Here is a 55,895-nt window from a genome sequence, read left to right on the forward strand (position 1 = left end):
TCCTGCGCCGCCTCAAGGCGGGCGTCAAGCGAGGAAAAATCATAGCGGCCGTCGCGTTCGGTCAAACGCCATCCCACGCTTTCCCGCACCGTTGTAATACCGAACGCTTTTAACGCGGCGTAATCTTCCTTTATGCGAAGCAGATGCCCATTGGTTTCATTCATTGACAGGCGTATGCCGTGCTGATTGATATGATCCGCACCCTCATAGCCGGCCTGCCAGAATGATGAAAAAGGTGTCATTAACAGTCTCTCCTGCGGCCTTGCCAGTAAACGCACCGCTGACAGCCGCATTCGGTAAATCGGAACAAAAAAGCGTGGAAAGCGGCCTCAGGTGTCGCTTTATGTCATGCTGGTCTTCCACGCAGAGAAAGAACGCTGGCGGTTGATGTCGTATCAGCTGTGATAGCCAGAGTGATGGCAGGAGCGCCTGATCAACGTTAAAAGGTTAATGTCGGAGCACGGTTGCGCTTGTTATATTTATTTTTCTAAATGATTGCGCAAGGGAATCTTCTACTGAAAGTATAGGGAAGGCCTTATTATGCGCAAGTAATGTGCATACTTAACGCTGAACTTAGGAATATCCTTGCTGTTTAGCTTGTTGATTTATTATTTTTACTTATTATTTTTTCGCGTGAAGCGAAGCGCAGGCAGCGCCAGCAGATACAGAAATTGCGCTGCACGGAAGACGACAACTGATTGAATTTTCGTCGGCAAAAGTAAGGCGCCGGCCGTTTTCCCGCTAATGGCTGGCTGTATAAAAACCGCGCGTGTCTCTTTATTTCACGTGATGCGGTGAAGTATAAAAAACGCACCCGTATTCATAACTTGCATCGGCGACATGCCGCAACAGCGAAACCGTAACGCCAAAACAGGCACGCGGGCGGGCTTTTTTGCATGCAAAACAGGTTTTACCGTTTGCTGACCCGTTTATCGTCAGTCAGCCGTCCAGTTAACCTTCTCGCTTTATCTGGTTTGTTTTCTGGCTTAACCGCTGGTCGTTTTTCTTTCAATTTTTATGAACGAATAGAGCAAATCCTTCCGCTTTTTAATTGTGCCTGGCTCACCTACTATCTATCACATCGAGGCATAACGCCTCACTAACTTCATAAAGCATCAGGTGAACCATTATGAAAAACGTCAAAATTTTTGCTGCAATTATCGCGCTTTCCGCTCTCTCTGTTAACAGCTTCGCGGCCAGCGTTACCGCCACCGCACTGACGCTGGAGGCTGCCGAGGCAAAAATCGCTGCGCAGGCGGCCCAGCAGGGCGCAGGTTACAAAATTACCGAAGCCAACTTTAATAACGGCGTGCATATGACCGCCGAACTGGTGAAATAAAACGTCGACGCTGAAAGATGACGCCTGCGGGCGTCTTTTTTTTGCCGCCATTGCCTTAACACTGGAGGGAGAAAGTGATGAATATCATGCGAGCCAGCCCGTCACAGTTGTTTGAATATGGTCCTTTTACCATTCGGCGTATGCGTCCCGGCGAGATCGATCCGATGCGCAACGACAGCGCGTTCGGACCACTGGCGATTATCGATCATATGCAGCTGGAGAGCGGCGCCCGCATTGCCATGCATCAGCATGTTAATGACGAAATCCTGCATTATGTCTGGCGCGGCTCGATGCTTCATGAGGACGATCGCGGCGAGAGAACGCCGCTTTCCGCGAAAAAAGCGATGCTGATTAGCGCCGGATGCGGCGTATGGCACGAGGAGTCTGCGCCGCTGGTGGAGACGGAGATGCTACAAGTCTTTATTCGTCCTGAAGAGGCGGATGTCGAGGGCAGCGTGCAGTTTATGGCGAGGCCTGAAGGCGCCGTTGATGGCCAATGGACGCTGCTGGCGGGGCCGCAGGACGCAGGCGCGCCGCTGACCGTTCGGCAACGGGTGTGGGCCTGGGATATCCGGCTGACGGCGAAAAGCAGCGCCGCCGCGCCCTACCGCGACGGACTGGCGCAGTGGCTCTACGTGGCGGAAGGCAGCGTGATCGTCGGCGGCGAGCGGCTCAGCAAGGGCGATGCGATAAGTGACGGGTTACAGGCGCTGCCGCTTATTGAGGCGCGCCGCGACGCCATTCTGGTTTGTTTCCAGGTCGATCCCGACGCAAAAATGTCGCTGGCGGGCCGGATTAGCGGTCAGTAAACGCAGGGCAGGCGCAACGCCTGCCTTTTATATTTTTTCCGGCATCGGCCATATCATCGTTTCTTTATTTAAGTCCTGGCCTGACTGTGCGTTGGATTTAAATTCATTGCCGGTTTAGTGAAGATAGTAAAATATTCAGGGCCGTGGAAATAGATTATTTCAGCCAGTTAAAGGGCGCGCATAAATAGCGTCGCCTGCGTTAACCTTAAAAGCGCCTCAAGAAAAGGAAAATAGATCTGCCTCACTGTTTTCAGGCGAGGTGTTTTATTTACGGCCTGTCGATAATCGCGCCCCAGTCCATGTTAGCCGTACCGTCGGCGGCACAACCTGTGCTGCTCAGCGCGCCGGAGCAGGTTATGATAGCGGCCGAACTGACACCACCGACAGAGCAGCGAGATGATCAAGGCGGCGCCACAGACAGCTTTTACTTTTCAACAAAGGATGCAGCGCGAGGCGACGGAAAAAAGCCTGACGCTGGACGACCAGCAGCGGCAGCTGATCGCCCGCCTGGATGCGCTGATGAGCCGGACGCTGGCAGGCGCGCCGCGTCAGGCGCAGGGCGATGGACTCTATGTCTGGGGACTGCCAGGGCGCGGCAAAACCTTTATCGTCGACGCTTTTTTTGACTGGGCGCCGTTGCAGGAGAAAAAGCGCGTCCATTTTCACTATTTCTTCCGTCAGCTACACCAGACTATCGCCACAGGCGGCAGCGTTGACGCGGCGATTGCCGCCAGCATCGGCGGCTGTCGGCTGCTCTGCTTCGACGAGTTCCATCTGCATGATATCGGCGACGCTATGCTGATTAAGCCGCTGCTGGCACAGCTGTTCCGCAACGGCGTGCTGCTGGTCGCCACCTCCAACCATCCGCCGGAAAACCTGCTGGCGAACCCGCTCTACCATCAGCGCTTCGAGCCCTGTATTGCCTTGATGCGACAACATCTGACGACTATCGCGCTGACCGGCGAGAAAGATTACCGCACGCTGCGCCATGAACAGCACGGGCCGTTCAGCACCGGCGGCCTGCTGCTGGACAGCACCCCAACGCTGCGTCGGGCGCTGCATCTGCCTGAGGCGGCCGCTGCGCCGTTGCCGCTGACGGTGGGTTACCGCACGCTGGAAACGCTGTCGCCTGCCGGAGATACGCTGCACTTCTCTTTTCGCGCGCTCTGCGAAGCGCCGACGGCGGTTATGGACTACCTCACGCTGTGCGAACGTCATCAGCGCTGGCTGGTTGAGGATGTGCCGCCGCTGGCGCGCGTTTCGCCAGCGGTGCAGCAGCGCTTTATCAATGTGATCGACGTGCTGTATGACCGGCACTGTCAGCTGTTTCTGACCACCGCGTGTCCGCCGGAAACGCTGACGCAGGGCGTTGAACTGGAGGATATTCAGCGCACCGCCAGCCGACTTAATTTGCTGCCGCTTTATCAGGGCGACGCCTGAATTTAAGCTGTCGTCGGCGACAAAGATTTATCGTTGCCGATAATCGCTTTTCTCTCCCGCTGACAAAAAATATCCGGCTAACTCTGGTGGCGGGATAAATAGATTCAGGCGCCGCGCCCGATCAATAATGTCGCGTCCGCCTGCCGCTGCGCTTGCAATATGAGTCAGTCAACTATACTGAAACGGTATTCCGTTATTCGGTCAATACCGTTTACGCTGCGATATTGACCGAATAATAAGATTACCCTGAGTTCGATTTACGGCTGTCGCAGCCGTTAACCAGAAAGGAGAACACCTTATTATGACCAGCCGACCACAGCCACCGCAGCCAGAACAGCAGCAGGATGTTCCGGGTTCTATTTTCGATATGCAGCCCGCGCCAGATCATGGCGAAACCAGCTATAAAGGCTCAGGACGTCTGGCGGGTAAGAAAGCGATCATCACCGGCGGTGACTCCGGCATCGGCCGCGCCGTCGCCATCGCCTATGCCCGTGAAGGCGCGGACGTGCTGATCTCCTATCAGGACGAGCATGAAGATGCGAAAGATACCGCGCGCCTGGTCGAAGAGGCGGGGCGTACAGCCATCCTGGTGCCAGGCGATATTACCGAAGCGGAACACTGCCGCCATATCGTGCAGCAGGCGGTAAACAACTTCGGTCAAATCGATATTCTGGTGAATAACGCGGCGTTTCAGATGACGCGCGAGTCGCTGGACGAGATCAGCGACGACGAATTCGATCGCACCATCAAAACCAATATCTACGCCATGTTTTATCTCTGCAAGGCGGCGGTGCCGCATATGCCATCCGGCGCGGCCATTATCAGCACCGCGTCGGTTAACGCCGACCAGCCGAAGCCGAAGCTGATCGCTTATTCCGCCACCAAGGCGGCGATCGTAAACTTTTCCGGCAGCCTGGCGGCGCTGCTGGCCGATAAAGGCATTCGTTCCAACGTCGTGGCGCCAGGCCCGATCTGGACGCCGCTGATCCCGTCGACAATGCCGCCGGAGCAGGTGAAAAACCTGGGCAGCGAAGTGCCGATGCAGCGTGTCGGTCAACCGGCCGAACTGGCGCCCGCCTATGTTATGCTCGCCAGCGACGAGGCCAGCTATATCTCCGGTGCCACCGTGGCGGTGACCGGCGGCGTGGCCGTTATCTGATAACCTGGCACGACGGCGGCGCTTCCGCCGCCGTCGTGTTAGCCTCAGTTAAACGGATATTCGCGCGCCAGCACGCGGGATATGACGTTCAGCGCGCCTTCCTCATTATGATCTTCGGTGCGATAGCGCGCCGCCGCCGACACCGCTTCTGTGGCGTTCGCCATGGCAAAACTGTAGCCGGCCTGACGCAGCATTTCGATATCGTTGCCGCTGTCGCCGATCGCCACCACTTCGCAGTCGTCAATGCCCCAGCGCTGTTGCAGCAGACTGATGCCGTGCGCCTTATGCAGGCCGGGAATAATCAGGTCGACAAAGCCGAAGCCGCTGGAGACCGGCCGCACCACGTTGCCCGCCGCGTTAAGCGCCTCCGTCAGACGCGCGATCAGCGGCTCGACGCCGTCGTGCGGCAGATTCAACGAGAATTTGAAAATGGTGTCGTCGATATGGTCGAGATCGGCGCGCTTCTCCAGGCGACGATAGTGGTTCGACAGCAGCGCCACCGTTTCATCGGGCATAGCGGGCGAAATATACGCGCTGCGTTTGCCGCAGACTACCGTATGAATTTCCGGCTCCTGCGCCAGGATCGCCATTACCCGCCGCACGTTATCCGCGCTCAGTTCGCCGCAGAAGACCTCTTCATTGCGGTCGCTGATCCACGCGCCGTTCTCCGCCACGAAAGCGATTTCACCGGCAATCTCCGGGAAATAGCTCTCCAGCTGGTAATACTGATTGCCGCTGGCGACCACGAAGCGGATGTCGCGCTCTTTCAGCTGGGCATACTGGCGCAAAAAGCGCGCTTTGTTATAACGCTTGGCGGAATCGAGAAACGTTCCGTCCATATCAACAGCAATCAATTTTACCGCCACCGGTTTCTCCTTCAAATAAGACATCGCTCCCCGGCCAGCTGGACGGGGAAAGGAAATAAGATTAACAGGGGTTGTGCCGGATCGCCTGCCCCGACAGAGGTAACCCCAAAGTCAATTTATTATTCGGCTAATAATATCGTTTATCCGGCGGGGGTGCAGCGCGAAGCGGGACCGGGAACGCGTTATCAGATAATGGATCATCGCGCTTATTCGGCGTGCTCGCTGCGGCTGGCCCGCAGCGCCGCCTCCATTGCGTCCAGTGCCGCTTTGTTCTCCAGCCCCCACTGATACATCTGTTCAATCGGCTCGGCGAATGTCCAGCCCAGTTCGGTCAGCTGATACTCCACCTTCGGCGGCACCATGTTGTAAACATGCCGCCGCACCAGGCCACGCTGCTCGACTTCGCGCAGCGTCTGGATCAGCATTTTTTTCGATATTCCCTGTAGGCTGCGTTGCAGTTCGCCGGTACGACATTTGCCGCCCGGCCAGTGATAAAGCGCATGGATCACCATCGTGGTCCACTTCACGGCGAACAGCTCCATCAGACGGCGCGGCTCTGAATCGGCGTAAAAGTATAATTTTCCATCAACGATTGTCGGCATATGGTAACCATTTGGTAACTATGACCCTAAAAGGTGACTACTACCAAAACGGAAACCTTCTGTCTATAGTAGGCGCCCGCTGAAATCGGGCGACGCCCGATCTGTTTACCTTACGGAGCGAATGACTTGCATGAAAATTAACGCCATAGTGGCGCATGCGGCCGACAGGCCGCTGACAACCGGCAGCGTGACGCTGCGCGAGATGCGCGCGGACGACGTGAAAATCGATATTCTCTACTGCGGCGTTTGCCATTCCGATCTGCATATGGCGCGCAACGAGTGGGGCGTCAGCCACTATCCGATGGTGCCCGGCCATGAGATCGTCGGCCGCGTAGCCGAAGCGGGCGCGGCGGTAAGCGCGTTCCGTCCTGGCGATCTGGTTGGCGTCGGGGTGATGGTCGGCTCGTGCGGCCACTGCCATTTCTGCCAGCAGCAGGAGGAGCAATACTGCGAAGCGGGTTTCGTGCCGACCTATAACGGCACCGACGCTGTTAGCGGCGAAACCACGCGCGGCGGCTATGCGCAGACGATGATCGTCAACAGCCGTTTTGTCGTCAGCATCCCGGAAAATCTCGACCTGAAAGCGGTGGCGCCGCTGCTGTGCGCGGGCGTGACCACCTGGTCGCCGCTGCGTCACTGGAACGTCAAGGCTGGCGATAAGGTTGGCGTTATCGGTCTGGGCGGTCTGGGTCATATGGCGGTGAAATTCGCCGCCGCGCTGGGCGCGGAAGTGACGCTGTTCACTACCTCCGCCGGCAAAGAGCAGGATGCGCGACGGCTCGGCGCTCAGCATGTGGTGATCTCGCGCGACGCGGAGCAGATGGCGGCCTGGCAGCATCGGCTCGACTTTATTCTCGACTGCGTGGCGGCGCCGCACGATCTGAATCCTTATCTGAATACGCTGCGCGCCAACGGTCATCTGGTGCTGGTGGGCATCCCGGAAAATCCGCATCCGGCGCCGGCGATCACCCCGATGGTATTCCGTCGTCTCAGCGTCAGCGGCACGTCTATCGGCAGCATTCTTGAAACGCAGCAGATGCTCGATTTCTGCGGTCAGCACAATATCACCGCCGATGTAGAGTTGATTAACGGCGCAGAAATTGAAGACGCGTTTTCGCGCATGCTGAAAAGCGAAGTGAAATACCGCTTCGTTATTGATATGAAAGCGACAAGCTGGGAAAGCGATTAATTATTTTCGCCACCGAAAAAAGAATTTATCGGCGGCGAGAGGGTCGCGTTACGCTTTTATTTACAGTCTGATTAATTATCTGCGTGGCGGCGCTTTGTTGCACCACCTTATTGGCTAAATTTCGATCAGTGGCTACACTTTAATTCAGCGATACACCTGCTCTCTCAACGTTATAAACCGGCGTGACACGTGGTTAAAAGGAAGAACCGGTTTATTGCCGAAGGGGGAGCATTATCCTCAACGGGAGGTTTTGTGAAAGCGCTTGATTATGTAGCACTTATTCTGCTGATTGTCGGCGGACTGAACTGGCTGCTGGTCGGTCTTTTTCAGTTTGATTTGGTTGCGGCGATATTTGGCGGACAGGCTGCCATTATTTCCCGCATTATTTATGTCGTGGTCGGCCTTTGCGCGCTCTACTGTCTGACCTTCTTTGCGAAATTTCGTGTTCATACCGGCACGCGTCACGTTTGAAAAAACGCATTAAAAATAAAAAGGGCCGATCGCTTCACGAACGGCCCTTTATTTTTTTACTGTCGCAGCTTTTGCTGGCGCTTATTTTTTGAGGCGCTCGACGATGGCCTGCTGACATTCCTGCGTATCTGAAGCGAGACGCGTTTTATCCGTGGCCGTCAGACTTTGCCATGCGGTGATGGCCCGCTCGGCGGCGATCTGATTAAAGCGGCTGCGATGCAGCGCATAGTCGCTGTTGCTACCTTCGATCATCGTGCGCATGCCGCCGAGGTAGTTATCGGTTTGCTGGGTGGCGACGTTACAGAATATTGCCGCGTAATAAGCCTGATCTTCCGGCGTGACGCGCAGGGTGGAACGCCAGTAGAACACGCCTGCTACGATAATTAGCAGCAGAATAACGATTCTTTTTTTCAAACTTCCCTCTTAATGCTTTATTTGCGCCTGGAACGCAGGCCGGACGCAAACTTACAGGTTTAACGGCGGTTGCGCCAGACGGTTTGCACATTGCAGAATTCATGCAGGCCGAAATGCGACAGCTCACGTCCGAAGCCGCTTTTCTTCACGCCGCCGAAGGCGACGCGGGCGTCGCTGGCGCTGTAGCCGTTGATAAACACGCCGCCGCACTCCAGACGCGCCGCCATCTCCGCAGCCAGCGTCTCATCCGCAGTGTAAACCGTCGCCATCAGGCCGAAATCGCTGTCATTGGCCAGCTGAAGCGCATGTTCGGCATCGTCCGCCACGGTAATCGCCGCCACCGGACCAAACAGCTCCTGACGGAAAGCCGTCATTGAGGAGGTGACGTTGCCCAGCACGGTCGGCAGGTAGTAGTTGCCTTCTCCCGCCAGCTTGTCGCCGCCCGCCAGCAGCGTCGCGCCTTCCTCCAGCGTTGCCAGCACCTGCTGATGGAGTTCGTCGCGCAGATCGAAGCGCGCCATCGGGCCGATATTATTCTCTTCGGTGCGCGGATCGCCCATCTTCAGCTGCTGCACCGCCGCCACGAATTTTTCGCTGAAGGCGTCGGCGATGTCTCGCTCAATGATAAAACGCTTCGCTGCGGCGCAGACCTGTCCGGTATTCTGATAGCGTCCGGCGACCGCCGCTTTTACCGCCGCATCCAGATCCGCATCCTTCAGCACGATAAAGGGATCGGAGCCGCCCAGTTCCAGCACGCATTTTTTCAGCGCCGCGCCCGCCTGAGCGCCGATCGCCGCTCCGGCGCGCACGCTGCCGGTCACCGTTACCGCCGCGACGCGCGCGTCGTTAATCGCCTGGCTGACGCCAGCGTTAGTGGCGTTGATCACGCAGAACAGCTGTGCCGGGAAGCCTGCCTCGCGGAAGAACTCTTCCGTCAGCAGCGCGCAGCCCATCACGCTCGGCGCATGCTTCAGCAGGTAGCTGTTGCCTGCCAGCAGGATCGGAACGGCGCCGCGCAGCACCTGCCAGAGTGGAAAGTTCCACGGCATGACCGCCAGTACCGGACCGAGCGGGCGGTATTCAATCACCGCCTGGTTGTTTTCCACCTGCGTAGGCTCGGTGGAGAGCATTGCCGGGCCATTGTCGGCATACCATTCGCACAGCTGGGCCGATTTCTCGACTTCGCCGCGCGCCTGCAGGATCGGCTTGCCCATCTCTGCGGTGATGGTTTGCGCCATTTCTTCGCTGCGGCGACGAATAACGTCAGCCAGCGCGCGCAGTTTGTCCGCTCGCGCCGCGACCGGTTGCCGGCGCCACTGCTGAAACGCCTGGTGGTTAGCAGCAATCGCCGCATCTACCTGCTGTTCGTTGATATAAGGCCGGGCGGAGAGAATTTCACCGCTGGCTGGGTTACGCGAAATCGCGTGGGTTTCAGGTGAAAATGACATAACCGCTCCTTACTGACAGGGATGTTTTTGATTCGGCTACCTTACGCCTGGTGCATCGTTATGAAAACTGAATAATGCTGAGCGATTTGCTGTTAAAAAGAGAAGGTGTTTGATGGTTGTCACAGAGACATGCTCTGTATCGACAAAGGCAAACCTGCTAATCATGCTGCGCATAACCCAAACAGCGTCGTTAAATCTTCAGTAGCTTAGCTTATCAATATTTTGCATGGTGAGATGATAGGGGGAAGGTTTGTGGTCCGATGTGATTGATTATAAAAGATGAAACGGCGTTTCAGTGCATTTTCTTAATATATGCATAGTTAAGATTGTGTTACATTACGTTCGCACCGCTGGTGATGTGGCGTTGCGCTTCAGTTTGCCATTGTTTGATGGCTTTTCCCCTTGTGGTATGGAAACTTTTCCCGACGCGTTTTATACGGTCGGGTTTTTCACCGCGACCGCCACACGTTAGCTGACTTTCCTTAATCGTCCCATTTTTCCGGCGCGAGATCGCTAAAACGGTAGATCTTGCCGGTGGTGTCCATCACCCGCACCGGCATCTGCGCTGCGGTTTTCTCCGCAATCCATTGCTTCACCGACAGGCTGTCGGCGTCAGCGACGCGCACGCCGAGCCAGCGCTGCATCAGGGAATAGTTATCCACCGTTGACCAGGGCACATTGATCTTGCCGGTCAGGTTTGTTGCGGAGATCGCCGGGCTGTACCAGATGAACATCGGCACCTGATAAGCCGCCTGCGAAGGACGTACGCCGCCGTGACGGTAAACCACCCGATCATGCGGATGGCGTTCCAGGCCGTGATCGGAAAAATAGAGCAGGGAGGCGGGGCTGTCGCGTAGCTGGTCAAAGATTTGCCCCAGCAGCGCGTCGGTGTAGTGAATGCTGTTGTCGTAACAGCTATCTTTATCATCGGCGTCGGCAAACGCCGCCTGCTGCTGTGGATAGCGCGTGCAGGCCGGTTCATGGCTGCCGTAAAGGTGCAGCACGATCAGCTTTTTTCCCGGCTGCGCCAGCGCCTGTTTAAACGCAGGCAGCAGCGAACCGTCATAGTCATCATCCAGCCACTGACGTTCTGCGGCATTCATGGCGATGCCGGTAATGGCGTTGCTGTAGTCGCCGTACATGCCCTGTTTGCTGAACCAGAAGGTCTTTAGCCCGGCCTGGTTGGCGATATTAATAATATTGTCCGAGTAGGCGTCAATATTGTGCCGTTCCACCCGATCGGCGCTCAACGCCAGCGGCACCGCCGTCGCCGTGACCGGCGCGCCAGCGATCGCCTGGGTAAACAGCAGCAGACGAGAGGACTCCTGCTGGAGCTGCGGCGTGGTGTCGCGCGGATAACCATAGATGCCCATATTGCCGACGCGCGCCGATTCGCCAATCACCAGTACCCAGGTGTTTACCGAAGTATCGGCAACCGTCAGGTTGTAATGCGGCACCCGCTGCGACACCTGCGCGATAATCGCCTTATCGCGCGCGGCCTGGAGAAAAGCGTTGAGATTGCTGAACGGCATATCGGCCACGATGCGCTGCAACACGCTTTCGGTGGCGTTTTTGCGCAGATTATGCGCAATGGCCTGCAGACTGTAGGCGGCGACAAAGGTCAGCAGCAGCAGAAAAGGCAGCTTGCGGAAACGGGGATGCGTCGAGCGCGGCAGCAGGTTGACTGCAAGAAACAGTCCGGTCGTCAACAGCAGGAAAACCACGCCCCAGCGGTAGTAAAGCGTCATCATGGCGCAGGATTCTCGCCAGTCGCTGTTTAAAATACTCAGCGCGAAGCCGTAGCTGAAGGCGGCGCCATATTCGAACCAGGCGAACAGCGACAGCGTAATATGCAGTGCGATAAGCAGCAGCGGTACGCAGGCAAGAGCGTTGCGCGGCAGCGGACGCCTCACCTGAACCAGCGTAAAGAGCAGCGGCAGCAGAATCAGCAGCTGATTAACCACCTTATGCAGCGGCTGGCTTAGCGCGCCGGTGATGGTAAAGATAAGCGTCAGCAGCAGCAGCGCGGAACAGGCGACGCCGCTGCGCGCCGGATGAGAGAATAACATCCCTGTCTGTGTCGTCATTAAATATCAGCCCTAAAAACAGCAAGCGCGTCGCCAGCCAATAAGGCGGCAGCGAAAAATAAAAAAGAGAGAAAAGCGCGGCGTTATTTAATTCGCCGATAAAAAGATAATCGCTTAAATTTTATGGCTTTATGCCATTAAATATTACCTGAGTCAATTGTTCTCTTATTTAAAAGATTAGTATTAACAATGTGTTGTACATCTGAGCTAAGTCAAATAAAGGCAGGCGAATAGCGGGAAATATTTATTAACGGGCAGCGGTAACAACCGGGAGGCTGAAACGCAGCAGGTGCGTTATCTGCAGCAGAAAGAAAGGGCGGGGATGAAACCGCTGCACGGGTTGCGGCAGCGGTACGCAATAAACAGCAGCCTGAATCAGGCTGCTTCCGGCCAACGTTGACGCCGGGCGGGATGATGACCCGATCCGGGAACGCGCCAGGCTTTAGCGGGATCGCCAACCACAAATTCCAGCGTGGGGGAAAAATAGAACGGCAGCCAGCCGCCGTAACCGCTTTCCCATTCCCAACGCACCGGACAGGGCCAGAGAATACCGTCATGCAGAATGTAATAAATCCACCGTCCGTTAGGACGACGGGGCTTACGGGTTTTCATGGGATTCACAACGATGTTAGTTAATGCGAAAACAGCTCATATTTTGACCCGTTTACTGCCGGATAGCAACCGGCTAAGCGGCAGAAAAGGGATTTTTACGTTAGCTTACCGACGAACTTCGCCACAGATCAAAACCGCATTGGGACGGCGCTGCTTAATGCGCCAGGCCATATGTTCGCAGGCCGCCTGCGTGGGGTAGATATGTTCGGTAACCGGCAGGGCATCACAGGCATCGTGGCCACAGGCGCTGACTAAAAGCACAAATCCTATCAACATGGTTAGCTCCTTTCGCGCGCCTACCGAAGGTACTTTTTCTCCAGAAGACAAGTATAGCCGATAAGCCTGTTTACGTATTTCCTCACAAACAAAGGGTGGCGCTAACTTTCGGATAAAAACGCGTTCCGCCCACGCTGTTTTTGCCTGAAATTACCTATAATCGCTGCGTAAACTGACAGTCAGGAGAAAAGTATGCGCACTACCACGATAAAACCGCTGCTGGCGCTGAGCGTGCTGCTGCTGAGCGCGCCGCTGTATGCCGATCCCGGTCACGGTCACGGCAACGGCCATGGTCATGGTCATCAAGGCAATGGCAAAAACAAGCACGGGGAGTATCAACAGGAAGAAGAGGGCTTGCATCTCAATCTCGATTACCGCGATGCACGCCGGCTGGCGGTATCGCACGGGCTGACCGGCTATTCGGCGCTGCCGCCCGGCATTGCGAAAAACCTGGCGCGCGGCAAACCGCTGCCGCCGGGCATCGCCAAAAAAGCGGTGCCGGCGCCGATGCTGCGCGAACTGCCGCACTATCCCGGCTACGAATGGCGCATCGCCGGTCGCGATCTGGTGTTGATTGCGCTCAGCACCGCGGTGGTCACCAGCGTGATTAATAACGTGTTTGATTAAGCGAACAGGGCGATAAACACACGGCTTAGCTTTGATTCTCAATAATAATTTCTGGCTGGCAAGCTTCGTCCGCTTTTACGACGCGAAACAGCGCCTGCCCCTGATGCACATAAATACAGGCGCGGCCCTGCGAGCCGCCGTCCTGCTCCTGCGACAGCGAGACGGCGACGCCTGCGCGCCGACGACGACAAGCCATGTCGTTGCGAAAAAAAACGGACGGAGAAATGCCCTGTTTACCAGAGAAAAGGTCATACAGCATCCTTACTTCTTTAGTGCGTTTTACAGCGAGCGGCCATGGCGGGTCATCCCATTATTGGTTCTGGTGAAATAAAGGAAACAGGTTTTTTTCTGAGTTGCTTTTATTAACGAGACGCGTCTGTCAGGAGCGACATTTATCATGCGCCGCCGGTTAAAAATGTGAAGCTGGCCAATAAATCATTTGCTTTTATCGTCCCGGCGCCGCTAAAACGTGCCAGCGGAGTTTATTAACGGAGGATGCCTCGCGCTTATTGACCTTCCCCTAAGGGAAAGGTTTATTTTGAGCCTTTCAGGACGAATTTCCACTGACGAGGATAAATGATGAAAACGTTGTCTGTAACACTTCTGCTTTCCGTACTGACCGCGTCCGGCGCCTGGGCTGCCGACGACATGCATCAGCATGAGGCCATGACGCCCGCCCAGCAGAGCTATCAGCAGGGCATGACCGCCATGCATGAAAAGATGATGGACGGCCTTAAGGCGCAGGATGCCGACGTCGCTTTCGCTCAGGGCATGATCGCCCATCATCAGGGGGCGATTGAGATGGCGAAAACCGAACTGCAATATGGCAAAGATCCTGAGATGCAGAAGCTGGCCAGAGAAATTATCGCTGCGCAGCAGCCGGAAATCGACAGAATGCAGGAATGGCTGAAAACGCATCAGAAGTAAGCGCGGCGCATCGGGACAGCAGCGCGACGCGGTTTTTTGTCGGCGTTTAGGCTAAACTCTGCCATTTCCCCTTAATGACAGGAACGTTTGTATGTCGAATGAAATTGCGCATCCTTCCAGCAGCCCGAAGCAGGCTGCGCTGCAGCTGGTGATTGAACTGGTGCGTGCCGGCAAGCTCAGCCCGCTGCAGGGCGACGCCAGCAACATGATCTCTATCTACGAGCAGTTCAGAACGCATTTTGAATCTGAAAAGAAAAAAGAAGCGTCAGATTCAGCGATTTCCTGACCGTTAAACCGCTCCTGAGCGCATGATAAAAAGGCGGCCGTCGTAAGGCCGCCTTTGTCCGTTTTGGCGCGGCGTCAGGCGCTGCGGTTGCCGACGATGCGGCCTGCCTCCATCTGCACGGCGCGATCGCACATATGATCGATCACATCCGGGTCGTGGCTCACCAGCACCATTGTCAGCCCATCCTGCTGTTTCAGCTGATTCAGCAGATTGAGAATTTCCGCCTGCACCGACATATCCAGCGCCGAGGTCGGCTCATCCAGCAACAGCACTTTCGGCTCCAGCAGCAGGGCGCGCACAATCGCCACGCGCTGACGCTGGCCGCCGGAAAGCTGATGCGGGTAGCGTTCCGCCAGCGCCGGATCGAGGCCGACATGACGGAAGCCTGCATGAATGCGATCGTCGATATTGTCGCGCTTCAGCAGCTTCAATGGCTCCGCCAGCGTGCGGCGCAGGCGATGACGCGGATGCAGCGAGGCGTACGGATCCTGAAACACCATCTGCACTTCGCGGCGCAGGTCGCCGGTAAAGGCTTTTCCCGGCGGCGCCTGGTGGCCCGCCAGCCGCATTTTGCCCTGCCAGTGCGGATTCAGTCCCGCCATGACCCACAGCAGGGAAGATTTGCCGCAGCCGGACGGCCCTACCAGCCCAAAGCATTCTCCCGGCGCGACCGACAGCGATACATCATGCACCACGGTGCGCAGGTCGTAGCCGTGACGATGCGCCACGCTGAGGTTCTGTAAATCAATCATGCTCAAGCTGCACCTCCAGTGCGGCGCGATCCAGCACCGGCAGCGACTGGCCGTGCGTCGCCTTGCTGGGACGGCAGGCCCACAGCGTGCGGGTGTAAGGGTGAGTGGCGCGCGGCAGGTCGGCGGCGGGCAGGCTGTCGAGCAGCTGGCCTTTGTACATCACCATCACCCGTTCGCAATGTTCCGCTACCTGTTGCAGATCGTGACTGATCAACAGCAGTCCCATGTTGCGCTCCTCCACCAGGCGGCGGATCAGCGCCAGTACCTGATCGCGCATCGCGTGATCCAGCGCAGAGGTCGGCTCGTCGGCGATCAAAAATTGCGGATCGGCGATCAGCGCGATCGCCAGCATCACGCGCTGGCCCATGCCGCCGGAAAGCTGGTGCGGATAGCGCGTCATCAGCTGGGTCGGCTGCGGCAGGCCTACCGCCGCCAGCATCTCCGCCACCTTTTCCCGCCGCTCGGCGCGGCTCAGGCGATGGTGCAGCTTCAGCGGCTCCTCGACCTGCCAACCGACGGTGCGCGTCGGGTTGAGCGCATATTTCGGGTCCTGCATCACCATGCCTACCTCGCTGCCGCGCAGCTGGCTCCAGCGTTTTTCACTGAGCGTCAGGGCGTCGCGGCCTGCGATCTGCAACTGGCGCGCCTGCAAATGCAGCCCCGGCGCCAGCAGGCCCATCAGCGAACGGGCGGTAAGGGATTTGCCGGAGCCCGATTCGCCTACCAGCGCCACGCGCTCGCGTCCCAGAGTAAAGCTGACCTGGCGCACCAGCGCCGATTGCGCGCTGTGGATGCTCAGGTTATCCGCGATAACCAGCGGCGTATTATCAGTTGCCATGACGAGTATCCAGTCGGTCGCGCAGGCCGTCGCCTGTCAGGTTAAACGCCAGGCTGGCGAACAGAATGGCGCCGCCCGGCGCGGCCGCCACCCACCACTGATCGAAAATCACCTTGCTGCCTTCCGCCACCATTGAGCCCCATTCCGCGGTCGGCGGCTGAACGCCCATGCCCAGGAAGCCGAGCCCGGCGGCGGAGAGGATGATGCCGCCGAGGCTGAGCGCGGCGCGCACCACCGCGCTGGGCAGGCAGAGCGGCAGAATATGACCGAACATCAGGCGCAGGCCGGTGATGCCCTGCATGCGCGCGGCGGCGAGGTAGTCGCTGCGGCGCAGCGCCAGCGTCTCGGCGCGTGCCTGACGCGCAAAGGGCGGCCAGCTGGTCAGTGCCAGCGCCAGCGCGCCGTTCAGCAGGCCGGGGCCGAGGATCGAAACCAGCGCCAACGCGATCACCAGGTTAGGCAATGAAAGGAAAATATCGGTTATGCGCATTAATACGCGCTCGGTCCAGCCGCCGAGGTAGCCAGCCATAATGCCGACCAGCAGGCCGACGGGAATGGTCAGCAGCAGGATCAGCGACACCAGCAGCAGCGTCGGACGCGCGCCGTAGATCACCCGCGACAGCAGATCGCGGCCAAAGCCGTCGGTGCCGAACCAGTGCAGGGCGGAAGGCGGCAGCAGACGGGCCGAAATGGTCTGCGCGTTGGGATCGAAAGGCGCCAGCAGCGGCGCGAACAGCGCCATCATCACCAGGATCGCCACCAGCGCGCCGCCGACGAATAGCGTCGTCAGCCGACGGCGGCGGCGTCCCACGGGCGCCACGGTTTCAGCATCGGATAAATGTTGGGTCATCGGGTTCTCGGATCGGTTAACCAGGTCAGGGCGTCCGCCAGCGCGTTAAGCAGCACGAAACAGCCGCCAATCAGCAGCGTTGAGCCAAGGATTGCGGGCACATCGGAGGCGAAAAGCGCGGTGGTGAGATAACGGCCAACGCCGGGCCAGGCGAATACCGTCTCCGTCAGCACCGAGCCTTCCAGCAGCGTGGCGTAGGAGAGCGCCAGCACGGTGATCAGCGTGCCGCGCACATTCGGGAAGATATGACAGAGCAGGATGCGTCCGCGGCTGGCGCCTTTGGCGCGCGCCAGCGCAACATACTCTTTACCGCTCTCTTCGAGCAGGGCGGCGCGCAGCAGGCGCGTGATGCCCGCCATCGACAGCATGCCCAGCACCACCACCGGCAGCCAGAGGTGGGCGATGGCGTTGCGGAACATCTCGCGGTCGCCGGAAAGCCAGCTGTCGATCAGCACGAAGCCGGTTTTCGGCTCCAGCGTGTAGACCCAGATATCATCGAGACGGCCGGGTCCGGCGGACCAGTGCAGCACCGCGTAGAACAGCAGCAGCCCCAGCAGACCGAGCCAGAACACCGGCACCGAATAGCCCAGCAGCGAGATCAGCCGCGCCAGATTATCCAGCACGCTGCCCGGTTTCCACGCCGCCAGTAGCGCGAGCGCGATGCCGAACAGCGCGCCGAAAATCATCGCGCAGCTCGCCAGTTCGATGGTCGCCGGGAACGTGCGCGCCAGATCGCTGGCCACCGGCTGGCTGGTGATATGGGAGATACCCAGATCGCCGCGCGCCAGGTGTTCCAGATAGCGCCAGAACTGCACCGGCAGCGGCTGGTCGAGTCCTAAATCGTGACGCACCTGTTGATAAGTCGATTCGCTGGCGTGGTCGCCGGCGATCTGCAACACCGGATCGACCGGCGAGAGGTGCGAGAGCATAAAGGTGAACGCCAGCAGGCCAAGCAGCGTCACCAGCAGCGAAAGCAGGCTGGTGACGACGCGGCCGCCGCGACGCCAGAACTGCCGGGCGCGCCCGGCATCCGTTGCGGATAACGTCATTACTTACTGACCTGGCTGTAGTAAACCATATCGGGGTTGATGCCCTGCACGTAGCCTTTCAGGTTATCGCGGACGGCAATCAGGTTGCGCGCCTGCAGGCCGACCACGTACGGCGAGTTTTTCATCACTTCGCGCTGCATCGCCTGATAGAGTGCGATGCGCTTCGCCGGATCGCTTTCCGCCGTGGCGGCCAGCGTCTGCTTGCTCAGTTCAGGAATGTGCCAGTTGGAGCGCCAGGCGAGCGTTTTACTGCCGTCTTCCGGGTTGTAGGCGAAGGCGGAGGCGTTGGTGTTCGGATCGAAATAGTCCGCTCCCCAGGCGTTCAGCGTCGCTTCATACTTATGCGCCTTAACGTTGGTTGAGACTTCGGTGCTCAGGCCGGGGATCAGCTCCACGCGAATGCCGCCTTTGGCGAAGCTGGCCTGCAACGCCTGCGCGATATCCAGATAAGGCGGCTGGTTGCTGACCGCCAGCTTGAAGCTGACATTCTTCAGGCCCGCTTTCGCCAGGATCGCCTTCGCTTTTTCCGGGTCGTACTGATACGGCGTCTCGTTGAGCGCGCCGGGGAAGCCCTCCGGCAGGAAGGACTGATGCACCTGGAACTGGCCTTTCAGCAGATCGTCGGCGATGCCGTGATAGTCAAACAGGTAGCGCGCCGCTTCCCACAGTGCCGGATTTTTCAGCGCGGGCTGCGCGTCAATATTGAACTGTATGTAGTAGAGCGACGCCATCGGGATCGCCAGCGGCTTCACGCCTGGCTTGCCTTTCAGCGCCGCCATCTGATCGGCGCCCAGATTGCGGGCGATATCGGCGTCGCCCTGCTCAAGCAGCAGGCGGCGCGCCGCCGGTTCCGGCACGTTTTTGATCAGAATGTTTTTCAGCTTCGGCTTGTCGCCCGGCGAGCTGGGGTTGGCGGTCATCAGCACCACCTCATGCGGCACGTAGCGGCGGATCTGAAACGGGCCGCTGCCGGCGGAGTGGGTCGCCAGCCATTTGTTGCCGAGGTCATTATTCTGCTGGTTCGCCAGCACGGTTTTGGCATCGACGATCGAGGCCACCGGCGCCGCCAGCAGGCTCAGCACGTAGGCCGGGCTGACGTTGGCCTGCCAGCTGATCTGCACATGCTTGTCGTCGATTTTCTTCAGCTGGCCATCAACATTCTCTTTGGTCCAGCCGAGCTGGGTAAGAATGAAAGAAGGGTCGAGATTCAGCTTCACCACGCGCGACAGGGAAAAGATCACATCTTCCGGGCGCACCGGGTTACCGGAGGCGAAAGTCGCGCCGTCGCGTAGCGTGACGATCAGGCTGCGGTTATCTTTGCCCGCTTCCCAGCTGCTTGCCAGCGTCGGCTTCAGCTCGTTCGGGTTTTGCGGATCGGATTGCAGCAGACGCTGGTAGAGGTTGGTGAACGCCTGAACGGAGGTCAGCTCAAAGCCTTCGGCCGGATCGAAGCTGCTGGCGTCATCGATAGACTGTGCGATAACCAGGGTGTCAGGCGGCGTGGCCGCGCTGGCGGCGAAGCTGGCGCTCATCGCCAGCGTCAGAACTGCAGGAACAAAACTTTTCATGACGTTTCCTTACCGTTTTTTCGCGAGTGTAAGGGAACAACCGGAAGGGCTGATAGTAGAATAATCGCTATGCTTATGAGTAAAAGTTATAAGTCAGCCGAAATGGTTATAAACCTTTTCCGTCAGGACTGCAGCACGTACCAGAGAGAGGGCAGCAGCGCGATCAGATTATTAAGCATATGCAGGAATATCGGCAGCAGCAAACTGTTAGCGCGCAGCCGCGCATAGCAAAGCAGAAGGGAGAACAGCGTCAGCACCGCAAGGGTTTGCCAGTGGACATATTGCGTATGCATCACGGCGAACAACAGCGAGGTCAGCACGATGCAGGCGAAGCGGCTGCGCGGCGCCCACAGCAGAAACCCCTGTAGCAAAAAGCCGCGAAACAGAATCTCTTCAAACACCGGCGCCAGCAGCACGGCGGAAAACAGCAGAATCCAGAGCGAAACAACGCTCTGGTTCGCCTGATCTTCCAGCCAGCGCTCCGGCTGCAAAAACTGCGTCTGCGCCGCCATCAGCGCCAGCAGCAATGCCAGAAACAACAGCGTCGGCCTGGCCCGCAGCCGTCCCAGCGGGATATCGCTGCGGCGCGCCTGATAAAAACGGTAGAGCGGCCACAGCACCGCGAACTCAAACAGGCAGAGCACCGGCACCAGCAATCCCTTCTGCTGTAAATCGCCGTAGTTGGGAAACCAGGTGATCGCCAGCGTGATCAGATAGTAGAGAACAAAACTGCCAAGGTAGAACAGCGTCAGCGCAGCTCTGTCGTGTTGGGTTTTCATAGGCGGTGTCGGAAGCGGAAGGGAAGAGGAGTGTAACAACCGCCACGATCGCTGTCGAGACGCCCACAGAAGCGCGCTTTTTCTCTAAACAGTCGAGGCATCGGGCCGATAACGACTCTAAGCGTGAAATAAGCAGGAATCTACGCCGCGCCTCGCCAGTCGCTGCGTCTTATACAGCGGAGGTTGTACAACGCATTTTACCAGGGTTTCGTAGATGAATTTATCGCCTTTATTACCGTTTAACCTTCGCCCGGCTGAAAAGCCCACCACCTTATTTACGCGCCGTACGCTGGTGGTGCTGGGCTGTATAATGGGCGTCGTCCTTATCACTATGGTGACGATGATAGTTTTTATCGCCCTGCGGCAAAACAGCGCCGCGCTGGCGCAGGAGAAGTTCTTGCTGCGCAACGCCTGGCAGGATCGACAGCAGTCTGTTCTGACCGATATCCGCGATTACGCCTTCTGGGGGAAGCCTGGAACCATCTGCACCTGCGGGTGGATAAGGAGTGGGCGTTCGATCAGCAGAACTTCGGGCCGGGTCTCTACAGTGAATACCACTATGAAGGCGTCTTCGTCGTCGACGGCGCGGGACGCACGCGCTACGCGGTGATCAACGGCAAAGTCAGCACCATGCCGGTCGAACAGTGGCTGGGCAAGCTGAGCCGCAGCGTGGTGGATGAGGCGCGCGCGATGCTCGAAAATGAGACCGCGCTGGTAAAAAATGCGCGCGTTGAAGGCGCGCCCGCCATTGTCGCCGCCGCGCCGATCACCACCGGCAAAGTACCGGGGCTGGGAACCCTTCCCGGTCCGCCGTCGGTCATGATATTCGTCGACCGCTATACGCCGCGCAAACTGCTGGCGCTGGGCAACAGCGTCGGCGTCAGCCAGCTCCACACGGCGCCGGAGAGCGGATCGCCTTCGCGGGCGAGCATCATGCTGTCGGTAGAGCAGGGCGCGCCGCTGCTGGTCCGCTGGGAAAGCAGCAGGCCGGGGCACAATCTGCTGTTGGTAACGTTGCCGCTGCTGGCATTGACCATTTTGATGCTGGGCGTTATTTCGCGGCGCGTGGTGCGTCACGCGATGGATAATGCCCGTCTTTCTGATTGGCGCTTCGAACAGCTGCGCCAGAGCAAGAGCGAGCTGAGCCACAGCGAGGCGCGCTTCCGCGATGTGGCGGAAGCGGCTTCCGACTGGATCTGGGAGACCGATGCGCAGGGCATGCTGACCTATCTCTCGTCGCGCTTCACGGCGGTGACCGGTTATGACGTCGCGGTACAGAGCGGCAAACCGATCGACTGCCTGCTGATTGGCAACGGCCAGTCGGTGTCGGAGTGGATGCTGCGCCAGAGCGCGGGCGGCGAGCGACGCACGCTGCGCTGTCACTACCGTTCGGCGCAGGGCGAAGATCGCATCTGCAGCCTGGTGGCGAAGCCGATCGAGCTGCACGGCAAGCTACAGGGATTCCGTGGCACCGTGTCCGATATCACCCATGAGGTGGAGGCGCAGGCGCGCATTCAGTATCTGTCGCAGCATGACACGCTGACCGGTCTGCCTAACCGCCACCGCATGAATGAGTTTCTGAGCGGCAAGCTGCAGGCGCAGCCGACGGAAGCGCAGCCGCTGGTGATGTTCAGCCTCGATCTTGACCACTTTAAGCCGATTAACGACCTTTACGGCCACGCGGCGGGCGACAGCGTGCTGAATGAGGTCTCGCAGCGTCTGCGCGTCTGCCTTGAGCGGGACGATTTACTGTCGCGGCAGGGCGGCGATGAGTTTATTTTGCTGCTGAGCGGCCTGACCAGCGTCGAGGCGATCGAGGCGCGCTGTCGCTGCCTGATGAGTGAAATCCATAAGCCGTTCCACGTGGCGGGGCAGGTGGTGCATATCGGCGCGTCGATCGGCATCGCGCGCGCGCCGCAGGACGCGCTACAGCCAGAGGAGCTGCTGCGCATGGCTGATATCGCGCTCTATCAGTCGAAAAACCTGGGCCGCGACCGCTGGGTATTCTATTCGCCGGAAATGTCCGAGCAGCTGGTGCGCCGACGTGAAATGGAGCGCGCGCTCAGCCAGGCGGTGGCGCGGGACGAACTGCGCCTGTTCTATCAGCCGCGTTACTCGCTGCACAGCGGCCGCATGGATGGCGCGGAAGCGCTGCTGCGCTGGCAGCCGTCGCCGCCGGCGCTGGTAATGCCCGACAGCTTTATTCCGCTGGCGGAAGAAACCGGGCTGATCCTGCCAATCAGCGACTGGGTATTGCAGCGCGCCTGTCGCGACGCCCTGAGCTGGCCGCGCCCGTTCTACGTCTCGGTCAACATCTCGCCAGTGGAGTTTTGCCGCGGCGACCTGGTCGGACGCGTGGCGAGCGTGCTGCGCATAACCGGACTGCCAGCCGAGCGGCTGGAGCTGGAGATCACCGAAAATGTGACGCTGGAAAACCCGGACAACACGCTGAAAGTCATGCAGCGCCTGAAAGCGCTGGGCGTGCGGCTGACAGTGGACGATTTCGGCTCCGGCTACGCCTCGCTCGGCTACCTGAAAACCTTTCCGTTCGACGGCCTGAAGATGGATCGCTCCTACATGAAGGATTTCCCGCATTCGCAGCAGGCGCATTCCATCGTTAACGGCATTATCGGCCTGGGCAAGGCGTTTTCGCTGGTGATTACCGCAGAGGGAATTGAGAGCGCGGAGCAGTTTGCCGAACTGCAGGCGATTGCCTGCGACGAAGGACAGGGCTATTTCCTGGGCAGGCCGATGCCGGCAGGCGATTTTGTGCGTCTGCTTGAGACGGCGGATGAAACCGATAAAGAAACGGGCCAGCCAGTCTGACCCGTCAGGTGCTTAGCGAACGCGGACGGCCACACAGGTCATCAGCACCGCAAAGCCGATAAAGATAGCCAGTTCCATAATGCACCTCCTGAGATTAATCTTAAAAATTATAGCCAGAGAGTGGGTGAAATTTAGACTGTTTGTGCCTGTTTCACGCTTTGCGTCACAGTCCCGACCCGGATAAAGCGGTCCGCATTCGCTGGACGATCTGTTACGCTTTACCGCCAGTCACTGAACGAGAAGCCAAAGAGGAGAGTCACGATGAAACAGTATGGAAAAGCGGCGCTGGTGATGGCGCTGTTTACTCTGGCAGCCTGTCAGCATGGACAGAAAGGCGCTGACGCGTCGGCGGTCGATCCTGACGCCGACCGCTGCGGCGCATCTGGTTATCAGAGCTATGTCGGCAAACCGCTATCCGCCGTAAACAGCCTGCGTTTCGATCATCCGGTGCGCGCGATTCCTTATAACTCAGCGGTGACGATGGATTTCAATCTGAATCGCCTGAATTTCCTCGGCGATAAGAACGATGTGATTACCCGCGTTTACTGCGGCTAACGTCTGATTTATCCGTTGCGCGCAATTGTCTTGCGGCTGTCACGCTGCTGTCATCTGCGCCGGGCAGGATAGCGGGGAAATAACGTGATTTCCCCGTCACATAACAGTGTACTGCTCGTCTTCATTCCTCCCGCCTCGTGCGGGATTTTTTTATGGACGGATGCAGCGCCGTTACATTCGGCTACGCTTGAAAATTAGCTCGCTAACACATTGCGCTAAACGACAAACCGATGCTGGGGACGAGGGAATGCAGGAAAAAAGAGCGCTACGGGTGACGACCGCAACGCCGACGCTGCTGCGCGCGCTACAGGCGCTTGAATATCGTTTTACCGTCACGCAGGAACTGGACGCCGCTTTTGACAGGCCGGTGCGTGATGGCTTACGTGACGTGACGCCGCGCGAAAAAAACTATTTTAACGATCCGCAGCAGTTCGCCGCTTATCTGGATAGCCGCGACGGGGCGTTTTTCGTCACGCTGGTTGACGAACGGCCGGTCGGCTATCTGGCGGTCAGCCGCAACTGGAACGGTCTGGCGCTGGTGGAGGATATTGCCATCGACAGCGGGTTCAGACGCTGCGGCTGCGGCAGCGCCTTGCTGACGCACGCGATCGGCTGGGCGCATGAACAGCAGCTGGCCGGCGTCACGCTGGAGACGCAGAACACCAACGTCGCCGCCTGCCTGCTCTATGAAAAAATGGGGTTTGAGCTGGGCGGCATTGACAGGCATCTTTATCGCGCGTTGCATGCCCGGCCGGCGGAGGTGGCCCTGTTCTGGTATCTCTGGTTCAGATAACGCTAATCTTCGGAAGTGCCCTGCATCAGCTGCGCCAGCACGTTGCGATAGCTTTGCAGCACGCCCTCATCCTTTTCCAGATCGAGTTTTTTGATCACGCTGGCGATCAGCGCCTTATCCGTGGTGGGTTTGCCTGCCTGCATCAGCTCCATCATCACTACCGCCAACAGCTCTGCTTCTTTCGGCGCGTTCCACGCCGGGCTGTTGAAGTAGTCGGTAATTTCCCGGCCAGCGCTGGTGGATTGTGTTCTCATTCTCAACCTCCAAAAACGCAGCATCGACGCGGAGCGCCGACGGATCAGTGTCAGAGCAACAAGGGGCCAGAAAGGCACATCAACATGACTTGACGCCACCTTAAGGACAAGTGGCGATTTTTTAAACATAGAAGTGTGAATGAGAAATGTCAGTAACAAAATGAAATATTTTTGCGGCGTAATTAACCGCCGGCTGACGTGAAGGCGTGAGCAACCTCCAATACGCCGTTAATCACAAACTGCACGCCCATGCAGACCAGTAAAAAGCCCATCAGACGCGAGATGGCTTCACCGCATACCAGGCGACGGTCATAATCAGGAAAACGTAGCAGGCGGCCTGGAAAGATTGCTTCCTGCGTTCGCTGGCGCTCATATCGCCAGCCAGGCCTAAAAACAGGGCGACGGTGGTTAACGGATTCGCCAACGGCAGCAGCACAACCAGACCCAGCCCCACGGCGCAAAGCAACTCTGACATAGCGTGTTCCTTTATCTGTTTCCATTAAGGCAAATAAGCGCCTGCGGCAGTTGTGCCACAAAATAAGTTTTCTCTCAATCTGTCCGGCGTGCCGGGGCCTGGCGCCTGCCTGTCCGCTTTTTTCATGGCTCGCGCTAAAATCCCGCTTGCATTGCGTTGGCGATTATGAGTAAATGCATCGTCGGTTTGTTAAACAGAACCGGGTATGCGAGCAGTTTTAGTAAAGCAGTCTGCAGTGTAAGAGTTATCTCTGATATCCCTTCTTCAGTATCGCCTTCCTGAGTGCCTCATAACATCTGTACACAAACCTGTTGCCCAAGAGGCGTTAATATTCACTGAAGGAAAGACAAATGTCTGCAAAACTGACTGGTTTAGTAAAATGGTTCAACGCTGAGAAAGGTTTCGGCTTCATTTCTCCGGCTGACGGCAGCAAAGACGTGTTCGTACACTTCTCTGCAATCCAGAACCAGGGCTTCAAAACTCTGGAAGAAGGGCAGAACGTTGAGTTCACCATTGAAAACGGTCCGAAAGGCCCGGCTGCTGCTAACGTAACCGTACGTTAAGCAACCAGAATTCAAAAAACCCGCCTGATGGCGGGTTTTTTATTGCCTGAATTCAGGCTACTGAGCTTTTTCGACGGTGCCTGCGATACGCATCCTGTTCGGCTTTACGCGCCATCGCCTGTGGCGGTGAGCCGGGCGGGCTGGCGGATAAAAAAGAACCCCGGAATATCAGTGATATCCCAGGGCCTGATAGCGTGTTGCTACGTCACCGCAGTTTCGACGGCGGCGACGAATACGGGTCAGGACTTACGGCCGCCGTGGCTGTTTTGTCCGCCTTTTTTACCCGCTTCGGATGCTTTTTCACGGTCATTTTTGAAGTTGCCGCCGCTCTGCTGGCCGCCTTTTTTACCGGCTTCAGAGGCTTTTTCACGGTCTTCTGCAAAATTACCTGAACCACCACGATGTTCTGCCATAATCGTCTCCTGATTACTTTTCCAGTTTTGGTGAGCATCTAAGAATATGTTTATTACCTGGGTAATGCATATTCTGCGTTGTGACAATTTAAAGTGTAGGCGGAGTTATTTATTTTTCCAGCCGGAGAGGATTTTTTGTTGACTGATATAAACGACTGAAATAAATCTTTTTTCATATTATGTTGTATTTTATGTATTTTTAATGGTTTGATTTTATTGAACAAAAATAAAGAGATATTGATTTTTGCTACAGCCGCTTCCAGGACGTTTCTGAAAGGTATTGCCTGGTTCGCTGCGCTTGTTTTTTTTCGGGCAATTACCGCCTCGCCTGTTAGCGCGTCTCTGCATAAATAGTTTACAGAGCCTGAAACGGCACGGTTACGATAATATTTGGCTAGATAGCAATAATAAAACAGCCGTAAAAGAGAACCTGTTAATATAACGTCAGGGCGCTCCTGCCGCTACGTTTGTCCCTGACGTAGTATGCCTTTTCTGCTGTCTCCCGGCGCCGTTGATATTTAAAAAAAGAAATCTGTTTTAAGATAACCTGCAAAAAAAAGTGTAAAATATCAGTGGCCTCTGCTGTCATTTTGTTAATCATAGTGATAATGTCTGCCTTTACATTGTTATTGAGATAATGTGATGAAATACCTCATTGCAGAACTACTGGATAAGCTGGCGGAAAAAGAAGCAGAGTCGAAAGAGCTGGTTGCCCAGGTTGAAGCGCTGGAGATTGTTATGACCGCGCTGCTGCGAAAACTGGGTGACGAACAGCGACAGGAACTGAGTAACGGTATCAGTCAGGCACTGGCTACCGTTGCTGCGGATGGCGCAAAGCCGGAAGATGCTTCTTTGCTGCATGGTTATATCGACAAGCTTCTTAATCATCCTCGCTATTGATCCTGCCTTACGTTAACAACGGCCACCTGATACGGTGGCCGTTTGTTTTGCTGCCAGTGCCAGGGAAGATATCATGTCACGCCTTGCCGGAAAGTGATGCGTCGTCAGCATAACGCTATCGTGCTATTCATCGAACCCTGCCCGGCAAAGCGCCTTTGTAGTTACAACATACTTAAAAATGAACAGCCTCTGCAACCCTAAGTAGCATGGGCTATTTATCAGATACAGATAAATTAGCGCAAGGCAGAAAAGGCCATTTTGCGTTAGTTTTCCCATTCTCTCTGGAGGAGGGCCAAGGGTTGCGTAAGCACCTTTTAAGCAGAATTGAAGGTTACAGCGCCGCGCAGCGTTAACTGCGCGGCGACGCGTTAGCTTTTGCTCAGCGCCTGAGAGCGATCCATGCATTTTTCCATCGCGGCGATCACCGCCGAGCGGAAGCCTTTCTCTTCCAGCGCCTTCACTGCCTCAATGGTGGTGCCGCCGGGCGAGCAGACCATATCTTTCAGTTCGCCGGGATGTTTGCCGGTTTCCAGCACCATCTGCGCCGCGCCTTTGACCGCCTGAGCGGCGAACTGATAGGCCTGCGCGCGCGGCATGCCGCCCAGCACCGCCGCGTCGGCCATCGCTTCGATAAACATAAATACATACGCGGGCGCTGAACCGCTGACGCCGACGACTGCGTGGATCAGATATTCCGGCACCGTCTCCGCCTTACCGAAGCTATTGAAGATAGCCAGCACTTCGTCGGTCTCTTCCGGCGTCACCAGCGCGTTTGGCGTAACCGAGGTCATGCCCTCATTCACTAACGCAGGCGTATTTGGCATCACGCGCACAATTTTTCGGTCGTGTCCCAGCACGCCCGCCAGCGCGTCGAGCGTGACGCCCGCAGCGATAGAGACGACCAGCGTCTCTTTATTCAGGGCGCCCGCTACCTCTTTCAATACTTTTAAAATTACGTTGGGCTTAACCGCGCCGAACAGGATATCCGCTTCGCGCGCCACTTCTTCCGCGCTTTGCGCTGGGTTGAGACCATACTGCTGCGCCATCTGCTGATTGGTTTCTGATTTATGATCGTAGACCCAAATCTGGTCAGCCTTTACCTGACCGCCAGCAACCAGCCCGCCGATAATAGCTTTGGACATATTGCCGCAGCCAATAAAACCTATTTTCTTTTCCAGCATGGTTTTCCCTCTGCTTAGCCGTTTTCAGTTGTGCACCAGCTTACGTCATTCTGCCGCTTTATCCAGCTTCGGCTAAACTCAAAGCGTTACCGGAGGAGAGGAAAATGGACGATTTTCAGCAAGATGAAACGCGGAACCGCCGCTATCCCGTACAGGAGCATATGCGCTGGCAACGGCTGGAATGGCGTATTCAGAAGGTTGGATATGCGCTACTGCTGGCGATAGTAGTGAGCGGCGCCTGCGGCTTATTCTCGAAAGGCTTTCTCAGCGACAGAAAACAGGTCTCGCCGCACGGTAACCTGGAGGTCAAGTATGAGCGCTTTGCACGTCAGCAGAGCGATATGGCGATGACTATCCGCCTGCATGCGCTGCGCGACGGGCTGTACAGCATTACGCTCAGCGGCGATGGGGTGGATAATTTCCAGCTGCAAAGTATCCAGCCGCAGCCGTTGCGCGCGGAGAGCAGCGAAGCTTCCCTGACGCTCTGGTACAAAACGCAGAATATGAATCGCGGCGCCACCGTCTGGTTGGGCGGGCAGCCGCAGTCGCCGGGCAAATACGCCTTCGTCGTTAGCGACAGCAGCGGCGCGCAGGTGGGTTTTACTCAGTGGGTTTATCCCTAACAAACAGTGGGTTTATCCCCAGGAGCAGAGAGATGGAAACGGTATTACGCGCGGTAAGTATGTACTTCTTGCTGATGGTGGTGCTGAAAATTGCCGGGCGCCGTACGCTGCTGGAGATGACCAGTTTCGACTTTATTCTGTTGCTGATTATCAGCGAGGCGACGCAGCAGGCGCTGCTGGGCAACGACTTTTCGGTGACCGGCGCGGGTCTGACCATCATTACGCTGATTGTGATGGACATTTTCCTCGGCAAGTTCAAGGCCTGGTTTCCGCGTCTTGAACTGCTGATCGACGGCGCATCGCTGATTTTAGTCGAAGATGGCAAACTTCTGGCGCATCGGGCGAAAAAGGCGGGCATCACCGCTGAAGATATCCTCGCCTCGGCGCGCAGTTCCCAGGGGCTGGAGCGTCTCGACCAGATAAAGTTTGCCATTCTGGAGAAGAACGGCAAAATCAGCATTATTCCCCACTCCTGACAGGTAAACCGATGCCAATTTGGGTGGACGCCGACGCGTGTCCGAAAGTGATCAAAGATATTCTCTATCGTGCGGCGGAGCGCAGCCAGATCGAACTGATTCTGGTGGCTAACCAGCCGCTTGCCGTGCCGCCTTCGCGTTTTATCCGCACGCTGCGCGTCGCGGCTGGGTTTGACGTGGCGGATAACGAAATCGTTCAGCGCGTCAGCGCGACGGATCTGGTGATCACCGCCGATATTCCTCTGGCGGCGGAAGTGTTGGCGAAGGGGGCGGCAGCGCTCAATCCGCGCGGCGAGCGCTACAGCGAGGCGACGATTCGTGAACGGCTCACCATGCGCGATTTTATGGATACGCTGCGTTCGAGCGGCGTGCAGACCGGTGGCCCGGCGGCGTTGAACCAGCGAGATCGCCAGCAGTTCGCCGCTGAGCTGGATAAATGGTTGTTGGCGCGCCAGCGACGCAAACGCGACGCCGCGCAGTAAGGCAGGGCGACCAGCCAGGCAGACGCTGGTCGCGAAAATTTACCGCTTAGATTTAGATAAAGCTGTCGTCATCGTTGAAATCGTCATTGCCGAAATCATCGCCGCCGAAGCCGGCATTATCATCCTGCTCCCAGCTGGCGTCCTGTAAAAAGGCGCGATCGTCGCCGTTGTTAAAGGTGTCCAGGCTGGTGTCCAGCTGTTCCGGCTCCGGCTGCGCCGGTTCGTTAATAATATTCACAATTTCCTGCGGCTGAGAGTGGTGGAACATGCTGGTCAGCATATCCGCCATTACTACACCGCCCGCCACGCCCACTGCCGTTTGCAGCGCGCCGCCGAGAAAGCCGCTGCCGCGCGGCGCGGGCGCGCTGTAGGGCTGCTGGCCGTAAGGCTGTTGCTGCGCATTATAGGGCTGCTGGCCGTAGGGCTGTTGTTGCTGCGCATTGTTCCACGCCGGCTGCTGGGGCGCTGTGTGGCGCTGACCGCCGCCGAACAGCCCGGATAAAAATCCGCCGCTCTGACGCGCCGGTTGTTGTTGTTGCGCCTGCGCCAGACGGCTTTCCAGATCGTTCACCTGCGCGCTCAGCTTCTTCATCGCCGCCTCCTGAATCAGGATAGCCTGCGCCATATAGTAGGGCGCGGCAGGCTGCTGACGCAGCTGCTGCTCAATCAGGCGCTCCGCGGCCGCATCGCGGGGCGCAGACTGGCTCTCAGCCTGTTTTAGTCGGCTGAACAGACTCTCTATCAGACGTTGTTCTTCGCTCTGCATGGAAACCTCCTTAAACAAGCGTTATCTGTTTATTCTGGTCGCTGCGCGGGGAAAGTAAATTAACACTGCGTAAGTAAATATTGCCATCTGTCGCGCGCTGACATACTGGCTAGTCGCGCGCTGACATACTGGCTAAGTGTAGCCGCTGGTTTTTGTTCGCTAAGATGCACAGATATCCTCACTTTCCTTGCGTAAAAACAACGTTACAGCTGGCCCGGATTTTTTTTTGCCGGTATGATGCCGGGCATACACATTATGATCAGCCAACTGCGGCGTTACGCAGCGCTGGCGGAGGATAGCCTGTTATGTCGTCACCCATTTTTTTAATCGGCGCGCGTGGCTGCGGTAAAACTACCGTGGGCGAACTGCTGGCGCAGGCGCTGGGCTATGATTTTCACGATACCGACCACTATTTACAGCAGGTCAGCGGACAGACGGTGGCCGATATTGTCGCCGCCGAAGGCTGGGAAGGCTTTCGCCACCGGGAAACGCAGGCGCTGATGGCGGTAAGCGCGCCGGAAACCATCGTCGCTACGGGCGGCGGTATGGTGCTGGCGGAGATCAATCGTCGCTTTATGCAAGAGCGTGGCAGCGTCATCTGGCTGCAGGCCAGCGCCAGCGTGCTGGCTTCACGTCTCTCGGCTTATCCGCAAAGCTCGCAGCGGCCCACTCTGACCGGCCGACCCATTACTGAAGAGATGACGGAAGTGCTTCATCAACGCGAAGCTCTCTATCAGCAAACGGCGCACCATATTATCAATGCGATGCAGCCGCCTGAACAGGTGGCCGCGCAGATTCTGGATGCGCTTTCGCTGGCGCGCGCCAGCTAAAGGCGGGCGACAGCCCGACCGTCAGGAATATCTGTTTTTGTTACCTTTCTTTTCTGAAGCGACAGCGCCTCGGTCTCATTGTCTATACTTACACTACGAACGCTGACAGGCGAACGATCTCCGCCGCAGGCGAACGGAGAGTAACGGATACCACTTTCATCAAAAGAGGGAAGACATTATGCCGAGCAGACCACCCTATCCACGTGAAGCGCGCATTGTTCAGGTTGATAAAGGGGCAGCAGGAGAGAGCGTAACGCGTTACGAACTGCGCGCCGATCATCCGAAACCCAACTCGCTGATTAGCGAACATGAAAGCGAACAGGAAGCGCTGGATGCAAAAGAGCGCTACGAAAGCCGCGACAAAGATTAACCTGGCGGGCATGGACGCCTGTTAATAGGCGGCAGTAGAGAAAATCACTTTGAACATGGCGCTTTAACGGAAAAAAAAGTGTATCCTTCCGTGTATGTCGCCGTTACGTTATTGTTCCCTGTCATTGATATTATTTAACCTGTTTTTGCATCCGCAAAAATAAGCGATACCTGTTGCATATTATAGAGATATCTCTGAAAACCGCATTTCAGCCTTGACCTAGCTGGCCATGCAATTTATTTTCCTGCCCACAATGTGAATTCTTGCTGGCGTCATCGCCTTCTTTTCATCAAATAATTAGCGATGCGGCAGGCGGAGCCGTTAATGGCGCGCCGTTTAAACGCTCAGGAAGTGTGGCCAATTTACTGCTTAAAGGTTATCGTCAGAAATACACCTGTTAGCTATATATAATCGTCGCTTTCGATGATGGCCTTTAGCTTAAGGCTGTGCCAGGATGATATTGTCCCGGTAAAGAAGATAATCGCTGGATAATAGCCTGATGGCTCATTATCCGCCGGACAAATTCGCCGCGGCGCCTTTGATAGCGCGCAATGGTTGGGGAAGAGCGCCCAGCCTTACAGCCGTGCGGTGATGATTATCAGACGATGGCGTCTATTATCGGGGGCGAAAAATGTAACGTTAATTTATGCTAACGGGAGAACGAAGCCGCAACGAAAGTTTATTTATTCACTTTTGCTTATCTGACGATTACTTTATCAGAAAATACCAGGGTAATAAGGGAAATATTCAGCGAAATAATGCATTTTGTACCGCAGCACAGAAGATAAAACCCCTGTAAAAAACAGGGTATTTCGTTGAATAAAAAATGATGACGTTTTATAAACGCATTAACAAACAGGAAAACGGCAGCGGTTCAGGGAATAACCTGGCCATATACCTTTTCCGCCGGACACATCGAAGACGCGTCGCAAAGCACAATTCTTGCGGTGCCTGCGGTGAACCGCTAAGTCCGGCTATTTACATGGTCGAAGAATAAATAATGAAACAGACACTCGTAATCGTGACCATTGCACACTCTCCGCGCAGCGATATAACCCCGCTGCTGCTTGAACACCTGCCTGAAGAGCAAATATTGCGCGTCAGCCTGCTTGAAGGGCTTTCGGCGGAAGAGATCGAAGAAAAATACGCGCCTGAGGAACATGAACGCACGCTGGTGACGCATCTGCCGGATGGTTCGCCGTTCACGCTCTCCGCAGATAAAGTGGAAGAAGGATTGCAGCAGCTGATCTGGCGGCTGGAGGCGCAGGGCACCGAAACCATTCTGCTTCTGGGATATGCCGCTGATCGGCTGCAAACGCACAGCGCCGTCCTGCTGGAGCCGGATCGTATTGTACCGCCGCTGGTTAAGGCTATTGTCGACGGACATCAGGTAGGCATCATGATTTCTGCGGAAGATCCGCTGCGACAGCAGGCGATTAAGTGGCGTAATCTGAGTCATCCCGCGCGCTTCGCCGTCGCCAGCCCTTATCACAACGATAATGAGACGCTGATCGATGCGGCGCTGCAGTTGCAGGAGCAGGGCGCGGATGTGGTGGTATTGGACAGCCCCGGCTATCACCAACGCCATCGTGATTGCCTTCAGCAGCTGCTGGGCATACCGGTGCTGCTCTCTCATGTGCTGCTGGCAAAAATGGCGGCGGAGCTGCTGGTATAAGCAACAATTGAGATGACAAAGCGCGCGTTTAGCCTCTACACTGCCGATTCATCCATTTTTGGTTTCGGGGAAGTTGCATGCTGAATGTAAGCGAGTACTTTGAAGGGAAAGTGAAGTCGATTGGTTTTACCAGCGCCAGCACCGGGCGCGCCAGCGTGGGCGTAATGGTGGAAGGAGAGTATGCCTTCAGCACCGGACAGCCTGAAGAGATGACGGTCGTCAGCGGCGCCCTGAATGTGCTGCTGCCCGGCGAAACCGAATGGAAAACCTATGAAGCGGGCGGCGTGTTTCACGTGCCCGGCCACTGTGAGTTCCATTTGCAGGTCGCGGAGCCGACCTCTTACCTCTGCCGCTATCTTTAAGCGGCCGTAGTAAGTGCGCCGCCAGCGGCGCACTTACCGGCTTAGCGCTGCGCTTCGCCGCCTAACGCTTCCGTCAGATTGCTCACCAGCGCCGCCAGCTCGCTGGTCATCAGAATAAAGTCCGCGTCGAAACGCTGAGCGAAATCTTCACGATCGATATCGTCATTTTGCTCACGCAGCGTGTCGGCAAACTTCAGGCGCTTCAGCGAGCCGTCGTCCGCCAGCACCAGCTGAATGCGTTCCTGCCAGTCCAGCGCCAGTTTCGTCACCAGCTTACCCGCTTCGATATGGTTGGCGATCTCATCGCAGACCAGATCCTGTTTTTTGCAGCGGATAACGCCGCCATCTTCCAGAATCGCTTTCAGCTCCGCTTCATCCATCAGCGCAAAGCCCGCCGGCAGATCGCCGGAGCGCACCCATTCGGTCAGCGTCAGCTCGATCGGGTTTTCCATCGTCAGCGGCACTACCGGCAGTGAACCGATGCTCTTACGCAGCAGCGCCAGAGTGTCCTCCGCCTTTTTCGCGCTGGCGCAGTCCACCATAATCAGGTTATTAACGCTGTCGATCCACAAAAAGGTCTGGCTAAAACGGCTGAAGGCGCGCGGTAGCAGGCTGTGCAACACCTCATCTTTCAGCGCGTCCTTTTCGGTCTTTTTCAGCTTGCGCTGCTGTTCCGCTTCCAGCTTCTCGATCTTCGCTTCCAGCGACTGTTTGATCACCGGCGACGGCAGGATCTTCTCTTCTTTGCGGGCGCAGATCAGGATCTGTCCGTTATTGACATGGGTCAGGGCCTCACTGCGCGAACCCATCGGCGAAACCCAGCCGGTTTTCGCCATATCCTGACTGCCACACGGGGAAAAGGAAAACGCAGCGAGTTGTTTTTCCAGGTCGTCTGCGGACAACGGGATGTCACGATTCAGACGATAAATCATCAAATTTTTAAACCACAACATAGGGTTTTCCTTTGCCGGTTGTGCATTAACGCACAGCTCATAAACGGTGCTGCGCATGATAGCGAAACATCGTCGGCGGGTCATTGCCTTTCCTGCCGTCGCCTTCTAATGTGAACAGCATCGGGATAATGAATGAGGAGAAAGCTGTGCGCATTGGCATTGACTTAGGCGGGACAAAAACGGAAGTGATTGCGCTCTCTGACGCAGGCGAGACGCAGTTTCGCCATCGCGTGCCCACGCCGCGCGACGATTACCCGCAGACGTTGCAGGCGATCGTCGATCTGGTTCGGCTGGCGGAGGAGAAAACCGGCGAACGGGGCAGCGTCGGCTTAGGCATTCCCGGCACGCTTTCGCCCTATACCCAGCGGGTGAAAAACGCCAATTCCACCTGGCTTAACGGTCAGCCGCTGGATCGCGATCTGGCGCGCCTGCTGGAGCGCGAGGTGCGCATCGCCAACGACGCCAACTGCCTGGCGGTGTCGGAAGCGGTGGACGGCGCGGCGGCAGGCAAGGCGCTGGTGTTCGCGGTGATTATCGGCACCGGCTCCGGCGCGGGCATCGCCATTAACGGCGTCTCGCGTATCGGCGGCAACGGCAACGCTGGCGAATGGGGCCACAATCCGCTGCCGTGGATGGACGCCGACGAGCTGCGTTACCGCGAAGAAGTGCCCTGCTATTGCGGGCAGCAGGGCTGCATCGAAACCTTCGTCTCCGGCACCGGCTTCACGACCGACTATCATCGACTGAGCGGCAAACGGCTGAGCGGCGCGGAGATTGTGGCGCTGCTGGCGCAGCAGGATCCGCTGGCGGAACTCGCCATGAGCCGCTACGAGCTGCGGCTGGCGAAATCGCTGGCGCAGGTGGTGAACCTGCTCGACCCGGATATTATCGTGCTGGGCGGCGGCATGAGCAACGTCGATCGCCTCTACCAGACGCTGCCGCAGCTGATCAAACCCTGGGTGTTTGGGCGCGAGTGCGAAACGCCGATCGTGAAAGCGCAGCATGGCGACTCCAGCGGCGTGCGCGGCACCGCCTGGCTCTGGCCGCTGAACAGCAGCGTTTAACCTGCGGCGTCGGGGCTAAAGGTGATGATCGCCTGCTGCGACGCGCCCGGCGGCGGCGGCGGCAACTGCGGCGTGCTGCCTACCGTCTGCCAGGCCTGCAGGCAGAGCGGCTCGTCGCCCTCGGTGCGTAGCACCTGATAGCCGCGTCGCGCATCGTAATTCAGCGTCACGTCGCAGCGCTGGCCACGATAGCGTTCGCCGTGAGAAAAGTTGCGCGTGATGCGCCATTGCAACTCTTTTACCCAGGCGCATTCCTTTTTAGCCGACGCGCAGCCAGCGAAAAAGTTGGGCGCGGCGGGGTTTGGCGCTGGCGGCTGGGCGCTATGGCAGGCGCTCAGCAGCAGCGCGAACAGCGGAGCGAAGCGTAAAGCGGACATCATCTTTCCTTCCGGTCTGAGGAGTTTCGTCGCGCACGGTAACATGCGCGGCGCGACGAAAACAGGCGCATCAGACTGAAAATAACCGGTCCAGTCGGCTGTAGCCCAGACCATTCACCTTCCTGACTTTAATCTGTACCGGGATACGCTCTTTCATCGCGTCGACATGGCTGATTACGCCGATAGTTTTGCCGCTGGCGTTCAGCGCGTCCAGGGCGTCCAGCGCGGTATCGAGCGTGTCCGCATCGAGCGTGCCGAAGCCCTCATCCAGGAACAGCGATTCGATACGGGTTTTATGGCTCACCAGATCTGAAAGCGCCAGCGCCAGCGCCAGGCTTACCAGAAAACTTTCGCCGCCCGACAGGGTGCGGGTATCGCGCTTCGCGTCAGCCTGCCAGGTATCCATGACCTGCAACTCCAGCGTATCGGCGGATTTGCGTTGCAGCAGATAGCGTCCGTGCAGGCGATTCAGTTGCTGGTTCGCCAGCCAGACCAGGTGATCGAGCGTCAGCCCCTGGGCGAAGCGGCGGAACTTATCGCCGCTGCTGGAGCCGATCAGCTGATTCAGGTAGCCCCAGTCTTCGGTCTGCTGCGCGTTATCCTCAATGCGCTGCAACAGCGCCTGCTGCTGCTGGCGCTGCGCGTCGTCGCTCTCCAGCTGCTGGCGCAGCTGCCCCTGCTGACGAACAAGGTCACGCAGTCGTTGCTGCTGCGCTTCCAGTCGTGCCTCCAGCTCCGGCAGCGCGGCGCTAAGATCGGCCGGACGGTCGGCAAGATGCTGCGTCAGTCGCGCCTGCGCCTGCTGCGCCACCGCGTTCGCCTGCTGCCGCCGCGCCTCCAGCGCCTGACAGCGGGTGCGTAGCTGCATCGCCTGCTGTTCATCCAGCAGGGCGGCGCGAAAAGCTTCTTCATCGCTGAAATCGCTCTGCGTCAACGCGTCGATAAACTGCGCACTGCACGTTTCATAGCGTTTCTGCGCCGCCTCCTGCTGTTGTGCCAGAGAATTATGCTGTCCGGTCAGGTTATTTAACCGATCCTGTCCCTGCTGCCAGCGCTGCTGCCGTTCGCGGAGAAGGGCGTCGGCCTGGGCCAGCCGCTGCTGCCACTGTTGACGCACCTCCGACACCGCGCTGTCGCCCAGCAGCTGATGACGCTGTTGACGCAGCTCGCTCAGCTGTCGCCGCTGCGACTGCGCCAGCTGTTCCGCCCGTTCCCGCTGTTGCGCCAGCTGCGTCAGTTCGTCATCGATGCCGCGCAGCGCGGTGTCGCAGGCGGCAAGGCGCGCGGCGATATCGGCCAATAGCTGTTCGCTTTTCTGCCAGCGCCGCCACGCCTCCTGACGATCCTCAAGCCAGGCCTGCTGCGCCTGCGGCTCCGGCAGCGTCAGCTGATGCTGCGTCAGCTCCTGCGTCAGAGCTTCGTCCAGCAGCGCCAGCTGTTCGCTTAACTGCCGCTGCTGCTGTTCCGCCTCCTGCCGTTGCTGACGCAGATAGCCCAGCTGTTGTTCCGCCAGCTGGCGCGCCTGATGCTGCTGTTGCCAGCGCTGCTGACAGGCCGCCAGCGCCTCTTTCGCCTGCTGATAAAGGCGCGCGGCGCCTTCGCGCTGTTGCAGCTGCGCCTGAAGCTCGCTCTCCTGCCGTTCCTGCTGTTCGATCCAGGCGCTGAGTCCCGCTTCGTCTTCCGGCGCCAGCGTCAGTTCGGCGGCGGCCAGCAGCGTATGCCACTCATCCTGCTGGCGCGTCAGTTCGGCGCTCAGCGTCTGCTGTTGCTGCATCAGCCGCTGCTGCTGGCTTTGCAACGCCTTCAGCTGCTCGCCGCAGGTGACGCCTTCGATGCGCAGCTGCTCTTCCTGCTGGCGCACGTTCTCCAGCCGCTGCTGATTCTCGTTCAGCGTCAGGGTTTGATAGTGCGCCACCGCCGGATGCTCGGTGGCGCCGCAGAGCGGACAGGGCTCGCCGGCGATCAGGCGGGCGCGCTCCTGCTCCAGACTGACGATGCGCTGCTCCAGCTCCAGGCGCTTTTGCAGGTCGATCCGGTGCTGGTGCTTCTCTTTCCACGCCTGGCGACGCTGTTCCAGCTGCTGCGTTTGCTGCACGATTAGTTCATCCAGCGCCAGCAGCTCCTGCTGCTGTTGCGTATGACGCTGGCTGAGAGGGCGCAGGGTGGAAAAGCAGATCGCCAGCTTTTGCCGTAGCGGTCGCTGCCGCTGCTGTTGCTCCAGCTGACGGCGCAGCGCGCTTTCCGGCTGCTGCTCTTCTAACGCAGTAAGCGCTTGCTCAGCCTGTGCCGCGTGCTGACGCGCGCGTTCAAGCTCGCTTTCCAGCGGCGTCGACGCTGAAGCGAGTCGATCGGACAGCTGCTGCTGTTCATTCAGCTGCTGCTGATGCTGGCGCTGTTTTTCCTGCATCGCCGTCAGGTTCTGTCGCAGCTGTTGCTGCTGCTGAAAACGCTCGCGCCAGCCGCCCAGCCGCTCGCCCCAGTCCGCCACTCCGGCATGGTCGCGGCGCCACTGTTGCTCTTGCTGCTGCTGCGAAAGCAGCGTCTGCCGTTCGTCGCTGAGCTGGCGTCGGCGCTGCTCGCGCTGCTGCTGCGTGCGCTGGCTTTCCTCCAGATTCTGTTGTTGCAGCGTCAGCTGCTGCGTCAGGGTAGCGATCTGATGGTCGAGCGGGATCACCTGGTCGTTGATCAGCGTTTCCTGCTGACGCCACTGGTCGTTGAGCCGTTTATTCTCCTGTTCGGCCAGCAACTGCGCCTGTTGCATTGTAAGTAACTGCTCGCTTTCGAGTTTGAGCGCGGCAGTCAGCTGCTGCGTTTGCTGCGCCAGCTGTTGCAGATCCTGCTGTAGCTGGCTGCGCTGTTGCCAGAGCGGACGCAGCTTTTCCGCCGGTTCCGCCCGCGCCAGCTGCTGACGCGCCGGTTCCGCCTGTTGCCAGTCGCTTTCCGCCTGACGCTGAGCGTCGGCGGCCTGCTCCGTTTCCTGAGTCAGACGCTGCTGCTGGCTGAGCCACTGGTGTTGCTGCTGAGTAAGCGCTAACTGTTTTTGCAGCTCTTGTTCCTGCTGCGTCAGTGCGCCTAATGCCTGCTCAAGTTCCTGACGCGCCGCCGGCTCCAGCAGCGCCATGCCCGCCGCCCGCGCGCGCAACTGGTCCAGCTCGATGCGCGCCTGCTTGTGCTGTTCATAGATGCGCGCGGAAAGCTGGCCGTAGATCTCGGTGCCGGTCAGCTCCTCCAGCAGTTCGGCGCGGTCGTTGGCGTCGGCGTTGAGAAACGCGGCGAACTGCCCCTGCGACAGCATCATCGATTTGGTGAAGCGGGCAAAGTCGAGTCCGGTTAGCTGGGCGATCATCTCCAGCTTATCTTTAACCTTGTCGGCGACGATAACATTGTCCGCGCAGCGAGCCAGCTCGACGCGCGGCGCCTGCAGGTTGCCGTCCACCGCGCCGCGCGCCCGGTTCTGACTCCAGAAGGCGCGCCAGGCTTCGCCTTTGACCTCAAATTCCACCTCGGCCAGACATTCAGCGGTATCGCGGCTGATCAGCTCGTTCTGCGTTTGCGAGATTTTGCCCAGCCGCGAGGTTTCGTGATAGAGCGCCAGGCAGATGGCGTCGAGCAGGGTGGTTTTACCGGCGCCGGTGGGGCCGGTAATGGCGAACAGGCCGCTGCTGGCGAACGGTTCGCGGGTGAAGTCGATTTTCCACTCGCCCTTCAGCGAGTTGATATTTTTAAAGCGCAGCGAAAGGATTTTCATGGCTGGCTCTCCTCGCCATGATGCAGCGCCTCCAGCGTGCCGCTGAATAGCTGACGCACGCGCTGTAGCCGCGCCTCGTCGGTCTCTTCCTCCTGTTCCAGCCGCCGCTCGAACACCTCTTCAACCTTGAGCTCGCTCAGCGTCTCGTTTTGCAGGCGCGCCAGCGCGCGTTCGCGCAGTTCGCGACTGCGGCGCATCAGCAGCACCTCGACCGGCAGTCCTTCCGTCAGCGCCTGAATATGCTGCTGCATATTGTGCAGGTACTCTTGGGTGGTGATTTCGATATCGAGCCAGACCGGCTGTTCCGGGCTGGCGTCGGCAAACGGCTTCAGCTGCGCCTCGATTTCCGCCAGCGTGCCTTTGATCGTTTGCATCGGCTGGAAGCAGGGCACCGGCAGCGGCGTGACGCGCGCCAGTTTGCCGTCGGCAAAACTTACCAGAAAGACGCTTTTCTCGCTGCCCAGCTCGTCGAAGCTGAGCGGCAGCGGCGACCCGCTGTAGCGAATATGCTCGCTGTTGGCGATGCGCTGCGCACGATGGATATGACCCAGCGCGATATAGTCGGCGGGCGGAAACGCCTGCGCAGGAAAGGCGTCGAGCGTGCCGATATAGATATCGCGCACCGCTTCGCTCTTACTGACGCCGACGGTGGTGAGATGACCGGTGGCGATCACCGGCAGCGGCGTCGTCGCCTGTTCGCTCAGCCTGCGCGCATGCTGATAGCTGCGCTGATAGTGTTGCGTGATGGCGCTGAGCAGCGTCAGCTGCTTCTGCTCGCCGGACTGGCCCGCCTGGCTGCGCATAATATCGCGCGGGCGCAGGTAGGGGATGGCGCAGAGGATAGCGCCCGGCTCGCCCTGGCGCGTTTTCAGGGTAAGCACTTGCTCTTCGGGATTGCCGCTGGCGGCGGCGATCACCTGCGCATTCAGACAGGCGAGCAGCTCGCGCGATTCGTTAAGGGTGGCGACGGAGTCATGGTTGCCGCCCAGCACAATCAGCTGGCAGCCGGTGCGTTGCAAATCCACCACGAAACGGTTGTAGAGTTCGCGCGCGTAGCTGGGAGGCGAGCCGGTATCGAAAATATCGCCCGCCACGATCACCGCATCCACCTGATGCTCCTCCACGCGGTCGATCAGCCAGTTAAAAAAGGCCTGATGCTCGGCGGCCCGACTGCGGGTATAGAAAAACTGGCCGAGATGCCAGTCTGAAGTATGGATAATGCGCATAGAACTCCCAGCTAAAAGCAGAACGCCGGAGGCGATTATAACCAGAGCGCTGGCGCAGACCAGGTAAAATCCGCTGCGAGCACGTCACAAAAGCGTTACTTAAGCGTCGCGCAGCCCGTGCATTTTTCATAAATCTGTCATAAAACTGACGCATAATGACGCCGCAAATTCCCGTGACAGAACGTCACATTCGCAGGAGCAATAATGGCTAAGCGCATTCTGGTTGTCGAAGATGAAGCCCCCATCAGGGAAATGTTGTGTTTCGTGTTGGAGCAGAACGATTATCAGCCGATAGAGGCGGATGATTACGACAGCGCTGTTAACCTGCTTATCGAACCCTGGCCCGATCTGATCCTGCTGGACTGGATGCTGCCCGGCGGCAGCGGCATTCAGTTTATTAAACATCTCAAGCGCGAAGCGATGACGCGCGACATTCCGGTGATGATGCTGACGGCGCGCGGCGAAGAAGAAGATCGCGTGCGTGGTCTGGAAGTGGGCGCTGACGACTACATTACCAAACCCTTCTCGCCGAAAGAGCTGGTGGCGCGCATCAAAGCGGTAATGCGCCGCATTTCGCCGATGGCGGTGGAAGAGGTGATTGAAATTCAGGGATTGAGCCTCGACCCTTCCTCGCACCGCGTCATGTCGGACACCACGCCGCTGGAAATGGGCCCGACCGAATATAAGCTGCTGCACTTTTTTATGACGCACCCGGAGCGCGTCTACAGCCGCGAACAGCTGTTGAACAACGTCTGGGGCACCAACGTCTACGTAGAAGATCGCACGGTGGACGTGCATATACGCCGCCTGCGCAAAGCACTGGAGCTGACCGGACACGATCGGATGGTGCAAACCGTACGTGGAACGGGGTATCGTTTCTCCGCGCGTTACTGATCGGAGTTTGCCTCGTGCTGGAACGCCTCTCCTGGAAGAGACTTTTACTGGAACTGCTGTTGGTCTGCCTGCCGGCGCTGCTACTCGGCCTGCTGACCGGCTATCTCCCCTGGTTCCTGCTGGGCGCCGTGCTGCTGTTGCTGGGCTGGCATTTCTGGAATCTGCTGCGGCTGTCGCACTGGCTGTGGACCGACCGCACCATGACGCCGCCCACCGGCCAGGCGAGCTGGGAGCCGCTGTTTTATGGCCTTTACCAGATGCAGCTGCGCAACCGCCGTCGCCGCCGCGAGCTGGGCAACCTGATCAAACGCTTTCGCAGCGGCGCGGAGTCGCTGCCTGACGCGGTGGTGCTAACGACCGACGAAGGCACTATTTTCTGGTGCAACGGCCTGGCGCAGCAGCATCTGGGGCTGCGCTGGCCGGAAGATAACGGCCAGAATATCCTTAACCTGCTGCGCTATCCTGAGTTTTCGCGCTATCTGCGCCAGCAGGAGTTTTCCCGTCCGCTGACGCTGGTGATGAACAACCAGCTGCATATGGAGTTCCGCGTGATGCCCTACAGCGAAGGCCAGTGGCTGCTGGTAGCGCGCGACGTGACGCAGATGCATCAGCTGGAAGGGGCGCGGCGCAACTTTTTCGCTAACGTCAGCCACGAGCTGCGCACGCCGCTGACGGTGTTGCAGGGCTACCTGGAGATGATGGGCGACGCGGTGCTGGAAGGCAAAGCGCGCGAAAAGGCGCTGCAAACCATGCAGGAGCAGACGCGGCGCATGGACGGGCTGGTGAAACAGCTGCTGACGCTGTCGCGCATCGAGGCGGCGCCCGCCATCGATCTGGCGGAGAAGGTCGACGTGCCGATGATGCTGCGGCTGCTGCAGCGCGAAGCGGAGACGCTCAGCGGCGGACGCCACGAGATTGCCTTTCATACCGATCCGCACCTGAAAGTTTTCGGCAACGAGGAGCAATTGCGCAGCGCCATCTCCAATCTGGTCTATAACGCGGTGAACCATACGCCGGAAGGAACGCGCATTGACGTCTGCTGGCTGCATAACAAACAGGGAGCGCTGTTCGCCGTGAAGGATAACGGGCCGGGCATCGCCGTCGAGCATCTGCCGCGCCTCACCGAACGCTTTTACCGCGTCGATAAGGCGCGATCGCGCGCCACCGGCGGCAGCGGGCTGGGGCTGGCGATTGTGAAACATGCCCTGAGCCATCACGGATCGCGCTTAACTATCACCAGCGAGCCGCATAAAGAGACCTGTTTCAGCTTTATTCTGCCGACAAGGTTGATTGTCGGCCCGCAACTGCCGGACAATGCGGCGCATAAATCCTGATGGACGCCAGGCATGAAAGTGATCATTACCGTAGCACTGCTGCTTTTTTCCGGCGCGCTGCAGGCTAAACCTGCGATACTGGCGGGCAATCTTAGCAGCGTCGGTTCCGATACGCTCGGCAACCTGATGGCGCTGTGGGGCGAAAGTTTTAACCGCCAGTATCCAGGCGTCAACGTACAGGTGCAGGCGGCGGGGTCCTCTACCGCGCCCACCGCTTTGGCTGCGGGCGCCGCGCAGCTGGGCGCCATGAGTCGACCGATGCAGCCGGCTGAACGCCAGCTGTTTCAGCAGCGCTACGGCTATCCGCCGCTGGCGGTGCCGGTGGCGCTGGACGCGCTGGTGGTCGTAGTGAATCAGGATAATCCGCTAACCCAGCTTAACGCACGGCAGCTGGACGCCATCTTTTCCATTACCCGTCGCTGCGGCGCTGCGTCTGCGCCGCGCGCCTGGGGCGACCTGCAATTGACGCAGCCCGGCTGGCAGCAGCGGCCATTGCAACGCTTAGGCCGCAACTCCGCATCGGGCACCTGGGGCTATTTTAAGCAGCAGGCGCTGTGCGGCGGTGATTTCCGTCAGGACGTCGGCGAATATCCCGGCTCGGCGGCGGTGGTGCAGGCGGTGGCCGCCAACCTCAACGCCATCGGCTACGCCAGCTTTGGGTTTCATATCAGCGGCGTAAAAATGCTGGCGCTGGCGAAAGAGGGTGAGGCAGTGATGCCTGATGCGACTACGATCCGCAGCGGTCGCTACCCCTACGCGCGACCGCTCTATATCTATATCAATAAGCCGCCGGGCAAGGCGCCGGAGCCGCTGACCGCCGCGTTTCTGCGTCAGGTGCTGTCGCCGGAAGGACAGGCGCTGGTCAGTCAGGCGGGCTACCTGCCGCTTTCCGATCGGCAGATTGCTGAGGCGAAAGCGCTGTTGCATCTCTGATGATGCGCTTGCGTCGTCGTTTTTGACGCGGGGCGTTACGCTTTTGTCGCTGGCTTCGTCACCGTAGTGCAGGAGTATGTTTTCCTCTCGTCTGCGGCAGAAATATCGCTCCGCTGTTTTACTTTTTTCCGGCGCGTCTGAGGGAGATTCAACGTCTTATGACCGTTTCTCATGATGTCAGCCTGTTCGCATTGCCCTAAAGGCGTTTTTACAGGCGTTTCACCTGTTAACATGAATATTATTCATGACTCATGAAATTTCTTCCCTTGCCGCCTGCTAAAAGTCATGAGAGTCTGCTTTCAGACATATAGACATCCAGAAGTCTTAAAAATCAGAGTCTGAAACTATTTCACCGGTAAATCAACGGGGCGGGATCATCGCCTCGTAACAGGAGTTGAACGTCATGCAAAGAACAACCGCCCCTTTCCGCGCCGACGTGGTTGGCAGCTTTTTACGTCCGGCCGCCATCAAGCGCGCCCGCGAGCAGTTTGCCGCGGGCGAGATTGACGCTGCCGCGCTGCGCCGCGTGGAAGATGAAGAGATCCGCCATGTCGTTGAGCAGCAGCTGGCTGCCGGATTACAGGTCGTGACCGACGGCGAATTCCGCCGCGCCTGGTGGCACTTCGATTTCTTCGATGGCTTACAGGGCGTAGAACGCTATGAGGCGGAGCAGGGCATTCAGTTCAACGGCATTCAAACCAAAGCGCGCGGCGTGCGCGTTACCGGCAAGCTCGGCTTCGGCGACCATCCGATGCTGGAAGATTTCCGCTACCTGAACAGTATCAGCGGCGACGCAGTGGCGAAAATGACTATCCCCAGCCCAAGCGTGCTGCATTTCCGCGGCGGCCGTAAAATGATCGACGCTGAAGTCTATCCCGATCTGGCGGACTATTTCGACGACCTGGCGCAGACTTACCGCGACGCCATCAAAGCATTCTATGATGCGGGCTGCCGCTATCTGCAGCTCGACGATACCGTCTGGGCCTATCTTTGCTCGGAAGATCAGAAACGTCAGATTCGTGAGCGCGGCGACAACCCGGACGAGCTGGCGCAGACCTATGCGCGCGTGCTGAATAAGGCGCTGGAAGGCAAGCCGGCCGATCTGACCGTCGGGCTGCATGTTTGCCGCGGCAACTTCCGCTCGACCTGGATTTCCGAAGGCGGTTATGAGCCGGTGGCGGAGATCCTGTTCGGCGGCGTCAACATCGATGCGTTCTTCCTTGAATATGACAATGAGCGTTCCGGCGGCTTCGAACCGCTGCGCTATATCAAGCCGGGCCATCAGCAGGTGGTGCTGGGCCTGATCACCACCAAAGAGGGCGCGCTGGAAGATCCGCAAACCGTGAAGGCGCGTATCGCCGAAGCGGCGCAGTATGTCGATATCAATCAGATCTGCCTCAGCCCGCAGTGCGGTTTCGCCTCGACGGAAGAGGGGAACAATCTGAGCGAGGCGCAGCAGTGGGAAAAACTGCGCCTGGTGGTGGATATCGCGAAAAACGTCTGGTAACTGGCGTAAATTTGTGCAGACAGGCGCGTGAAAACGCGCCTTTTGTGCATGCGGCCAGGATTAAATGAAGAAAATAACGCCGGGCTGGCGAAAAAAAAGTCACATCATGTAATGTCCTTTAGTCATAATTTGAAGTGATTCTCTGGTCTGAAATCTATATTCGTTATATCGTTCTGCTTTTCCGATCCTGTATTGCCTTTCTCCGCTATAAACGTTTTACTTATGCCCCTTATCGCGGTTTCCCTCTGTGAAAAGAACAAAATCAGCTCAAATCACCTGCGCCTGGCGTCGTGAATCAGCATAAATTCAGGTAATTGCCTGAGTCGCCAGCATTTGTAGCGCAGAGAGGGTGCGGTAAGCCTTAACACAACATCCACCGCAACATCAGTAGCAGGCAATACAGTTCTATGACACATCGTTTAACGTCGAAAGACATCATTGCGCTGGGCTTTATGACGTTCGCCCTGTTTGTCGGCGCAGGCAATATTATCTTCCCTCCTATGGTTGGTTTGCAGTCAGGCGAGCATGTCTGGATTGCGGCGCTTGGTTTCCTGGTAACCGCAGTCGGTCTGCCCGTGATAACGGTCATCGCGCTGGCGCGCGTGGGCGGCGGCATCGACGCGCTCAGCACCCCGATCGGCAAAGCGGCCGGCGTGCTGCTGGCGACGGTCTGCTATCTCGCCGTGGGACCGCTGTTCGCCACACCGCGTACCGCCACCGTTTCGTTTGAGATCGGCATTGCGCCGCTGACCGGCGACGGCGCGCTGCCGCTGCTGGTTTACAGCCTGGTCTACTTTGCGCTGGTGATTGGCGTATCGCTCTATCCGGGCAAACTGCTGGATACCGTTGGTCATATTCTCGCGCCGCTGAAAATTTTCGCGCTGGTGGTGCTGGGTATTGCCGCGCTGCTGTGGCCGGCGGGCAGCCCGATCACCGCGACCGACGCCTATCAGAATGCGGCGTTCTCCAGCGGCTTCGTTAACGGCTATCTCACTATGGATACGCTGGGCGCGCTGGTCTTCGGCATCGTTATCGTCAACGCCGCGCGTTCCCGCGGCGTGGAAGAGGCGAGTCTGTTGACGCGCTACACCATTCTGGCGGGTCTGATCGCTGGCGTCGGCCTGACGCTGGTCTACCTGAGCCTGTTTAAGCTGGGCGCGGGCAGCGGTTCGCTGGCCGATCAGAACGCCAACGGCGCCGCGATCCTGCACGCCTATGTGCAGCATACCTTTGGCGGCATGGGCAGCTTCTTCCTCGCCGCGCTGATCTTCATCGCCTGCATGGTGACGGCAGTCGGCCTGACCTGCGCCTGCGCTGAGTTCTTCGCGCAATACCTGCCGTTTTCCTATAAAACGCTGGTGTTTATCCTCGGCCTGTTCTCGATGGTGGTCTCCAACCTCGGCCTGAGCCACCTGATTCAGATCTCCATTCCGGTGCTGACGGCGATCTATCCGCCCTGCATCGTCCTGGTTGTTTTGAGTTTTACCCTGAGCTGGTGGAACAAAACCACGCGTATCGTTGCGCCGACCATGCTTGTTAGCCTGGTATTTGGTATCATCGACGCGATTAAAAGCACCGGCTTTAAAGATGCGTTGCCCGCCATTAGCCAGCACCTGCCGCTGGCCGAACAGGGACTTGCCTGGCTGCCGCCTTCGCTGGTCATGCTGCTTATTGCGGCGATCGCCGACCGCCTGATGGGCCAGCAACAGGTCAGGGCGCATCATTAAACCTGATTCATTCAGTTTAACCACGGGCTTGCCCGTGGTTTTTCATTTCCACAGGTAAGATGTCACTATGCAAGAAACCAATAAGCTCAAACGGGGATTGAGCACACGCCATATCCGTTTTATGGCGCTGGGGTCGGCGATTGGTACCGGACTGTTTTACGGTTCTGCCGATGCAATAAAAATGGCCGGGCCGAGCGTGCTGCTGGCCTATATTATCGGCGGCGCGGTAGCCTATATCATCATGCGCGCGCTGGGCGAGATGTCCGTCAACAATCCACAGTCCAGTTCCTTCTCGCGCTACGCACAGGATTACCTCGGTCCGATGGCGGGCTATATCACCGGCTGGACCTACTGTTTTGAAATTCTGATTGTCGCCATTGCTGACGTGACGGCGTTCGGCATCTATATGGGCGTCTGGTTCCCGGAAGTGCCGCACTGGATTTGGGTGCTGAGCGTAGTGCTGGTAATCGGCGGCATCAATCTGATGAGCGTCAAAGCTTTCGGTGAAGTGGAGTTCTGGTTCTCGTTCTTTAAGGTCGCCACCATCATCATCATGATCGCGGCGGGCTTAGGGATGATTATCTGGGGCATCGGCAATGGCGGCGAGCCGACCGGCATCCATAATCTCTGGACCAACGGCGGCTTCTTCGCCCACGGCGTCGTCGGCATGCTGCTGTCGCTGCAAATGGTGATGTTCGCCTACGGCGGCATTGAAATTATCGGCATTACCGCCGGTGAAGCGGAAGACCCGGAAAAATCGATTCCGCGCGCCATCAACTCGGTGCCGTGGCGTATCCTGGTGTTTTACGTCGGCACGCTGTTTGTGATTATGTCAATCTATCCCTGGAATCAGGTAGGCACGCAGGGCAGTCCGTTTGTACTGACCTTCCAGCATTTAGGCATCGCGGCGGCGGCGTCGATTCTGAACTTCGTGGTGCTGACCGCCTCGCTGTCGGCAATCAACAGCGACGTGTTCGGCGTGGGACGCATGCTGCACGGCATGGCGCAGCAGGGCCATGCGCCGAAGATGTTTATGAAAGTGTCGGATCGCGGCATTCCGTGGGTAACGGTCGTAGTGATGATGCTGGCGATGCTGGTGGCGGTTTATCTTAACTACCTGATGCCGGAAAAAGTGTTTCTGGTGATCGCTTCGCTGGCGACTTTCGCCACCGTCTGGGTATGGATTATGATCCTGTGCTCGCAGATCGCCTTCCGTCGAACGCTGAACAAGCAGCAGGAGAAAGCGCTAAAGTTCGCTATGCCGGGCGGCCGCTATACCGCCGCATTCGGCGTGCTGTTCCTGCTCTTTATTATCGGCCTGATTGGTTATTTCCCGGATACGCGCGTGTCGCTCTACGTCGGCGCCATCTGGATAGTGCTGCTGCTGGCAGGCTATAAGCTGATGATGCGACGTCGTTAATTTGCTCCATAAAAAAGCCGCAGCGATGCGGCTTTTTTTGTGCCCGTGGAAGCGTGGATCAACGCTCTGTTTTCTGTATCAGAGCCGGTCGCCCAGCGCGATGTTGCTGCCCAGCTCGGTCAGGTGATTAGCGTCATAATAGAGCGGCATATTATCTCTGGAGATAAGGCATCCCTCCGTCGAACAGAGATTTTCTTTTATCGACACCACCTTCACGCCGCGATCGCGCCAGGCGGTTAACATGCGCTCCATCTTAAGCTCCGGCAGATGGAACAGGTGGGTGCGGTCGCCTGGCATTGGCATGCCGTTCCAGCGTGTCAGAAACTGATTCAATTCCTTACGCAGCGGAATATTGCGGTTGTTATGCAGGCGCAGCGGATCGACATCAAGATTAGGCACATCTTCGATGATGGTGATTTTTTTACCTGCCGCCTGCAGGCGGGCAATGGCCTGCTCCATCCCCTGATTGAAGGCGACGTAGTTATCGTCGATATTCCCGGCGATATCGCGGTAACCAAAACCAGGAAGGATACTGATGCCGGACGTCCAGTAGGCGGAGATGATGACCTCATCGACTTTATCGCTTAGCGCAATATTCATTGCCGCCTCATTAAACTGCTGACATTGCCGCGCATGGTTCGGGTGATCGGAGACGTAGCGGGTAACGCCAGCCAGGAAAGGGCAGGATGCTTTAGTAATTTGCAGCAAAGGCTTATGTTTCTTCAATGCATATTGCGCCACCGCGCTGCGCAACGCGGCCGCATGGCTGTCGCCGAGCAGCGCAACGCCCGGCGTGGAGGTATCCGGCAGGCACAATTTATTGTAAGAAGGCGTACTGGTTCCATAGTCGCGCAGGCAGGGGTTGCTTTGCGCCGTAATTTTATACTTTTCACCCTCGTTCACCAGATCGTTCATACGATATTTCAGTCCGCCCATCATATAGGCCGAAAAGAATGCGACGGCCGCCACGCTGGAAATCAGGCAGTAGCCAGCGATGACCTTACGGTCGCTGCCGCTGGGCCGACGAAAGGGCTGTTCCACCCAATGCCAGGAGAGGGCCGCCACGGCGAAAGCCAGGGCGCAGATGACCAGCGCCTGTGTGACGTTCAGAGGACGATCGCTGCAGATGCGGGCGATGCTGAGTAACGGCCAGTGCCAGAGATACCATGAATAGGATACTTTACCGATATAACGCATTGGGCGGTTTTCCAGCAGCCAGCGGCTGATGGAGCCTCGCGCCGCCAGCAGCAGCACCGCGCCCAGTACCGGCAGCAAGGCTAAAAAACCGGGAAAGCTGTTGCCTTTCTCCAGCAGCATCGCGGGCAATATCAACAATAGCAGGCCGCTAAGCGTCAGGCTGTTCGCCGCTTTGCCGCCGACGGGCTGTGGCAGATAAAGCGCCAGCAGCACGCCTGCACCCAGTTCCCAGGCGCGGGTATGCAGCAGGTAAAAGGCGTTTTTCACATTTACCGGCGTCAGGATAATACTGGCGACCAGCGACAGCAGCGACAATGTCCAGATAACAGTCTTCGCCGACCAGCGTCGGCGGCTGGCCAACAGCAGAATAAAAGGCAGAATAAAGTAGAATTGCTCTTCAATTCCCAGCGACCAGGTCATCAACAGCGGATTTAAATCGGCTGAGCTGCTGAAGTAGTCGCTGCCTTTTAATAACGCGACGTTAGGCAAAGAGAGGAAAACGAAGGTGCCATATTTAGTGAGATCGCGGAATTCCAGCGGGGATAAAAGGAGATAACAGAGGGCGAAAATAACGGCCATCATAAAGAACAGCGCCGGGGCAATACGCCGAATTCGCCGAATATAGAAATTTTTAAAACTAAAAACGCCCTGACCGATTTCTTTATTAATAATGCCGCCGATCAGAAAACCGGAAATCACGAAAAAGGCGTCAACGCCGATAAAACCACCGCTTAATGGCGCGATGCCCGCATGAAATCCGACTACCAGCAGAATCGCCAGCGCGCGCAGGCCATCAATATCCGCCCGCCACTTTAGTGCATTTTGTTGATTCATAAAGCCATCCTGACAGTGTTTTTAAGATCTGTAATGGATGAGCAAGTGAAGTTATTATTATTTCATTTAAATCAAGGTGAAAGCGCCGCAAAAAATTGCTCACTGTAAATTTGACTTAAAAATATCACGAGAAGACTAAGCTTTATTGCAATGGTTTCCAACCCGCATGGGGGAAAAACAGAAAAAACTCAGGCGCATTCTGTTTATTAATGGCCCCAGTATATCCAGGGCCATTTTATTTAAAAAGAATACAGCGCGACGTTAGCGCACCGCTTTATCTGCTGTAAGGCCGGCGAAAGATTTTAGGTCATGCCCGGTTGGCGTTTGATGCACGCGCAGGCCGAAGGCTGGCAGCACGGCGTAAATATGGTCGAAGATATCTGACTGAATGCGTTCATATTCAAGCCAGACCGTCGTATTGGTAAAGGCATACACCTCCAGCGGCAGGCCGTCCGAACCCGGTGCCAGCTGGCGCACCATCAGCGTCATATTCTGATGAATATGCGGATGGCTTCGCAGCCAGGCTTCCAGCCAGGCGCGGAAGGTGCCGATATTGGTCAGGTGTCGTCCGTTCAGCGGCGTGGTGAGATCGCATGCCAGTTCAGCGTTGTGGCGAGAGATCTCTTCCTTTTTCTGCGTGATATAGGGCGTCAGCAGCTGCGCGCGCTGCAATGCCGCCAGCTCCTCTTCGCTGAGAAAATGAATGCTGGTGGTATCAATATTAAGGCTGCGCTTGATGCGACGTCCACCCGACTCCGACATGCCGCGCCAGTTTTTAAACGAGTCAGCGATCAGCGCGTAGGTGGGAATCGTGGTGATAGTATTATCCCAGTTGCGCACTTTTACCGTCGTCAGGCCAATATCGATTACCGCGCCGTCCGCGCCATATTTCGGCATATCCAGCCAGTCGTTGATTTTCAGCATATCGTTGGCAGAGAGCTGAATGCCTGCCACCAGACCCAGAATCGGATCTTTAAACACCAGCATCAGCACCGCCGTCATCGCACCCAGACCGGTAATCAACACCAGCGGCGATTTACCCAACAGCACCGAAATCATCATGATGGCGAACAAGATCGCCGCCACCAGCTTGATGCTCTGGAAAATGCCGCGCAGCGGCAGCTGGCGCGCCAGCGCGCTGTCGGCGGAAAGCTCCAGCAGAATATCCAGCAGCGAAAAGAGCATCAGCAGGGTGAACAGCATCATCCAGACCTGTGAGATAACCAGCAGCACCGCATACAGCGGCTCGCTGCTGTGCAGAAACAGGCTGGTCTGAATATTCAGCAGTACGCCCTGCAGCAGCAGCGCGAAGCGGTTAAACAGATGATTGTCGATTAACGATTTCGGCCACTGCTGGCTGGAGCCGTAGGCGCGGCGTCGCAGCATCGGCAGCACGGCGCGGTGCAGTATAAGATGGGCGATAACGGAAATCAGTAAAATTACCGCGACGACGGCGGCTAACGAAAGCGGGGTGGCGTAAGGCACGTCAAAATGACGCAGCCAGTAAAGGATCTGGTGTTGCATGATTTCTCCCTGAGATGTCGCTAATCCTGATAAGGCATAAAGCAGTGAAACGGGCGCGCCGTTCTAACGGCTTATCGCAGGGCAAGTCTATCAAAGCCCTGCGGAGAGGGATATCGTAAACTGACGGATCGTCGGGGGCTAAAGCTGCTGCTCAGCGGCGCGCGTCATCAGACGCGGATAGAACTGCCAGAACAGGGTTTCGAGCGCGGCGTAGTTGTCATGGAAATCGAGCCAGGAGTCGGCGAGCGCCGCCAGGCGCGGACGTCGCGCCGCCATGCCGCGCAGCACCTGTTGCAGATAATCGGCGTCGGCGTAGCGCTCCATCCAGCGTTCGCGCCACAGATAGCTATTAAGCCGCTGGAAGCCTTCGGGCGACTGCGACAGCATCGGTTCGATCTGCGCGCGCGCCTGCGCAAGGAACTGCGGCAGCGGCTGCGAGGGAGTTATTCGATCCCAGTGGCGCGACAGGAAATGATCCCAGACGACGTCCAGCGTAATCGGCGCGACGCGCCGCGTGACGTCGCGAAACAGACGCTTGGCGCTCAGCACCTCCGGCAGCGAGTCGGTCAGGGCGTCCAGTCGGCGGTGCAGGGCGATGCCGGCGGCGATATCCGCAGGCCAGTGCGGAAGCGGATCGCCGCGCACATAATCTGCCATCAGATTGCCTGGCAGTGAGCTGTCGGCCAGCGAGGCCAGATGAAGATGCGCAAGAAAGTTCATCCAGGCAGTATACGCTAACAGAATGGTTACCGGGTAACAGTTCAGAATTTGTCGCTTTTCCGCTAGACTATGCCGCCTGTTTGTTATCCGTAAGACATTTAGCATGCGCGTTGCCGATTTTTCTTTTGAATTACCTGAGTCGTTGATTGCCCACTATCCGCAGCCCCAGCGTAGCGGATGTCGGCTGCTGTCGCTGAATGGCCCGATGGCGCCTTAAGCCACGGCGTGTTCACCGATGTGCTTGATAAGCTGAATCCCGGCGATTTGCTGGTATTTAACAACACCCGCGTTATTCCGGCCCGTGTTTACGGGCGCAAAGCCAGCGGCGGCAAGATCGAGATGCTGGTGGAGCGCATGCTGGATGACAAGCGCGTGCTGGCGCACGTGCGCGCCTCGAAAGCGCCGAAGCCGGGCGCGGCGCTGCTGTTCGGCGATGATGAAAGCGTACGCGCCACGATGGTGGCGCGGCATGACGCGCTGTTTGAAATCGTCTTTGACGATGAACGTAGCGTACTCGATATTCTGAACGCCATCGGCCATATGCCGCTGCCGCCCTATATCGATCGTCCTGACGAAGAGGCGGATCGCGAGCTCTATCAGACGGTCTACAGCCAGAAGCCGGGCGCGGTCGCCGCGCCCACCGCCGGTCTGCACTTCGACGAGCCGCTGCTGGCGGCGCTGCGTGAAAAAGGGATCGAGATGGCGTTTGTTACGCTGCACGTCGGCGCCGGCACGTTCCAGCCGGTGCGCGTCGACAGCATCGAAGATCACATCATGCACTCCGAATACGCGGAAGTGCCGCAGGAAGTGGTGGATGCGGTGCTGGCCTGTAAAGCGCGCGGCAATCGCGTGGTGGCCGTCGGCACGACCTCGGTGCGTTCGCTGGAAAGCGCGGCGCAGGCGGCGCAGGACGCCCTGATCGCGCCATTCTTCGACGATACCCAGATTTTTATCTATCCCGGCTATCACTATCAGGTGATCGATGCGCTGATCACCAATTTCCATCTGCCGGAATCGACGCTGATCATGCTGGTGTCCGCCTTCGCTGGCTATCGCCATACCATGAACGCCTATCGCGAGGCGGTGGCGCAGCAGTATCGCTTTTTCAGCTACGGCGATGCGATGTTCATTACCCGTAATCCTCAGGCACCGAATGAAAAAGTCGGCGTCTGATTAGCCGGCGCCGCAGCGGCGGCGCCGTCATATTAACTGTGCATCAGACTGTTTCTCTGGTGGAGGCAACGTGAAATTTGAACTTGATACAAAAGATGGCCGCGCGCGTCGTGGCCGTCTGGTTTTCGATCGCGGCGTAGTGGAAACGCCGGCCTTTATGCCGGTGGGCACCTACGGCACGGTAAAAGGCATGACGCCGGAAGAAGTCAAAGAGACCGGCGCGCAGATCCTGCTGGGCAACACTTTCCACCTCTGGCTGCGTCCGGGGCAGGAGATCATGAAGCTGCATGGCGACCTGCACGATTTCATGCAGTGGCACGGGCCGATTCTGACCGATTCCGGCGGCTTCCAGGTCTTCAGCCTGGGCGACATTCGCAAGATCACCGAGGCGGGCGTGCATTTCCGCAATCCGATTAACGGCGACGCGATCTTCCTCGATCCCGAAAAATCGATGGAGATCCAGTACGATCTCGGATCGGACATTGTGATGATCTTTGATGAGTGCACGCCATACCCGGCGGACTGGGACTATGCCAAACGCTCGATGGAGATGTCGCTGCGCTGGGCGAAACGCAGCCGCGATCACTTCGATAAGCTGGGCAATAAAAATGCGCTGTTCGGCATTATTCAGGGCAGCGTTTACGAAGATTTACGTGATGTCTCTGTCAAAGGGCTGGTGGAGATCGGCTTTGATGGTTACGCTGTGGGCGGCCTGGCGGTCGGCGAACCGAAAGAAGATATGCACCGTATTCTGGAGCATGTCTGCCCGCAGATCCCGGAAGATAAACCCCGTTATCTGATGGGCGTCGGCAAGCCGGAAGACCTGGTCGAAGGCGTGCGTCGCGGCATCGATATGTTCGACTGCGTAATGCCGACGCGCAATGCGCGCAACGGCCATCTGTTTGTCACGGACGGCGTGGTGAAAATCCGCAACGCCAAACATAAAGATGACACCTCGCCGCTGGACGCCGAGTGTGATTGCTACACCTGTCGCAATTACAGCCGCGCCTACTTGCACCATCTCGACCGTTGTAACGAAATATTGGGCGCGCGTTTGAATACCATTCATAACCTGCGTTACTACCAACGCGTGATGGCGGGTTTACGCAAGGCCATTGAAGAAGGTAAATTAGAGCGCTTCGTCAGTGACTTCTACACGCGGAAGGGTAAAGCGGTTCCGCCATTAAACGTTTGATAATTAAACAATGAGGGAAAGTTGATGAGTTTTTTCATTTCTGACGCAGTGGCAGCAGCTGGCGCACCGTCTCAGGGGAGCCCGTACTCTCTGGTGATTATGCTGGTAGTTTTTGGCCTGATTTTCTATTTCATGAT

The 55,895-nt window shown here is 57.6% G+C and carries 56 protein-coding genes and 2 pseudogenes (2 of these 58 running past the window's edge); 31 read left to right on the forward strand and 27 right to left on the reverse strand.

Going from position 1 to position 55,895, the window contains the following annotated elements:
• Positions 1–242, reverse strand: the 5' portion of a protein-coding gene (locus C2E16_RS05310; RefSeq protein ID WP_038627722.1) for an NAD(P)-binding protein. 3,556 nt of this gene lie to the left of the window's left edge; the window shows 242 of its 3,798 coding nt (coding positions 1–242); the start codon lies at positions 240–242; the stop codon falls past the left edge of the window.
• A gap of 887 nt (positions 243–1,129) precedes the next feature.
• On the opposite strand from C2E16_RS05310, the gene C2E16_RS05315 reads away from it, so the two are divergent.
• The 4 genes from C2E16_RS05315 (at position 1,130) to C2E16_RS05330 (ending at position 4,747) form a co-directional block, all read left to right on the forward strand.
• On the forward strand, positions 1,130–1,339 hold the full coding sequence (locus C2E16_RS05315) for a DUF1471 domain-containing protein (protein WP_038627720.1): 210 nt from the start codon (positions 1,130–1,132) through the stop codon (positions 1,337–1,339).
• Between the two features lie 77 nt (positions 1,340–1,416).
• Entirely contained in the window at positions 1,417–2,148 is a 732-nt protein-coding gene (locus tag C2E16_RS05320) for a pirin family protein (RefSeq protein WP_081981829.1), read from the forward strand.
• A gap of 441 nt (positions 2,149–2,589) precedes the next feature.
• On the forward strand, positions 2,590–3,588 hold the full coding sequence (zapE, locus tag C2E16_RS05325) for a cell division protein ZapE (RefSeq protein ID WP_257152258.1): 999 nt from the start codon (positions 2,590–2,592) through the stop codon (positions 3,586–3,588).
• 301 nt (positions 3,589–3,889) lie between these two features.
• Complete coding sequence (locus C2E16_RS05330; protein WP_038627716.1) at positions 3,890–4,747, forward strand: glucose 1-dehydrogenase; 858 nt, start codon at positions 3,890–3,892, stop codon at positions 4,745–4,747.
• Between the two features lie 44 nt (positions 4,748–4,791).
• Here C2E16_RS05330 and C2E16_RS05335 read toward each other — a convergent pair whose 3' ends face one another.
• Positions 4,792–5,613, reverse strand: a complete 822-nt coding sequence (locus C2E16_RS05335; RefSeq protein WP_133052088.1) for a Cof-type HAD-IIB family hydrolase — start codon at positions 5,611–5,613, stop codon at positions 4,792–4,794.
• Between the two features lie 206 nt (positions 5,614–5,819).
• Positions 5,820–6,215, reverse strand: coding sequence for a winged helix-turn-helix transcriptional regulator (locus C2E16_RS05340; protein WP_038627714.1), 396 nt, complete (start codon positions 6,213–6,215; stop codon positions 5,820–5,822).
• A gap of 130 nt (positions 6,216–6,345) precedes the next feature.
• On the opposite strand from C2E16_RS05340, the gene C2E16_RS05345 reads away from it, so the two are divergent.
• Positions 6,346–7,404 (forward strand): NAD(P)-dependent alcohol dehydrogenase, encoded by a 1,059-nt coding sequence (locus tag C2E16_RS05345; RefSeq protein ID WP_038627712.1) that lies wholly within the window; start codon positions 6,346–6,348, stop codon positions 7,402–7,404.
• Positions 7,405–7,656: 252 nt separating this feature from the next.
• Positions 7,657–7,875 (forward strand): DUF378 domain-containing protein, encoded by a 219-nt coding sequence (locus C2E16_RS05350; protein ID WP_038627710.1) that lies wholly within the window; start codon positions 7,657–7,659, stop codon positions 7,873–7,875.
• Positions 7,876–7,956: 81 nt separating this feature from the next.
• Here C2E16_RS05350 and C2E16_RS05355 read toward each other — a convergent pair whose 3' ends face one another.
• From C2E16_RS05355 to C2E16_RS20740, 5 genes are all read right to left on the reverse strand, one after another.
• Positions 7,957–8,289: a hypothetical protein gene (locus C2E16_RS05355; protein ID WP_038627709.1), complete on the reverse strand. Its 333-nt coding sequence runs from the start codon at positions 8,287–8,289 to the stop codon at positions 7,957–7,959.
• Positions 8,290–8,348: 59 nt separating this feature from the next.
• Complete coding sequence (sad, locus tag C2E16_RS05360; RefSeq protein ID WP_038627708.1) at positions 8,349–9,737, reverse strand: succinate-semialdehyde dehydrogenase; 1,389 nt, start codon at positions 9,735–9,737, stop codon at positions 8,349–8,351.
• Positions 9,738–10,219: 482 nt separating this feature from the next.
• A complete protein-coding gene (locus C2E16_RS05365; protein WP_084971564.1) occupies positions 10,220–11,824 on the reverse strand; it encodes a phosphoethanolamine transferase in 1,605 nt (534 codons plus the stop codon).
• Between the two features lie 375 nt (positions 11,825–12,199).
• Positions 12,200–12,436 (reverse strand): hypothetical protein, encoded by a 237-nt coding sequence (locus C2E16_RS05370; protein WP_038627707.1) that lies wholly within the window; start codon positions 12,434–12,436, stop codon positions 12,200–12,202.
• Positions 12,437–12,541: 105 nt separating this feature from the next.
• Positions 12,542–12,712, reverse strand: a complete 171-nt coding sequence (locus C2E16_RS20740) for a hypothetical protein (protein WP_167401655.1) — start codon at positions 12,710–12,712, stop codon at positions 12,542–12,544.
• A gap of 192 nt (positions 12,713–12,904) precedes the next feature.
• Here C2E16_RS20740 and C2E16_RS05375 point away from each other — a divergent pair, with 192 nt between their 5' ends.
• Positions 12,905–13,339, forward strand: a complete 435-nt coding sequence (locus C2E16_RS05375; protein WP_084971562.1) for an anti-virulence regulator CigR family protein — start codon at positions 12,905–12,907, stop codon at positions 13,337–13,339.
• Positions 13,340–13,364: 25 nt separating this feature from the next.
• Here the strand turns inward: C2E16_RS05375 and C2E16_RS20745 are convergent, their stop codons facing one another.
• Positions 13,365–13,535, reverse strand: a complete 171-nt coding sequence (locus tag C2E16_RS20745; RefSeq protein ID WP_167401656.1) for a hypothetical protein — start codon at positions 13,533–13,535, stop codon at positions 13,365–13,367.
• A 383-nt stretch (positions 13,536–13,918) separates the two neighbouring features.
• Between C2E16_RS20745 and copM the strand changes: the two genes are divergently transcribed.
• Both copM and C2E16_RS05390 read left to right on the forward strand, forming a co-directional pair.
• Positions 13,919–14,266 (forward strand): CopM family metallochaperone, encoded by a 348-nt coding sequence (gene copM / locus C2E16_RS05385; protein WP_081981827.1) that lies wholly within the window; start codon positions 13,919–13,921, stop codon positions 14,264–14,266.
• Positions 14,267–14,357: 91 nt separating this feature from the next.
• Positions 14,358–14,552: a hypothetical protein gene (locus C2E16_RS05390; protein ID WP_038627702.1), complete on the forward strand. Its 195-nt coding sequence runs from the start codon at positions 14,358–14,360 to the stop codon at positions 14,550–14,552.
• Positions 14,553–14,626: 74 nt separating this feature from the next.
• On the opposite strand, the gene C2E16_RS05395 is transcribed toward C2E16_RS05390, so the two are convergent.
• From C2E16_RS05395 to C2E16_RS05420, 6 genes are all read right to left on the reverse strand, one after another.
• Positions 14,627–15,304: an ABC transporter ATP-binding protein gene (locus tag C2E16_RS05395; RefSeq protein ID WP_084971558.1), complete on the reverse strand. Its 678-nt coding sequence runs from the start codon at positions 15,302–15,304 to the stop codon at positions 14,627–14,629.
• Entirely contained in the window at positions 15,297–16,142 is an 846-nt protein-coding gene (locus C2E16_RS05400) for an ABC transporter ATP-binding protein (RefSeq protein ID WP_038627698.1), read from the reverse strand. Before C2E16_RS05400 ends, C2E16_RS05395 begins: the two co-directional genes overlap by 8 nt.
• Positions 16,132–16,992: an ABC transporter permease gene (locus C2E16_RS05405; protein WP_104951437.1), complete on the reverse strand. Its 861-nt coding sequence runs from the start codon at positions 16,990–16,992 to the stop codon at positions 16,132–16,134. Before C2E16_RS05405 ends, C2E16_RS05400 begins: the two co-directional genes overlap by 11 nt.
• Positions 16,989–18,041, reverse strand: a complete 1,053-nt coding sequence (locus C2E16_RS05410) for an ABC transporter permease (RefSeq protein WP_084970409.1) — start codon at positions 18,039–18,041, stop codon at positions 16,989–16,991. The genes C2E16_RS05405 and C2E16_RS05410 overlap by 4 nt, the downstream gene beginning before the upstream one ends.
• Complete coding sequence (locus tag C2E16_RS05415; protein WP_038627692.1) at positions 18,041–19,609, reverse strand: ABC transporter substrate-binding protein; 1,569 nt, start codon at positions 19,607–19,609, stop codon at positions 18,041–18,043. Before C2E16_RS05415 ends, C2E16_RS05410 begins: the two co-directional genes overlap by 1 nt.
• Positions 19,610–19,731: 122 nt before the next feature.
• The gene (locus tag C2E16_RS05420; RefSeq protein WP_038627690.1) at positions 19,732–20,388 is read right to left on the reverse strand and encodes a CPBP family intramembrane glutamic endopeptidase; all 657 of its coding nucleotides are present in this window, start codon (positions 20,386–20,388) and stop codon (positions 19,732–19,734) included.
• A gap of 495 nt (positions 20,389–20,883) precedes the next feature.
• Between C2E16_RS05420 and C2E16_RS05425 the strand changes: the two genes are divergently transcribed.
• The 3 genes from C2E16_RS05425 to C2E16_RS05435 all read left to right on the forward strand — a co-directional run bounded on the left by C2E16_RS05425 (position 20,884) and on the right by C2E16_RS05435 (position 24,562).
• Positions 20,884–23,214 (forward strand): bifunctional diguanylate cyclase/phosphodiesterase, encoded by a 2,331-nt coding sequence (locus C2E16_RS05425; RefSeq protein ID WP_257152259.1) that lies wholly within the window; start codon positions 20,884–20,886, stop codon positions 23,212–23,214.
• Between the two features lie 261 nt (positions 23,215–23,475).
• Entirely contained in the window at positions 23,476–23,769 is a 294-nt protein-coding gene (locus C2E16_RS05430) for an I78 family peptidase inhibitor (RefSeq protein WP_084970410.1), read from the forward strand.
• Positions 23,770–24,016: 247 nt separating this feature from the next.
• Positions 24,017–24,562, forward strand: coding sequence for a GNAT family N-acetyltransferase (locus tag C2E16_RS05435; RefSeq protein WP_162287225.1), 546 nt, complete (start codon positions 24,017–24,019; stop codon positions 24,560–24,562).
• Positions 24,563–24,564: 2 nt separating this feature from the next.
• Here C2E16_RS05435 and C2E16_RS05440 read toward each other — a convergent pair whose 3' ends face one another.
• Positions 24,565–24,816: a biofilm development regulator YmgB/AriR family protein gene (locus tag C2E16_RS05440; RefSeq protein WP_038627685.1), complete on the reverse strand. Its 252-nt coding sequence runs from the start codon at positions 24,814–24,816 to the stop codon at positions 24,565–24,567.
• Between the two features lie 292 nt (positions 24,817–25,108).
• Positions 25,109–25,291: pseudogene (locus tag C2E16_RS21360) on the reverse strand (MarC family protein); the annotation flags it as partial.
• A 350-nt stretch (positions 25,292–25,641) separates the two neighbouring features.
• Between C2E16_RS21360 and cspE the strand changes: the two are divergent.
• Positions 25,642–25,854, forward strand: a complete 213-nt coding sequence (cspE, locus tag C2E16_RS05450) for a transcription antiterminator/RNA stability regulator CspE (protein ID WP_038627682.1) — start codon at positions 25,642–25,644, stop codon at positions 25,852–25,854.
• Positions 25,855–26,093: 239 nt separating this feature from the next.
• Here cspE and C2E16_RS05455 read toward each other — a convergent pair whose 3' ends face one another.
• Positions 26,094–26,267 carry a con-10 family general stress protein gene (locus C2E16_RS05455; RefSeq protein ID WP_071883701.1) on the reverse strand — a complete coding sequence of 58 codons (174 nt, stop codon included), beginning with the start codon at positions 26,265–26,267 and terminating at the stop codon, positions 26,094–26,096.
• 642 nt (positions 26,268–26,909) lie between these two features.
• Between C2E16_RS05455 and iraP the strand changes: the two genes are divergently transcribed.
• Positions 26,910–27,167 (forward strand): anti-adapter protein IraP, encoded by a 258-nt coding sequence (iraP, locus tag C2E16_RS05460; RefSeq protein ID WP_084970412.1) that lies wholly within the window; start codon positions 26,910–26,912, stop codon positions 27,165–27,167.
• Between the two features lie 368 nt (positions 27,168–27,535).
• On the opposite strand, the gene proC is transcribed toward iraP, so the two are convergent.
• Positions 27,536–28,348, reverse strand: a complete 813-nt coding sequence (proC, locus tag C2E16_RS05465; RefSeq protein WP_038627677.1) for a pyrroline-5-carboxylate reductase — start codon at positions 28,346–28,348, stop codon at positions 27,536–27,538.
• 104 nt (positions 28,349–28,452) lie between these two features.
• Between proC and C2E16_RS05470 the strand changes: the two genes are divergently transcribed.
• From C2E16_RS05470 to C2E16_RS05480, 3 genes are read left to right on the forward strand one after another with little or no spacing between them, the layout of a single operon-like run.
• Positions 28,453–28,971 carry a hypothetical protein gene (locus C2E16_RS05470; protein ID WP_084970413.1) on the forward strand — a complete coding sequence of 173 codons (519 nt, stop codon included), beginning with the start codon at positions 28,453–28,455 and terminating at the stop codon, positions 28,969–28,971.
• 32 nt (positions 28,972–29,003) lie between these two features.
• Positions 29,004–29,447, forward strand: coding sequence for a DUF421 domain-containing protein (locus tag C2E16_RS05475; protein WP_038627673.1), 444 nt, complete (start codon positions 29,004–29,006; stop codon positions 29,445–29,447).
• Between the two features lie 11 nt (positions 29,448–29,458).
• Positions 29,459–29,929, forward strand: coding sequence for a YaiI/YqxD family protein (locus tag C2E16_RS05480; protein ID WP_038627671.1), 471 nt, complete (start codon positions 29,459–29,461; stop codon positions 29,927–29,929).
• A 52-nt stretch (positions 29,930–29,981) separates the two neighbouring features.
• On the opposite strand, the gene C2E16_RS05485 is transcribed toward C2E16_RS05480, so the two are convergent.
• On the reverse strand, positions 29,982–30,695 hold the full coding sequence (locus tag C2E16_RS05485) for a DUF2076 domain-containing protein (RefSeq protein ID WP_084970414.1): 714 nt from the start codon (positions 30,693–30,695) through the stop codon (positions 29,982–29,984).
• 305 nt (positions 30,696–31,000) lie between these two features.
• Here C2E16_RS05485 and aroL point away from each other — a divergent pair, with 305 nt between their 5' ends.
• The 4 genes from aroL to ppnP all read left to right on the forward strand — a co-directional run bounded on the left by aroL (position 31,001) and on the right by ppnP (position 33,932).
• Complete coding sequence (aroL, locus tag C2E16_RS05490; protein ID WP_084970415.1) at positions 31,001–31,525, forward strand: shikimate kinase AroL; 525 nt, start codon at positions 31,001–31,003, stop codon at positions 31,523–31,525.
• 178 nt (positions 31,526–31,703) lie between these two features.
• Entirely contained in the window at positions 31,704–31,895 is a 192-nt protein-coding gene (locus tag C2E16_RS05495) for a YaiA family protein (protein WP_038627666.1), read from the forward strand.
• Positions 31,896–32,895: 1,000 nt separating this feature from the next.
• Positions 32,896–33,570 (forward strand): AroM family protein, encoded by a 675-nt coding sequence (locus C2E16_RS05500; RefSeq protein WP_038627664.1) that lies wholly within the window; start codon positions 32,896–32,898, stop codon positions 33,568–33,570.
• A 77-nt stretch (positions 33,571–33,647) separates the two neighbouring features.
• The gene (ppnP, locus tag C2E16_RS05505; RefSeq protein ID WP_038627663.1) at positions 33,648–33,932 is read left to right on the forward strand and encodes a pyrimidine/purine nucleoside phosphorylase; all 285 of its coding nucleotides are present in this window, start codon (positions 33,648–33,650) and stop codon (positions 33,930–33,932) included.
• Positions 33,933–33,973: 41 nt separating this feature from the next.
• Here the strand turns inward: ppnP and rdgC are convergent, their stop codons facing one another.
• On the reverse strand, positions 33,974–34,885 hold the full coding sequence (gene rdgC / locus C2E16_RS05510) for a recombination-associated protein RdgC (protein ID WP_084970422.1): 912 nt from the start codon (positions 34,883–34,885) through the stop codon (positions 33,974–33,976).
• Positions 34,886–35,031: 146 nt separating this feature from the next.
• On the opposite strand from rdgC, the gene mak reads away from it, so the two are divergent.
• Complete coding sequence (gene mak / locus C2E16_RS05515) at positions 35,032–35,949, forward strand: fructokinase (protein ID WP_084970423.1); 918 nt, start codon at positions 35,032–35,034, stop codon at positions 35,947–35,949.
• Here mak and C2E16_RS05520 read toward each other — a convergent pair.
• The 3 genes from C2E16_RS05520 to sbcD all read right to left on the reverse strand — a co-directional run bounded on the left by C2E16_RS05520 (position 35,946) and on the right by sbcD (position 41,300).
• Complete coding sequence (locus C2E16_RS05520) at positions 35,946–36,326, reverse strand: cell envelope integrity TolA C-terminal domain-containing protein (protein WP_257152260.1); 381 nt, start codon at positions 36,324–36,326, stop codon at positions 35,946–35,948. The two genes, mak and C2E16_RS05520, sit on opposite strands and share 4 nt — an antisense overlap.
• Positions 36,327–36,396: 70 nt before the next feature.
• Positions 36,397–40,074 carry an SbcC/MukB-like Walker B domain-containing protein gene (locus C2E16_RS05525; RefSeq protein ID WP_104951438.1) on the reverse strand — a complete coding sequence of 1,226 codons (3,678 nt, stop codon included), beginning with the start codon at positions 40,072–40,074 and terminating at the stop codon, positions 36,397–36,399.
• Positions 40,071–41,300, reverse strand: a complete 1,230-nt coding sequence (sbcD, locus tag C2E16_RS05530; RefSeq protein ID WP_084970417.1) for an exonuclease subunit SbcD — start codon at positions 41,298–41,300, stop codon at positions 40,071–40,073. Before sbcD ends, C2E16_RS05525 begins: the two co-directional genes overlap by 4 nt.
• Positions 41,301–41,504: 204 nt before the next feature.
• Between sbcD and phoB the strand changes: the two genes are divergently transcribed.
• The 6 genes from phoB (at position 41,505) to proY (ending at position 49,115) form a co-directional block, all read left to right on the forward strand.
• A complete protein-coding gene (gene phoB, locus C2E16_RS05535; protein ID WP_038627659.1) occupies positions 41,505–42,194 on the forward strand; it encodes a phosphate response regulator transcription factor PhoB in 690 nt (229 codons plus the stop codon).
• Positions 42,195–42,208: 14 nt separating this feature from the next.
• Positions 42,209–43,528: a phosphate regulon sensor histidine kinase PhoR gene (phoR, locus tag C2E16_RS05540; RefSeq protein WP_038627658.1), complete on the forward strand. Its 1,320-nt coding sequence runs from the start codon at positions 42,209–42,211 to the stop codon at positions 43,526–43,528.
• A 12-nt stretch (positions 43,529–43,540) separates the two neighbouring features.
• Positions 43,541–44,461 (forward strand): PstS family phosphate ABC transporter substrate-binding protein, encoded by a 921-nt coding sequence (locus tag C2E16_RS05545; RefSeq protein ID WP_084970418.1) that lies wholly within the window; start codon positions 43,541–43,543, stop codon positions 44,459–44,461.
• A 403-nt stretch (positions 44,462–44,864) separates the two neighbouring features.
• The gene (locus C2E16_RS05550) at positions 44,865–45,968 is read left to right on the forward strand and encodes a cobalamin-independent methionine synthase II family protein (protein WP_084970419.1); all 1,104 of its coding nucleotides are present in this window, start codon (positions 44,865–44,867) and stop codon (positions 45,966–45,968) included.
• Between the two features lie 407 nt (positions 45,969–46,375).
• A complete protein-coding gene (gene brnQ, locus C2E16_RS05555) occupies positions 46,376–47,695 on the forward strand; it encodes a branched-chain amino acid transporter carrier protein BrnQ (RefSeq protein ID WP_038627653.1) in 1,320 nt (439 codons plus the stop codon).
• Between the two features lie 67 nt (positions 47,696–47,762).
• Positions 47,763–49,115: a proline-specific permease ProY gene (gene proY, locus C2E16_RS05560; RefSeq protein WP_038627652.1), complete on the forward strand. Its 1,353-nt coding sequence runs from the start codon at positions 47,763–47,765 to the stop codon at positions 49,113–49,115.
• A 78-nt stretch (positions 49,116–49,193) separates the two neighbouring features.
• On the opposite strand, the gene C2E16_RS05565 is transcribed toward proY, so the two are convergent.
• The 3 genes from C2E16_RS05565 to C2E16_RS05575 all read right to left on the reverse strand — a co-directional run bounded on the left by C2E16_RS05565 (position 49,194) and on the right by C2E16_RS05575 (position 53,390).
• Positions 49,194–51,146 carry an acyltransferase family protein gene (locus C2E16_RS05565; protein ID WP_084970420.1) on the reverse strand — a complete coding sequence of 651 codons (1,953 nt, stop codon included), beginning with the start codon at positions 51,144–51,146 and terminating at the stop codon, positions 49,194–49,196.
• A 261-nt stretch (positions 51,147–51,407) separates the two neighbouring features.
• A complete protein-coding gene (locus C2E16_RS05570) occupies positions 51,408–52,670 on the reverse strand; it encodes a mechanosensitive ion channel family protein (RefSeq protein ID WP_038627651.1) in 1,263 nt (420 codons plus the stop codon).
• 138 nt (positions 52,671–52,808) lie between these two features.
• Entirely contained in the window at positions 52,809–53,390 is a 582-nt protein-coding gene (locus C2E16_RS05575) for an ACP phosphodiesterase (RefSeq protein WP_084970421.1), read from the reverse strand.
• A 103-nt stretch (positions 53,391–53,493) separates the two neighbouring features.
• Here C2E16_RS05575 and queA point away from each other — a divergent pair.
• The 3 genes and pseudogenes from queA to yajC all read left to right on the forward strand — a co-directional run.
• Positions 53,494–54,563, forward strand: a pseudogene (gene queA / locus C2E16_RS05580) (tRNA preQ1(34) S-adenosylmethionine ribosyltransferase-isomerase QueA).
• Positions 54,564–54,633: 70 nt separating this feature from the next.
• Entirely contained in the window at positions 54,634–55,758 is a 1,125-nt protein-coding gene (gene tgt / locus C2E16_RS05585) for a tRNA guanosine(34) transglycosylase Tgt (RefSeq protein WP_038627646.1), read from the forward strand.
• A gap of 24 nt (positions 55,759–55,782) precedes the next feature.
• Positions 55,783–55,895, forward strand: the 5' portion of a protein-coding gene (gene yajC / locus C2E16_RS05590) for a preprotein translocase subunit YajC (protein WP_038627644.1). It continues 220 nt past the right edge of the window; only the first 113 of its 333 coding nucleotides appear in the window; it begins with the start codon at positions 55,783–55,785; the stop codon falls past the right edge of the window.

Origin of the sequence: Mixta calida (genome assembly GCF_002953215.1) — a bacterium.
GTDB classification, from domain to species: domain Bacteria; phylum Pseudomonadota; class Gammaproteobacteria; order Enterobacterales; family Enterobacteriaceae; genus Mixta; species Mixta calida.

What these genes read in the sequence shown, in the direction of transcription:
- C2E16_RS05570 (WP_038627651.1), bottom strand. Translation starts at nt 52,670, where the DNA reads ATGCAACACCAGATCCTTTACTGGCTGCGTCATTTTGACGTGCCTTAC.
- phoB (WP_038627659.1), top strand. Translation starts at nt 41,505, where the DNA reads ATGGCTAAGCGCATTCTGGTTGTCGAAGATGAAGCCCCCATCAGGGAA.
- C2E16_RS05435 (WP_162287225.1), top strand. Translation starts at nt 24,017, where the DNA reads ATGCAGGAAAAAAGAGCGCTACGGGTGACGACCGCAACGCCGACGCTG.
- C2E16_RS05375 (WP_084971562.1), top strand. Translation starts at nt 12,905, where the DNA reads ATGCGCACTACCACGATAAAACCGCTGCTGGCGCTGAGCGTGCTGCTG.
- C2E16_RS05415 (WP_038627692.1), bottom strand. Translation starts at nt 19,609, where the DNA reads ATGAAAAGTTTTGTTCCTGCAGTTCTGACGCTGGCGATGAGCGCCAGC.
- C2E16_RS05440 (WP_038627685.1), bottom strand. Translation starts at nt 24,816, where the DNA reads ATGAGAACACAATCCACCAGCGCTGGCCGGGAAATTACCGACTACTTC.
- C2E16_RS05340 (WP_038627714.1), bottom strand. Translation starts at nt 6,215, where the DNA reads ATGCCGACAATCGTTGATGGAAAATTATACTTTTACGCCGATTCAGAG.
- C2E16_RS05470 (WP_084970413.1), top strand. Translation starts at nt 28,453, where the DNA reads ATGGACGATTTTCAGCAAGATGAAACGCGGAACCGCCGCTATCCCGTA.
- proC (WP_038627677.1), bottom strand. Translation starts at nt 28,348, where the DNA reads ATGCTGGAAAAGAAAATAGGTTTTATTGGCTGCGGCAATATGTCCAAA.
- C2E16_RS05330 (WP_038627716.1), top strand. Translation starts at nt 3,890, where the DNA reads ATGACCAGCCGACCACAGCCACCGCAGCCAGAACAGCAGCAGGATGTT.
- C2E16_RS05410 (WP_084970409.1), bottom strand. Translation starts at nt 18,041, where the DNA reads ATGACGTTATCCGCAACGGATGCCGGGCGCGCCCGGCAGTTCTGGCGT.
- sad (WP_038627708.1), bottom strand. Translation starts at nt 9,737, where the DNA reads ATGTCATTTTCACCTGAAACCCACGCGATTTCGCGTAACCCAGCCAGC.
- aroL (WP_084970415.1), top strand. Translation starts at nt 31,001, where the DNA reads ATGTCGTCACCCATTTTTTTAATCGGCGCGCGTGGCTGCGGTAAAACT.
- C2E16_RS05520 (WP_257152260.1), bottom strand. Translation starts at nt 36,326, where the DNA reads ATGTCCGCTTTACGCTTCGCTCCGCTGTTCGCGCTGCTGCTGAGCGCC.
- ppnP (WP_038627663.1), top strand. Translation starts at nt 33,648, where the DNA reads ATGCTGAATGTAAGCGAGTACTTTGAAGGGAAAGTGAAGTCGATTGGT.
- C2E16_RS20740 (WP_167401655.1), bottom strand. Translation starts at nt 12,712, where the DNA reads ATGTTGATAGGATTTGTGCTTTTAGTCAGCGCCTGTGGCCACGATGCC.
- C2E16_RS05395 (WP_084971558.1), bottom strand. Translation starts at nt 15,304, where the DNA reads ATGATTGATTTACAGAACCTCAGCGTGGCGCATCGTCACGGCTACGAC.
- brnQ (WP_038627653.1), top strand. Translation starts at nt 46,376, where the DNA reads ATGACACATCGTTTAACGTCGAAAGACATCATTGCGCTGGGCTTTATG.
- C2E16_RS05420 (WP_038627690.1), bottom strand. Translation starts at nt 20,388, where the DNA reads ATGAAAACCCAACACGACAGAGCTGCGCTGACGCTGTTCTACCTTGGC.
- C2E16_RS05345 (WP_038627712.1), top strand. Translation starts at nt 6,346, where the DNA reads ATGAAAATTAACGCCATAGTGGCGCATGCGGCCGACAGGCCGCTGACA.
- iraP (WP_084970412.1), top strand. Translation starts at nt 26,910, where the DNA reads ATGAAATACCTCATTGCAGAACTACTGGATAAGCTGGCGGAAAAAGAA.
- C2E16_RS05485 (WP_084970414.1), bottom strand. Translation starts at nt 30,695, where the DNA reads ATGCAGAGCGAAGAACAACGTCTGATAGAGAGTCTGTTCAGCCGACTA.
- proY (WP_038627652.1), top strand. Translation starts at nt 47,763, where the DNA reads ATGCAAGAAACCAATAAGCTCAAACGGGGATTGAGCACACGCCATATC.
- C2E16_RS20745 (WP_167401656.1), bottom strand. Translation starts at nt 13,535, where the DNA reads ATGGCTTGTCGTCGTCGGCGCGCAGGCGTCGCCGTCTCGCTGTCGCAG.
- C2E16_RS05390 (WP_038627702.1), top strand. Translation starts at nt 14,358, where the DNA reads ATGTCGAATGAAATTGCGCATCCTTCCAGCAGCCCGAAGCAGGCTGCG.
- C2E16_RS05320 (WP_081981829.1), top strand. Translation starts at nt 1,417, where the DNA reads ATGAATATCATGCGAGCCAGCCCGTCACAGTTGTTTGAATATGGTCCT.
- C2E16_RS05545 (WP_084970418.1), top strand. Translation starts at nt 43,541, where the DNA reads ATGAAAGTGATCATTACCGTAGCACTGCTGCTTTTTTCCGGCGCGCTG.
- C2E16_RS05500 (WP_038627664.1), top strand. Translation starts at nt 32,896, where the DNA reads ATGAAACAGACACTCGTAATCGTGACCATTGCACACTCTCCGCGCAGC.
- C2E16_RS05405 (WP_104951437.1), bottom strand. Translation starts at nt 16,992, where the DNA reads ATGACCCAACATTTATCCGATGCTGAAACCGTGGCGCCCGTGGGACGC.
- C2E16_RS05370 (WP_038627707.1), bottom strand. Translation starts at nt 12,436, where the DNA reads ATGAAAACCCGTAAGCCCCGTCGTCCTAACGGACGGTGGATTTATTAC.
- copM (WP_081981827.1), top strand. Translation starts at nt 13,919, where the DNA reads ATGAAAACGTTGTCTGTAACACTTCTGCTTTCCGTACTGACCGCGTCC.
- zapE (WP_257152258.1), top strand. Translation starts at nt 2,590, where the DNA reads ATGCAGCGCGAGGCGACGGAAAAAAGCCTGACGCTGGACGACCAGCAG.
- C2E16_RS05455 (WP_071883701.1), bottom strand. Translation starts at nt 26,267, where the DNA reads ATGGCAGAACATCGTGGTGGTTCAGGTAATTTTGCAGAAGACCGTGAA.
- C2E16_RS05575 (WP_084970421.1), bottom strand. Translation starts at nt 53,390, where the DNA reads ATGAACTTTCTTGCGCATCTTCATCTGGCCTCGCTGGCCGACAGCTCA.
- C2E16_RS05315 (WP_038627720.1), top strand. Translation starts at nt 1,130, where the DNA reads ATGAAAAACGTCAAAATTTTTGCTGCAATTATCGCGCTTTCCGCTCTC.
- rdgC (WP_084970422.1), bottom strand. Translation starts at nt 34,885, where the DNA reads ATGTTGTGGTTTAAAAATTTGATGATTTATCGTCTGAATCGTGACATC.
- C2E16_RS05400 (WP_038627698.1), bottom strand. Translation starts at nt 16,142, where the DNA reads ATGGCAACTGATAATACGCCGCTGGTTATCGCGGATAACCTGAGCATC.
- C2E16_RS05565 (WP_084970420.1), bottom strand. Translation starts at nt 51,146, where the DNA reads ATGAATCAACAAAATGCACTAAAGTGGCGGGCGGATATTGATGGCCTG.
- C2E16_RS05495 (WP_038627666.1), top strand. Translation starts at nt 31,704, where the DNA reads ATGCCGAGCAGACCACCCTATCCACGTGAAGCGCGCATTGTTCAGGTT.
- C2E16_RS05525 (WP_104951438.1), bottom strand. Translation starts at nt 40,074, where the DNA reads ATGAAAATCCTTTCGCTGCGCTTTAAAAATATCAACTCGCTGAAGGGC.
- C2E16_RS05550 (WP_084970419.1), top strand. Translation starts at nt 44,865, where the DNA reads ATGCAAAGAACAACCGCCCCTTTCCGCGCCGACGTGGTTGGCAGCTTT.
- C2E16_RS05480 (WP_038627671.1), top strand. Translation starts at nt 29,459, where the DNA reads ATGCCAATTTGGGTGGACGCCGACGCGTGTCCGAAAGTGATCAAAGAT.
- sbcD (WP_084970417.1), bottom strand. Translation starts at nt 41,300, where the DNA reads ATGCGCATTATCCATACTTCAGACTGGCATCTCGGCCAGTTTTTCTAT.
- cspE (WP_038627682.1), top strand. Translation starts at nt 25,642, where the DNA reads ATGTCTGCAAAACTGACTGGTTTAGTAAAATGGTTCAACGCTGAGAAA.
- C2E16_RS05475 (WP_038627673.1), top strand. Translation starts at nt 29,004, where the DNA reads ATGGAAACGGTATTACGCGCGGTAAGTATGTACTTCTTGCTGATGGTG.
- C2E16_RS05365 (WP_084971564.1), bottom strand. Translation starts at nt 11,824, where the DNA reads ATGACGACACAGACAGGGATGTTATTCTCTCATCCGGCGCGCAGCGGC.
- C2E16_RS05430 (WP_084970410.1), top strand. Translation starts at nt 23,476, where the DNA reads ATGAAACAGTATGGAAAAGCGGCGCTGGTGATGGCGCTGTTTACTCTG.